General features: G+C 57.1%; 33 protein-coding genes and 1 pseudogene. 21 read left to right on the forward strand and 13 right to left on the reverse strand.

From position 1 onward, the window contains the following. The coding region (locus Q0M74_RS01705; protein ID WP_293951178.1) for an iron dependent repressor, metal binding and dimerization domain protein at nt 1–442 on the forward strand (442 nt) is incomplete at its 5' end. Then, a complete protein-coding gene (galE, locus tag Q0M74_RS01710; RefSeq protein WP_293951180.1) occupies nt 439–1422 on the forward strand; it encodes a UDP-glucose 4-epimerase GalE in 984 nt (327 codons plus the stop codon). The genes Q0M74_RS01705 and galE, both read left to right, overlap by 4 nt. Before the next feature lie 23 nt (nt 1423–1445). On the opposite strand, the gene Q0M74_RS01715 is transcribed toward galE, so the two are convergent. Beyond that, entirely contained in the window at nt 1446–2636 is a 1191-nt protein-coding gene (locus Q0M74_RS01715; RefSeq protein WP_293951182.1) for a DUF4192 domain-containing protein, read from the reverse strand. Nucleotides 2637–3027: 391 nt separating this feature from the next. Here Q0M74_RS01715 and Q0M74_RS01720 point away from each other — a divergent pair, with 391 nt between their 5' ends. The 3 genes from Q0M74_RS01720 to Q0M74_RS01730 all read left to right on the forward strand — a co-directional run bounded on the left by Q0M74_RS01720 (nt 3028) and on the right by Q0M74_RS01730 (nt 7868). Continuing rightward, on the forward strand, nt 3028–4008 hold the full coding sequence (locus tag Q0M74_RS01720) for a PAC2 family protein (RefSeq protein WP_293951185.1): 981 nt from the start codon (nt 3028–3030) through the stop codon (nt 4006–4008). A 141-nt stretch (nt 4009–4149) separates the two neighbouring features. Then, nucleotides 4150–6690, forward strand: a complete 2541-nt coding sequence (locus tag Q0M74_RS01725; protein ID WP_293951187.1) for an RNA helicase — start codon at nt 4150–4152, stop codon at nt 6688–6690. Nucleotides 6691–6875: 185 nt separating this feature from the next. Beyond that, nucleotides 6876–7868, forward strand: coding sequence for a hydrogen peroxide-inducible genes activator (locus tag Q0M74_RS01730; RefSeq protein ID WP_293951189.1), 993 nt, complete (start codon nt 6876–6878; stop codon nt 7866–7868). Between the two features lie 167 nt (nt 7869–8035). On the opposite strand, the gene Q0M74_RS01735 is transcribed toward Q0M74_RS01730, so the two are convergent. Beyond that, nucleotides 8036–9238, reverse strand: a complete 1203-nt coding sequence (locus Q0M74_RS01735) for a hypothetical protein (protein ID WP_293951191.1) — start codon at nt 9236–9238, stop codon at nt 8036–8038. A 163-nt stretch (nt 9239–9401) separates the two neighbouring features. Between Q0M74_RS01735 and hrpA the strand changes: the two genes are divergently transcribed. Next, nucleotides 9402–13310 (forward strand): ATP-dependent RNA helicase HrpA, encoded by a 3909-nt coding sequence (gene hrpA, locus Q0M74_RS01740; protein WP_293951193.1) that lies wholly within the window; start codon nt 9402–9404, stop codon nt 13308–13310. A gap of 101 nt (nt 13311–13411) precedes the next feature. Here hrpA and nrdR read toward each other — a convergent pair whose 3' ends face one another. Then, on the reverse strand, nt 13412–13867 hold the full coding sequence (gene nrdR, locus Q0M74_RS01745; RefSeq protein WP_293951195.1) for a transcriptional regulator NrdR: 456 nt from the start codon (nt 13865–13867) through the stop codon (nt 13412–13414). An 882-nt stretch (nt 13868–14749) separates the two neighbouring features. Here nrdR and lexA point away from each other — a divergent pair. The 3 genes from lexA (at nt 14750) to Q0M74_RS01760 (ending at nt 17553) form a co-directional block, all read left to right on the forward strand. Next, entirely contained in the window at nt 14750–15505 is a 756-nt protein-coding gene (lexA, locus tag Q0M74_RS01750; protein ID WP_293951197.1) for a transcriptional repressor LexA, read from the forward strand. 306 nt (nt 15506–15811) lie between these two features. Then, entirely contained in the window at nt 15812–16591 is a 780-nt protein-coding gene (locus Q0M74_RS01755; protein ID WP_293951199.1) for a DeoR/GlpR family DNA-binding transcription regulator, read from the forward strand. Continuing rightward, nucleotides 16588–17553: a 1-phosphofructokinase family hexose kinase gene (locus Q0M74_RS01760; protein WP_293951201.1), complete on the forward strand. Its 966-nt coding sequence runs from the start codon at nt 16588–16590 to the stop codon at nt 17551–17553. The genes Q0M74_RS01755 and Q0M74_RS01760 overlap by 4 nt, the downstream gene beginning before the upstream one ends. A 59-nt stretch (nt 17554–17612) precedes the next feature. Here the strand turns inward: Q0M74_RS01760 and ptsP are convergent, their stop codons facing one another. Next, nucleotides 17613–19310 (reverse strand): phosphoenolpyruvate--protein phosphotransferase, encoded by a 1698-nt coding sequence (gene ptsP / locus Q0M74_RS01765; protein WP_293951203.1) that lies wholly within the window; start codon nt 19308–19310, stop codon nt 17613–17615. Between the two features lie 333 nt (nt 19311–19643). Here ptsP and Q0M74_RS01770 point away from each other — a divergent pair, with 333 nt between their 5' ends. From Q0M74_RS01770 to Q0M74_RS01785, 4 genes are all read left to right on the forward strand, one after another. Further along, complete coding sequence (locus Q0M74_RS01770; RefSeq protein WP_293951205.1) at nt 19644–20465, forward strand: DeoR/GlpR family DNA-binding transcription regulator; 822 nt, start codon at nt 19644–19646, stop codon at nt 20463–20465. Further along, on the forward strand, nt 20462–21436 hold the full coding sequence (locus Q0M74_RS01775; protein ID WP_293951207.1) for a 1-phosphofructokinase family hexose kinase: 975 nt from the start codon (nt 20462–20464) through the stop codon (nt 21434–21436). The genes Q0M74_RS01770 and Q0M74_RS01775 overlap by 4 nt, the downstream gene beginning before the upstream one ends. Before the next feature lie 16 nt (nt 21437–21452). Next, nucleotides 21453–23513: a fructose-specific PTS transporter subunit EIIC gene (locus tag Q0M74_RS01780; RefSeq protein WP_293951209.1), complete on the forward strand. Its 2061-nt coding sequence runs from the start codon at nt 21453–21455 to the stop codon at nt 23511–23513. A 178-nt stretch (nt 23514–23691) separates the two neighbouring features. Next, the gene (locus tag Q0M74_RS01785) at nt 23692–23961 is read left to right on the forward strand and encodes an HPr family phosphocarrier protein (RefSeq protein ID WP_293951211.1); all 270 of its coding nucleotides are present in this window, start codon (nt 23692–23694) and stop codon (nt 23959–23961) included. Between the two features lie 86 nt (nt 23962–24047). Here the strand turns inward: Q0M74_RS01785 and Q0M74_RS01790 are convergent, their stop codons facing one another. The 3 genes from Q0M74_RS01790 to hflX form a co-directional block, all read right to left on the reverse strand. Continuing rightward, nucleotides 24048–24578 (reverse strand): GyrI-like domain-containing protein, encoded by a 531-nt coding sequence (locus Q0M74_RS01790; RefSeq protein WP_293951213.1) that lies wholly within the window; start codon nt 24576–24578, stop codon nt 24048–24050. A gap of 230 nt (nt 24579–24808) precedes the next feature. Continuing rightward, nucleotides 24809–26098: a uracil-xanthine permease family protein gene (locus Q0M74_RS01795; RefSeq protein WP_293951215.1), complete on the reverse strand. Its 1290-nt coding sequence runs from the start codon at nt 26096–26098 to the stop codon at nt 24809–24811. A 116-nt stretch (nt 26099–26214) separates the two neighbouring features. Next, nucleotides 26215–27777 (reverse strand): GTPase HflX, encoded by a 1563-nt coding sequence (gene hflX, locus Q0M74_RS01800; RefSeq protein ID WP_293951217.1) that lies wholly within the window; start codon nt 27775–27777, stop codon nt 26215–26217. Nucleotides 27778–27986: 209 nt separating this feature from the next. Between hflX and Q0M74_RS01805 the strand changes: the two genes are divergently transcribed. Both Q0M74_RS01805 and Q0M74_RS01810 read left to right on the forward strand, forming a co-directional pair. Then, the gene (locus Q0M74_RS01805; protein ID WP_293951219.1) at nt 27987–28745 is read left to right on the forward strand and encodes a hypothetical protein; all 759 of its coding nucleotides are present in this window, start codon (nt 27987–27989) and stop codon (nt 28743–28745) included. A 210-nt stretch (nt 28746–28955) separates the two neighbouring features. Continuing rightward, complete coding sequence (locus tag Q0M74_RS01810; RefSeq protein WP_293951221.1) at nt 28956–29495, forward strand: hypothetical protein; 540 nt, start codon at nt 28956–28958, stop codon at nt 29493–29495. A 30-nt stretch (nt 29496–29525) separates the two neighbouring features. Here Q0M74_RS01810 and miaA read toward each other — a convergent pair whose 3' ends face one another. After that, nucleotides 29526–30431 carry a tRNA (adenosine(37)-N6)-dimethylallyltransferase MiaA gene (gene miaA, locus Q0M74_RS01815; protein WP_293951223.1) on the reverse strand — a complete coding sequence of 302 codons (906 nt, stop codon included), beginning with the start codon at nt 30429–30431 and terminating at the stop codon, nt 29526–29528. Between the two features lies 1 nt (nt 30432). Next, the gene (locus tag Q0M74_RS01820) at nt 30433–31068 is read right to left on the reverse strand and encodes a hypothetical protein (RefSeq protein WP_293951225.1); all 636 of its coding nucleotides are present in this window, start codon (nt 31066–31068) and stop codon (nt 30433–30435) included. Nucleotides 31069–31268: 200 nt separating this feature from the next. Between Q0M74_RS01820 and Q0M74_RS01825 the strand changes: the two genes are divergently transcribed. Next, nucleotides 31269–32624: a DUF349 domain-containing protein gene (locus tag Q0M74_RS01825; RefSeq protein WP_293951227.1), complete on the forward strand. Its 1356-nt coding sequence runs from the start codon at nt 31269–31271 to the stop codon at nt 32622–32624. A gap of 27 nt (nt 32625–32651) precedes the next feature. After that, nucleotides 32652–33740, forward strand: coding sequence for a GNAT family N-acetyltransferase (locus Q0M74_RS01830; protein WP_293951229.1), 1089 nt, complete (start codon nt 32652–32654; stop codon nt 33738–33740). Here the strand turns inward: Q0M74_RS01830 and Q0M74_RS01835 are convergent. Then, nucleotides 33737–34420: an MFS transporter gene (locus Q0M74_RS01835; protein WP_293951230.1), complete on the reverse strand. Its 684-nt coding sequence runs from the start codon at nt 34418–34420 to the stop codon at nt 33737–33739. The genes Q0M74_RS01830 and Q0M74_RS01835 overlap by 4 nt on opposite strands. A 192-nt stretch (nt 34421–34612) precedes the next feature. Then, complete coding sequence (miaB, locus tag Q0M74_RS01840; protein WP_293951234.1) at nt 34613–36256, reverse strand: tRNA (N6-isopentenyl adenosine(37)-C2)-methylthiotransferase MiaB; 1644 nt, start codon at nt 36254–36256, stop codon at nt 34613–34615. 449 nt (nt 36257–36705) lie between these two features. Here miaB and gluA point away from each other — a divergent pair, with 449 nt between their 5' ends. The 4 genes from gluA (at nt 36706) to Q0M74_RS01860 (ending at nt 40142) form a co-directional block, all read left to right on the forward strand. Then, nucleotides 36706–37434, forward strand: a complete 729-nt coding sequence (gene gluA, locus Q0M74_RS01845) for a glutamate ABC transporter ATP-binding protein GluA (protein ID WP_293951240.1) — start codon at nt 36706–36708, stop codon at nt 37432–37434. Between the two features lie 76 nt (nt 37435–37510). Next, nucleotides 37511–38398 (forward strand): glutamate ABC transporter substrate-binding protein GluB, encoded by an 888-nt coding sequence (gluB, locus tag Q0M74_RS01850; RefSeq protein WP_293951235.1) that lies wholly within the window; start codon nt 37511–37513, stop codon nt 38396–38398. A 107-nt stretch (nt 38399–38505) separates the two neighbouring features. After that, nucleotides 38506–39192: a glutamate ABC transporter permease GluC gene (gluC, locus tag Q0M74_RS01855; protein ID WP_293951236.1), complete on the forward strand. Its 687-nt coding sequence runs from the start codon at nt 38506–38508 to the stop codon at nt 39190–39192. Nucleotides 39193–39317: 125 nt separating this feature from the next. Continuing rightward, entirely contained in the window at nt 39318–40142 is an 825-nt protein-coding gene (locus Q0M74_RS01860; RefSeq protein WP_293951242.1) for an amino acid ABC transporter permease, read from the forward strand. An 85-nt stretch (nt 40143–40227) separates the two neighbouring features. Here Q0M74_RS01860 and recX read toward each other — a convergent pair whose 3' ends face one another. Continuing rightward, a complete protein-coding gene (gene recX, locus Q0M74_RS01865) occupies nt 40228–40866 on the reverse strand; it encodes a recombination regulator RecX (protein WP_293951238.1) in 639 nt (212 codons plus the stop codon). 134 nt (nt 40867–41000) lie between these two features. Beyond that, nucleotides 41001–41354: pseudogene (locus tag Q0M74_RS01870) on the reverse strand (DNA recombination/repair protein RecA); the annotation flags it as partial.

A 41354-nucleotide genomic window follows, 5' to 3' on the forward strand; every position in this document is an offset into this window, starting at 1 on the left:
GCTCACCGATATCATCGGCCTGGATATCCACAAGGTTCACGATGAGGCATGCCGCTGGGAACACGTGATGAGCGATGAGGTGGAGCGACGTCTGGTCGAGGTTCTCGACGATGTCACTCGCTCCCCCTTCGGCAATCCAATCCCAGGACTCTCCGACATCGGTTTCCAGCAGGACAGCCAGCCGGATTCCGGCATCCGTGCCATCGATCTCCCCTACGGCGAGACCTTCACCGCGCGTATTGTTCAGTTGAATGAAATCCTCCAGGTTGATCAGGAGCAGTTCCAGATTCTCACTGCAGCTGGTGTTAAAACTGGGACCGTTGTAGATATCAGCAATGAGCAGGGCCGGGTGCTCATCACCCACGATGGCAAGGCCATTGAACTGATGGATGATCTCGCCCACGCTGTTCGTGTGGAAAAGGTCGGAGATTCCATCGCATGAAACTTCTCGTCACCGGCGGCGCAGGCTATGTAGGTAGTGTCTGCGCAGCAGTCCTTCTCGAGCGCGGACATGATGTCACCATCATTGATAACTTCACCACGGGCAACCGCGAAGCCGTGCCGGCTGGAGCTACCCTCATCGAGGGTGATGTGCGCGATGTTGCTGCTGAGGTGCTCTCAGGTGCGGATTTCGATGGCGTCATCCACTTCGCAGCCCGCTCACTGGTGGGTGAATCCGTTGCGCAGCCTGCGCAGTACTGGCAACACAACGTCATCACCACGCTGACCCTGCTGGAGGCGATGCGGGACAACGGGGTGAACAACCTGGTGTTCTCCTCCACTGCGGCAACCTATGGCGAACCTGAGCAGGTCCCCATCACCGAGGACATGGCCACGGTACCCACCAACCCCTATGGTGCGACGAAGCTGGCGATCGACTACGCGATCACCTCCTATGCCGATGCTTACGGACTTGGTGCCACCAGTCTCCGATACTTCAACGTTGCTGGCGCGTATGGCACCATCGGCGAAAACCGCGAAGTGGAAACCCATCTCATTCCCCTGGTCCTCCAGGTGGCACTGGGCCACCGCGAGAAGATCTCCATGTTTGGCGATGACTGGCCCACCCCGGATGGCACTGCTGTCCGTGACTACATCCACATCCTGGACCTTGCCGAAGCCCATGTCCTGGCACTTGAGTCCAACACCGGAGGAAACCACCGGATCTTCAACCTCGGCTCCGGTGATGGATATAGCGTCAAGCAGGTCGTGGAGATGTGCCGGGAAGTAACCGGCCACCCCATCCCTGCGGAAATTGCACCCCGGCGCGCTGGTGACCCCGCCACACTCATTGCCTCTTCTGAGAAAGCACAGCGGGAACTTGGGTGGGCACCTGCCCATACTGATCTGAAGACTATTGTCTCCGATGCATGGGCCTTCACCTCCCAGTTGGGCGATCGCGCCCACAGCGCACAGCGCTGATCAGGTTGCCTTCTGAGCAGAAATCATGCAGCTTGCACAGGCTCCGCCCCGCCCCCGTCTTCCTCGGGGTCGGGGCTTTCTACCTTTGCAGTGAGCTCTCCAGCCATGGATGCGGATGAATACTGATTCCGGACCATCTCATTGCCCCGGAGACAGGCGGTGATCATGGAGTCGAATTGTCCGTCGATAAGCCCATGCCGCAGCAGACCTGAAAAGCTGTGTTCCGGATGGGTGGCAAGGGAGGCATCCAGAGCAGGGATTGCTTTCATACCAAGGTTCAGTTTGATTGCGGCAAGTGAGTAGAGACAAAGCGCGTTGGAGCGGATGGTGTGGTCGAAGGTTTTTGCCACGGCCAGAAAAAGATCAGCAGCTGTCTCTGGATGCATGACGCAATAATGCAGGATGGCATCACGCAGGAGCACTGAGGTGAGGAAGGTAGCTGTATCCCGCAGAATATCCGGCCGCTCCTGGAGCGGGTTGATAGTGTTGTCGGCCCTCACCGCGGCTGCGCTGTGGATGATGCTGTCGAATTTTTCCAGTGCTGCATCAAAGGCAGTGCCGTGAGGATGATGCCTGATGGCGTGGAGAATCTCATCACCGCTTGTTTTCGCCTGCAGTGCCAACTCCCAGATGTCCTCCTCATTGAGGCTGTGGTTCCCCCGATCAAAAGCAGCATAGGCATCCCGGCGGTTGATTTCTGGAAGGTGTCCTTGTTCCAGGAGATTTTTTGTTGCCACCGCCTGGGTGACTGGTGCGATCCTGCCATGTTCCCAATCTGACATACCCGTGTAGGTGGTGTTGAGATCATCAGGCTGGGGGCCGAAAGCCAGCTGGTAGCTTTCACCACTGTAGATACCGGTTGTCAGCCAGCAGGCCGTGATATCAATGACCCCGCTTTCTGCAGTGGTGAAGAGTTTTTCCACCGTCTGCTCAATAGCCACACTGGTGACTTTTTCGGAGATGATGAAGGTGAAGATGAGGTCAGCTTCAACAGATTGGAGTGCTGTGCCGACATCATCGAGCAGCTCAAGTTCATTGATATCGATCCGGACGACCGGGCCCAGGGTGTAGCGCGTGCCTTGTCCCTCTTGGAACATGGCTGCGAAGATGATGGATTCAGCAGGAAAGAATCCGAGGATTCCAGGAATATTTGCGATGAGGTCGCCCGGTGTTTCCAGGTGCGACGTGGACTGTGACGTGTTGTTCTGTGGCATGGACACAGTATGAAACGACCAGGTTGGTTTCGTCATCACAGCTTCTCAAAAACAGTGAACAAACTGTGAACAATTTTTTCTATCCACAGGCTGGTCTCGAAAAACTGATAAACATGCTGGTCAGCGAGGTTCCCACCCATGCTGAAAAGATGGCCGCATCTTCTGGGAAGAGCTGTTCACCAATGCTTCAGGGACCATAGTCTCTAGGCTAGAATCAGACGATCGGCACAGATATACCACACGGTGTAGATCGAGGGATTAATTCCTGATGACTTAACGTTGAACGTATAAGAAGCCGCCGATAACAGGATATGGCTGATTATTTTTAGCTTGTCAGGCTTGTCAGGCTTGTCAAAGCTACCGATAAACCTAGATTGATTGAGGAGGAATAATGTCGGATAACAAGAAACCCATGTATGAACTTGAATACCCGTCACCTGAGGTGAGTGGAAGTGGCGCGGAAGGCCCTACCCTCATTGTTGCTCTTCAGGGTTATGCCGATGCAGGTCATGCCGTGGAAGCCAGTTCATCCCACCTCATGGCAGCCCTGGACAACCGGTTGATTGCCTCATTCAACAATGATGAACTGATCGATTACCGTTCGCGTCGCCCTGCTGTGGTCATCGAGAATAACGAAGTGTCCGAGATGGAGGAACTCCAGCTGGGGCTGCACGTCATCCGTGATTCTGATAATAAGCCATTTCTCGTACTTTCCGGCCCTGAACCAGATCTGCGTTGGGGGGCTTTCACCGAGGCGGTCTCAGACCTGGTGGATAAGTTCGGTGTGGATCAGACGATCTGTCTGTATGCAGCCCCCATGACTGTTCCTCACACCCGCCCGACGGTGGTGTCTGCCCACGGAAATTCAGCAGCCTTGTTGAAGTCCCAGTTCAGCATCGATGCCCGCATCTCTGTCCCCGGTTCTGCTTCTTTGAAACTGGAGAGGCTCCTACACACCCGGGGTAAAAATGTCGCTGGTTACACCGTGCATGTTCCACACTATGTCGCGGCCTCTCCCTACCCTGCTGCGACGTTGAAGCTGTTGGAATCAGTTGCTGAGACGGCCCAGCTCAATCTTCCCCTGCTCTCCATTGAACGCGATGCCGAGAAGGTCCAACGTCAGCTGAGTGAGCAGACTGAGAATTCCATGGAGATCCAGCATGTGGTGGGTGCCCTGGAGAAGCAGTATGACGATGAGATCGAGCGTTACCGCAAGAAGCACCCCCAGGGTGCTCTCCCCGGGGAACCTGTTGTTCCCTCAGGTGATGAGATCGGTGCAGAATTTGAAAAGTTCCTCGCCAGCCTCAGCGAGAATGATGAGGCTGATTCTTCCGATTCCGCAGAGGAATCTTCGCAGGATTCTGAGGACTAGTCAGTCAGTTTCCGCCTTGTAGCTACCGCATCCCCTACCGTGCACGTCAAGTGCACTGCATGAGGGGGTGCGGTAGCTCTTTTAGCGGTAGAGCACGCAGGTTGTCTCGCATGTCCGGTGTGTTGGCTACGCTTGATAGCTGTGAACCTTTCTCAGATGCTGCCCGACCTTTCCGATGTCCCTGCCTCACTGCTGGATGAATCCATCTTTGATTCCTTCCTGGCATGGACCACTGAGCGGGGGATCAGCCTGTACCCCGCTCAGGAAGAGGCATCACTGGCTGTTCTGACCGGTGACAATGTCATCCTTGCCACACCAACTGGTTCGGGTAAATCCATGGTGGCCATTGCTGCGCACTTCATCGCCATGGCCCGTGGCCAACGCAGTTTCTACACGGCTCCGATCAAAGCCCTGGTGAGTGAGAAGTTCTTCTCCCTGTGTGAGATTTTCGGGGCGGAGAATGTTGGCATGATGACCGGTGACGCCACAGTCAACGGCAGTGCCCCGATCATCTGCGCCACCGCGGAGATTGTGGCCAATATTGCACTGCGTGATGGTGCCTCAGCTGCCATTGATCAGGTGGTCATGGATGAGTTCCACTATTATTCTGAGCCTGATCGTGGTTGGGCCTGGCAGGTTCCACTGCTTGAGCTGCCCAAAGCCCAGTTCTTGTTAATGTCGGCCACACTCGGTGACACTGAATGGTTGGAGAAGGACCTCACGGCTCGCACAGCCCGAACCACGAGCTTTGTGGGCAACACTGAGCGCCCTGTCCCCCTAGAATTCTCCTATGTATACACACCTGTACACGAGACCATTGAAGGTCTGCTGAAGGATGCCAAGGCGCCGGTCTATGTTGTGCACTTCACCCAGCGTGATGCTATTGAGCGCGCCCAGGCCATGACCTCCATGACGGTGGTAACCAAGGAAGAAAAGGAAAAGATCGCTGCAGAGATCGGGGATTTCCGCTTCACCACCACCTTCGGCAAAACGCTGTCCAAACTGGTGCGCCGTGGCATTGGTGTGCACCATGCCGGCATGCTGCCAAAATACCGCCGGTTGGTGGAGAAACTCTCACAGACAGGTCTGCTCAAGGTCATCTGTGGCACCGATACCCTGGGCGTGGGCATCAACGTCCCTATCAGGACGGTTCTGATGACCGGCCTGGTGAAATTTGATGGCACCCGTGAGCGTGTCCTGAAGTCCCGTGAATTCCACCAGATCGCCGGACGCGCGGGACGTGCCGGTTATGACACTGTCGGCCACGTGGTGATCCAGGCACCCGAGCATGAGATTGAAAACTCCCGCCTGCGGGAAAAGGCTGGCTCTGATCCGAAGAAGCTGAAGAAACTACGTCTGAAGGCAACACGTCCAGGGGAGGTCACCTGGACCATGAAAACCTATGAGCGTCTGACCACTGCGGAGCCGGAGCAGCTGACCAGCCAGTTCAAGGTCACCAACTCCATGATCCTCAATGTGGTTGCCCGCCCAGGCGATGGCTATGACCACTTCAAGCACCTGTTGCGCACCAACCATGACACCCGGGCCAAGCAGAACAAGGATATCCTCACCACCTTGGAACTCTTCCGTGGTCTGGTTAATGCTCAGATCATTGACAAGGTTATTGATGGTCCTGATGAAACCGGCCGTGTCTATGCTCTGACTGCAGATCTGCAGCGAGACTTCGCTCTCAACCAACCTCTGGCACCATTTGCCCTGGCTGCACTGACGCTGCTGGATAAGGAATCTGACACCTACAACCTCGATGTGATCAGCATTTTTGAAGCCATCCTGGATGACCCCCGGCAGATCCTCATTGCACAGCAGAAGGCACGACGCGGTGAGGAGATCGCAGCACTGAAGGCTGAGGGGGTTGACTACAACGACCGCATGTCCATCATCGAAGATGTCACCTGGCCAAAACCACTGGAAGAGGAACTCGATCAGGCCTTTGAAACATTCCGTGAGGGACACCCCTGGGCAAAGGAGTTTGAGCTCAGCCCGAAGTCTGTTGTCCGTGACATGATCGAACACGGCATGACCTTCTCTGACCTGGTGGCTACCTATGGTGTTGCCCGATCAGAGGGTGTGGCACTGCGTTATCTCACCGATGCTTGGCGTACCCTGCGGCAGACACTGCCGAAGGAGAACTCCACGGAGGAACTGGAAGACATCGTGGAGTGGCTCGGTGAACTGATCCGTCAGGTGGATTCCTCCCTGGTGGACGAGTGGGCCCAGATGGCGGATCCGGATGCTCCGATCTCCAAGGAGACCCTGGAACGTGAGCTTGCCTTCGGCGTGGAGGACCCCACGGCACTCACTGCGAACCGCAGGGCATTTACCATCATGATCCGCAATGCGATGTTCAGATTGGTGGAACTCTTCGCCTACGAAAAGGAGGATCAGCTGGCCACCATGACGGACTACTTGGATGAGGTACCGGATTTCCCTGCTGCCATGGATGCCTACTTCGATGAATACGCTGATCTGGATACCGGCCAGGGTGCCCGTGGTCCTGAGTACTTTACCCTGGATGCCACTGGTCGTTCCTGGACAGTACGACAAACCGTCAAGGATCCTGAAGGAGACAACTCCTTTGCTTTTGTCGGTGTTGTTGATCTCGATGCCTCTGATGAAGCTGGAGAGGTTCGCTTCTCCTCCCTGGAGATCTCCCAGAGTTAGTTAAACGACCTGCCGGGGCACTCAGTAGGGGCTTTCTCAGCCGGTAGCCCCTTTGAATGCCTCGGATGAAGTTGTTGTCATAACCGCAGCACATTCAGCGGTTTTACCTATCTACCCTGCTTAATGGTGATGAAATACTGCACTTTCATTACCAGTTTAGGGAATTACCAGTTATGGTTATAGGTATGAGCAATAAGGAGTACCGGCCCACACTCGCACAGCTGCGTACGTTCGCCACGATCGCGGAGTGCAAACATTTTGGCACTGCCGCCACTAAACTATCCATTTCTCAGCCTTCGTTGTCCCAGGCTCTGGTAGCCTTGGAGACAGGTCTCGGGGTCCAGCTCATCGAGCGTTCCACCCGTAAGGTCATTGTCACCCCGGCAGGCGAAAAGCTCCTTCCCTATGCTAAATCCACCCTGGATGCGGCAGAGTCCTTCCTCGCCCATGCCCGCGGTGCAAATGGTTCCCTCACCGGTCCCCTGACGGTGGGAATCATCCCCACCATTGCCCCGTATATCCTGCCGTCGATGCTGTCCATCGTGGATAATGAGTACCCGGATCTGGAGCCTCACATCGTCGAGGATCAGACCAAGCACCTGTTGTCGCTCCTGCGCGACGGTGCGATCGACGTAGCCATGATGGCGCTGCCCTCTGAGTCTCCGGGGATGAAGGAAATCCCTTTGTATGATGAGGACTTCGTGGTGGTTGTTCCTGAGGGGCACACCCTTGATGGGCGTCAGGATCTGCAGTTGGCTGCTCTGGATGAGCTGGACCTGCTTCTTCTTGATGATGGCCACTGCCTCCACGATCAGATCGTGGATCTGTGCCGTCGGGCAGACATCAACCCAATCAGCTCCACCACTGCTATCACCAGGGCATCCAGCCTCACCACCGTCATGCAGCTGGTGGTTGCCGGCCTGGGTTCCACCCTGATACCGGTCAGCGCTGTGCCGTGGGAATGCACCCGTTCGGGCCTGTCCACGGCAAACTTCGGTCCTGATGTCACTGCAAACCGCCGTGTCGGCCTGGTCTATCGTTCCTCATCCTCACGGGCAGAGGAGTTCCAGCAGTTCGCCAAGATTTTACAGCGTGCGTTCATGGAAGCCCGGACCAAAGCACATGACACCGGTCTGCAGTTGAAGGCCGGCGATTCAATCATTCCGGTCGAGAGCTAGGTAACTGCCTGAGGGATTTATCCTCACCTGTAGGGAACGCAACAAAGCAGCAATAAGCCCTCCATCATGTCTTGATTATTTCTCATGGAAATAATCAAGACATGATGGAGGGCTTAATTATATTGAACGGCCCTTTCATCTGAAGGTCGCCACAATACCTGTTGAGATTAGTTGCGTACTTCTACAGGAACCTTGCCACCACTCATCTGTCGGTACAGGTGTGTGGAGATGAGGATACTTGCCGGAAGCAGCACCACAAGGCCAAGCGTCAGAGTAATGATGGTGCCAACAATCGCAACGATTCCAGCGAGGATGCTGTAGGCCAACAGCTTGAAATAGTTGCGGGCCGCATCAACAAAACCATGACGGATTGCGCCCATGGCATTTTCCCTGCCGTCAGCGGCGTAGTACACCCAGTAACTGTGCAGTGGGGCCACCAACATGCTGATCACCATGTAGAGCATCAACCGTCCCATGATTGCCTCATCAAGGGTCATCGCAGCGGTGGTTTCGTTCACCTGGATCAGGTCCGCGGTATCAGACTGGAGAAGCCCTGAGACCACCAATCCGACAACGCCGATGATGACCAGAAGGAGAAGTGTCTGTCCCACGTTGATGGGACGGAAGAAATCAGCAAGTCGTGCTCTACGACCATCGACTTCCAAGAGTGCGCCACGCATGACACAGATCATCACTGCCCAGCTGAAGATAGCAATCACGATGTTCATGATGAGGTTGGCCGGTGACAGTATGTCACCGCTCATCACTGCATCAGAGTCAAAAGCCACCATCATGAAGCTCAGAGTGATGGAGAGAAACATGAATGCCACGCCCAGCACGACGGTGCCCAGGATCCAGATGCCGGGGTTGGCAAAAATGGATTTGAAACCAAACCGTACGGCGCGCATGATGTTGATTTTTCCATCAGACTTTTCCAGCGCCTCCCCGCCCTGGCCTGATCCGCCACCATCGTAACCATTATTGCCCGGACCATAACCACTATAGGGCTGTCCATAAGACTGGTAGCTGGAATCACTGCCTGCACCGGTGCCCGGGTAGGGCTGGTATCCGGAATAGGAGGAGCCGGTTGAACCGGTTGAGCCATACCCGTAGTCCCCACCCGGCGCGCGGTAGTTCGGGTTGAATCCCCCGGGAGCATCTTCAGGGTGGTTGGTGGGCTGATAGCGCTTGGGGAAGCCTCCGCTCTCATCGCCACGGTCGTTGCCTACACCCCGCTCATCACCGTCATCGGAACCTGAGGATGATGCGGGTGGTTCTTCAGCAGGCTTTTCCGAATTGAAATCGGAAGGTCCCTCCTGATTGTCATCATCTCCGGGGTTCAGGTCTGGTCTCTCATCATCGCGACTCATCGTCTTTGGAACTCTCCTTAGATTCTTTTCCCAGTTTCACGCTCTCCGGGGGGAATCGACAACCAGACAGTTGCCCACCGGTGAAGCGCGACACATCCAGATACAGGGTACTCGCAACCGGAATCTGAGGAGCATCACGGAGCAAGTAGAATGATCCACTAGCATGATTACTTCTGAAAACACCCCTACGCGAGCCGAACTGTACGAACTCCTCAGCGGAGTTTCACTCACGGACGAACGCGTCTTCCGCCGACGCCTCCACAAGGCACGCTCCCCCAGGGCGTTGACTGCCATCAAGGCGGACATCGCCAAGGCTGCCACGCTTGTCGATGCCCGGGCTGACCGTATCCCGGCCATTACCTACCCGGCGACATTGCCGGTGAGCGCCCGTCGTGAGGACATCGCTGAGGCAATCCGTGACAACCAGGTGGTCATCATCGCCGGTGAGACCGGTTCGGGTAAGACCACCCAGATCCCGAAGATTTGTCTGCAACTGGGTCGGGGTCGCCGTGGGCTCATCGGGCATACCCAGCCACGTCGACTGGCGGCCCGTACTGTTGCCGAGCGCATTGCAGAGGAACTCGATCAAGAGATTGGTGAAACTGTTGGTTATGCCATCCGTTTCGATGACCGTGTCTCCTCCTCCACCTCAGTGAAGCTGATGACTGACGGCATCCTGCTGGCAGAGATGCAGCGTGATCGTTTTCTCAACGCCTATGACACGATCATCATCGATGAGGCCCATGAACGATCCCTCAACATCGACTTCCTCCTTGGTTACCTGCGCCAGCTGCTTCCCAGGCGCCCGGATCTCAAGGTCATTATCACTTCAGCCACGATTGATCCAGAACGTTTCGCGGAACACTTCTCTGGTCCATCTGGTAAGCCGGCTCCCATCATCGAGGTGTCTGGTCGGACCTTCCCCGTCGAGATCCGTTACCGCCCCCTCGAGGTGATTCAGGGTGACAAGATCATCGATATTGATCCACTCGATGGTCTCTGCAACGCCCTTGAGGAACTCATGGCTGAGGGCAGGGGCGATATTCTCTGTTTCTTCCCCGGCGAACGTGACATTCGTGACGCCATGGAAGCCATCGAGGGTCGTAAATGGAAGGGTGTGGAGGTCACTCCCCTGTTTGGTCGACTCTCCAACCAGGAGCAGCACCGGGTGTTCAGTCCGCATTCCGGGCGTCGCATCGTGTTGTCCACCAACATCGCGGAAACCTCCCTGACGGTGCCCGGTATCCACTACGTGGTGGATACCGGAACAGCACGTATCTCGCGGTATTCAGTGCGGACCAAGGTTCAGCGTCTGCCCATCGAGCCGATCTCCCAGGCCAGCGCCAATCAGCGTTCCGGCCGTTGTGGTCGTGTCGCCGATGGTATTGCCGTCCGTCTCTATTCCGAGGAGGATTTTGAGTCTCGTCCGGAGTTCACTGATCCAGAAATTGTGCGTACCAATCTGGCCAGCGTCATTTTGCGGATGGCATCCCTTCGACTGGGCGATATCAATGATTTTCCTTTCCTTCAGGTTCCGGAGCAGCGTTCCATCCGTGATGGACTACTCCTCCTACATGAGCTCGGTGCGCTGGCAGAAGAAGCCGCTGAGGATGGCTCCCCGAAGCTGACCCCCACCGGCCGGGATATTGCCAATATTCCTGTGGATCCACGCATGGCCCGCATGCTTGTGGAGGCACAGAAACTCGGAGCCTTGCACCCGGTGATGGTCATCGTGGCTGCCATGACCATCCAGGATGTTCGCGAACGTCCTCTGGAGTTCCAGGCGCAGGCAGACCAGGCCCATGCCCGCTTCAAGGATGTCACGAGTGACTTCCTCAGTTTCCTGAAACTGTGGGAATATATTAGTGATCAGCGTGACTTAAGCAGTGGTAACGCCTTCCGCAAACAGATGAAGAAAGAGTTCCTCCACTACATGCGTATCCGCGAGTGGTGGGATCTGGTACGCCAGCTGGAACAGGTAGGACAGCAATTAGGCTGGTCTGCAAAAGAGAACGTCGCAGGTACTGCAAGTCCTGACATCATCCACCAGTCGCTGCTGTCAGGTCTGCTCTCCCAGATCGGTTCCCGTGACGGGGAAAGCAGGGAATTCACCGGTTCTCGGGGCACTAAATTCATGGTGTTTCCCGGCTCCTCACTAGCCAAGAAACCACCACAGTTCGTCATGGCCGGTCAGCTTGTTGAAACCTCCCGTCTGTGGGCCCGTGATGTTGCCAAGATCGAACCGGAGTGGGTAGAAAAACTTGCCGGTCCCCTGCTTAAACATCAGTATTCTGAGCCGCATTGGTCAACAAAACGTGGTGCCGCGATGGTCCACCAGAAGTCCACGCTCTATGGCGTCACCATCATTGCCGACAGAGTTGTTCCCTATCACACGGTGGATCCGGTGGCTGCCCGTGATCTGTTCATCCGTCATGCACTCATTGAAGGTGAATGGACCACCCACCACCGTTTCTTCCACGATAATGCTGCCAAACTGGAAGATATTGCTGAACTTGAGGCGAAGGCACGCCGCCGCGACATCATCGTCGATGAGGAAACACTCTTTGATTTCTATGATGCGAAGCTTCCTGACACAGCAACCACGTCACGGAACTTTGATGCCTGGTGGAAGAAGACCTCCCGTAATCAACCCGACCTCCTTGATTTTGACCCAGAGGAACTCATCAATGCTGATACTGATGCCATCAGCGAGGAGGCTTTCCCCGATAAGTGGCAGAAAGGTGGTTTGATCTTCGACTTGAATTACCACTTCGAACCAGGGCACAAAGATGACGGTGTCACGGTTCTGGTTCCGGTTCCGGTACTCGGCGGCCTGGACACCGAAGGATTCGATTGGTTGGTGCCCGGTGTACGTCTTGATCTGGTCACCGAACTCATCAGAACACTACCGAAGGCTCTGAGGCGTTCAGTGGTTCCCGCCCCTGAGTTCGCCAAGCGTTCGATGCCGCTCCTGCGTCCCTACATGTCACCCCTGGCTACCCAGCTGGCAGAGGCACTGCATTCATTGGGTGGCGCAGGGATCAATGCCTCAGATTTTTCTCTCCAGAAGCTTCCTGATCATCTGCGCATCACTTACGCCGCCGTGGATAAGCGTGGTGAGATCATCGACCGGGACAAGAGCCTGGACAAGCTCAAGGAGCGTCGGGCCAATCAGATTAGGGCTTCAGTGTCACGGGTAGCACGAACCTCTGAGCAGGATGAAGCAACCTCATGGACCCCCGAGACTCTCGGTTCCATCAATGAGGAGGTTGACACCACGGTTGATGGTCAGAAGGTCACGGCCTTCCCTGCCCTGGTGGTCTCACCGACAGGGGTCTCAGTCAAGGTCTTTCCCACTCGTGCCGCCGCTGATGCGTCGATGATCACCTCGACACTGACCCTGTTGATGCGTGAAATCGAGGTTAATCCGAAGCAGATGGTCAAGGGTCTGCCCTTGCAGCAGCGTGTCGCCGTGGACAATTACCCTCACGGAGGTTCCGAGGGGTTGGTCTCTGATGCCCGCATCGCAGCGATCCGTGATCTCATGTTCGCCAATGGTGGCGCTGTCCGCACCCCAGAGGAGTTTGAAAAGCTCCTCGCTGTTGTGAAGCCAGCTGCTGCTGGTGAAGTCCGGCGCACCATTGTTGATCTCGCGCCAGCGTTGGTTCTTTATGCCAATGTCATGTCGGAGCTGGAAGGGTGGACCGGCCCGGCTATTGATGACATGATGTCCCAGCTGGAATTCCTCTTGCCGAAACAGGCAATCAGTATCCATGGGGCACAACGTCTGCGGCATCTCCCACGGTATCTCCATGCGATGACGATCAGGATGGAGGAGATGAATCGGGACCCCGATCGTGATGCGGACCGTCAGGATGAGATCAATGCGGTGAAGGACTACCTAGACACTCGACTGGCTAAGTTGCCGACCAATCGCCGTGCCACCCGGGAAGTGAAGGATATCCGCTGGCAGATCCAGGAACTCCGGGTCAGTTTATTTGCACAACGGCTCGGCACTCCCATGCCGGTATCGGTGCAGCGCATCAAGAAGATGGTGGATAAACTCCGGTAGCTGATAAGCAGAAAAAAAGGGGGGCTGACTTGAGATTAGCCCTCTTTTTCCTTTTGCACATTTTCCCGCTCGCCAACCCGACGGAGGTGTTGTCACAAGGCCTAGTCCTCATCTTTACGTCGGCGCATCAACCGGATTTCCTTTTCAAAATCATCAGCATCCTCAAATGACTTATAAACGGAGGCAAAACGCAGATACGCCACCTCGTCAAGTTCGCGGAGAGGGTCCAGGATGGCCAGACCGATGTCATTGGCACGGATCTGGGAACTGCCACTACTGCGGACAGTCTCCTCCACCTGCTGTGCCAGCCGCTTGAGTGAATCATCGGAGACATCGCGCCCCTGGCAGGCCCGTCGCACACCCGTGACCACCTTTTCCCTGCTGAAAGGTTCAGTAACACCATTTCTCTTGAGAACCAGTAGAATGGCTTTCTCAATGGTGGTGAATCTACCTTCGCATTCACTGCATTCCCGGCGACGTCGAATGGCACTACCTGCCTCGATGACCCGTGAATCTATAACTTTGGAATGTCCGTGCTGACAAAACGGGCAATACATGGACCCAGATCCTTCCCTGTAGGGGTGCCCGCCATCCTTGTGTGGATAGGGGAAGCTCTGTTCAGCTTAGGCCACACCTTCCATGAACCTCCATCACAGACAGGCCCTGAACCGATGTCCTCTAGTCCAGGCTGACACCCACCCGCTGGGATCCACCATAAGGCTCAATCGGTTCTTCCTGTGCCTCTTGTGAAAGGAGGATTCCGACAAAGATCGCCAGCCCAAAGATTGCCCCGCCAGCCCACTGTTTAACATTTTCCATAATCGAACGTGGAGACTCTCCAGAGTTTCCCTTTTCCCGCAGGAGGTCTGCAGCCTCTGGCACAGGGCGCGCAATCCCATAGCCGCTCCCATGGCGTTGAACATGCACGCCATAGGGAGGCGAAAAACGGGTGCGATTCGAACTGTCAAGCGTTCGAACACGTACGGGTCGGGAGGGAGCAACCCCTTCCCGCCCACCTGCCCAAACAGCGGCGGGGGGAACAGTCAGGTCAGGGACTGGCCGGTCATTACCTAGCCTGCCACCTGCATCAATCGACATCGCCATGGTTCTCTCCTGTTCGTCTGCCTGCATTCTAGGAACAGGCCTGGACACTATCGAACATCATTTTCGTTCAGGTGTTCGACTTTGGCTTCTTGTTCGATTTATATCACCTTGGGAAAAAGATGTCTAGAATATTCCCGGAAACATCGAACACTCGTACCATTTCCGCAGGCGGGCATGTATGGTTAAGACTTGAGAAAGAAAAAATGGTTCGAACAGTCCCGAGTGTTGAACCGCTTCTGGAACTACACCGCGCCGGACAGGGTGCAGAGAATGGTCAATATCCCCCTGACCATCGCCTCACACCATCAGCGCCCAAATGGAAGGACCCCTCCCCCATGTCCACCGAGAAGACCCCCAAGGCCCGCGGCAGTCGTGGCAGCCGCACGGTGAAGATGCTGCCTAATGGCAAGCCTGATCCCGCCAGCCTGTCTGACAGGCAGCGCAGGATCCTGGAGGTGATTCGAGATGCAGTGGTTCTGCGTGGTTACCCACCAAGCATTCGTGAAATCGGCGATGCCGCAGGACTCCAGTCAACGTCATCGGTCGCCTACCAGCTCAAGGAGCTGGAGAAGAAGGGCTTCCTACGCCGTGACCCCAACAAGCCACGCGCGGTGGATGTCCGACACCTTCCAGACACGGACACCCGCCCCAAGGTCGGACCGAAGTCCAAGTCCAAGAACGCCGCGCATTCCGCACCAAATGAGGACTTGGCGAGTGCAACCTCATTCATCCCCGTGGTGGGCAAGATTGCTGCAGGTAATCCCATCCTGGCGGAACAAAATATTGAAGAATACTATCCGCTCCCCGCAGAAATCGTCGGTGATGGTGAGCTGTACATGCTCGAGGTCATTGGTGAGTCCATGCGAGATGCTGGCATCCTCAGCGGCGATTGGGTGGTTGTCCGCTCACAGCCTGTCGCTGAACAGGGTGAGTTTGTGGCAGCGATGATTGATGGTGAAGCCACCGTCAAGGAGTTCCATAAGGACGCGTCCGGCGTCTGGCTCCTGCCGCACAATGATTCCTTCGCCCCCATCTCCGGAGAAAATGCTGAAATCATGGGCAAGGTAGTCTCCGTGATGCGAAAGCTCTGATCGCACCAGCATCCACTGCCCCGTTTGTGAGTTCGCCTTGAACATGCAAACGGGGTTCCTCTTTGGTGACCACGTTCGGGGGTGAACCCTTATCCGCATAAACAAGGTGTTTCAAAGTGGGTTTATTGTGGGTTTCGCAAGGTCTTGTAGCTTTTACAGCATTATCGCTGCCCGATTTATTGAGATTGCGCTGTTCCTACCCCTGCTACCCATAACTTTTTGTAGGAAACAGCTGTCCAATGGTGCGATAATGGAAACCAATATCGGGCATATATACGAAAATTTCTTTTTGTTTTAAGGAGTGGCATGTACGCAGAAGAACGACGCCGTCAGATCGCGTCATTGACAGCGGTTGAAGGACGGGTCAATGTCACTGAACTTGCCGGCCGTTTCGATGTTACTGCGGAGACCATCCGACGGGACCTGGCCGTGCTCGACCGCGAGGGGATTGTCCACCGCGTCCATGGCGGCGCTGTCGCCACCCAGTCTTTCCAAACCACTGAATTGAGCCTTGATACCCGGTTCCGCTCCGCGTCATCGGCCAAATATTCAATCGCCAAGGCTGCCATGCAGTTCCTCCCTCCGGTCAATGGGGGTATGTTCCTTGATGCCGGAACCACAGTTACTGCGTTGGCTGATCTCATTGCTGAGCACCCCCATGCTAAACAGTGGTCGATTGTCACCAACTGCCTGCCCATCGCCCTCAGCCTGGCCAACACCGGATTAGATGATGTCCAGCTTCTCGGTGGCAGTGTCCGAGCGATCACCCAGGCAGTCGTTGGGGATACAGCTCTTCGCACCCTTGCGCTGATGCGTGCGGATGTGGTGTTCATCGGTACGAATGCGCTCACCCTTGATCATGGTCTTTCAACTGCTGATTCCCAGGAAGCCGCCATGAAGTCAGCCATGATCACCAACGCCCACAAGGTAGTTGTCCTGTGCGACTCCACCAAGATGGGTACGGACTACCTGGTCAGCTTCGGTTCTATTGATGACATTGATGTCGTGGTGACTGATTCCGGTGCGCCTGAGTCCTTCATCCAGCAGCTGAAGGAACATGATGTCGAGGTCGTGATCGCAGAATGATTCTGACAGTTACCGCCAGCCCTTACCTGCTCATCACCAATGACCTGGGTGAAACGATCACCATTGACACCGTCAATACGATGCACGAGGCATCAACCGTTGCCGGCGGCTTTGGCACCGGTGTGGCCAACACCCTGTTCCTCGGCGGCATGGAGGCTCTGAGCATCTTCCCTGTTCCGGAGATCTCCCACTATCTACGCCGGGTGAAGGTGTCGGGCCTACCTCATGAGATCATTCCCGTGGCTGGCCCCATCCCGATGCACCTGACCATGCGCGATCCTGAGGGCAATGAAACGGAGTTCAAGGACTCCCCCATGCCTCTGGATGCATCCCAATTGGCTATGCTGCGTGATCTCGTTGTCCGCCAGGCTGAAAATGCCAGCTGGGTCCTGCTCGGTGGTGAGCTTCCCGCGATTGCCCCGGCAGCCTGGTACGTCGATGTTGTCCGTTCACTCAGCCTCTATCATCCTGAGGTCAAGATCGCGATTTCTGCCACTGGGGCTCCCTTGCGGGCAGTCGTCCGACAGCTTGCTGCATCCCAGCCTCATCTATTGGTGCTCACTGGTGCAGATCTTGAGGTCAGTTGCGATATTGAACCTGGGTCACTGAGGGAGGCCTGGCATTCCGGCGATAGCCAGAAACTGGTCAGTGCCGCCCGGACCCTGATCACCAAGGGTATTTCTGAGCTCCTGGTCACCATCACCCGCAGTGAAGCTCTGTTGGTCACCGGTGAGGATGCCTATATCTCCAGATTCACAGGCACCCCTGGTAAACAGGGCGTGACCTGGAGGGAATCCTTTGTGGCTGGTTTTCTCGCTGCTGCAGAACGCGGACGCACACCTGAGGAGCAGTTGACCTACGCCCTGGCATATGCCAATGCGGAAGGAAGTGAGTGGGATGATTTCATCCCTACACCGGATCTCGTGCTTACCGATCAGGTGAAGACAACTTTTTTCAACTAGTGATCAAAAACCGTCCAGTTCAGTGAGAGAAACTCCTGAATTGGACGGTTTTGTTGTTGCTAGTGGGCTGCTTCTACTAGCGCACGTACCGCGTCCCGGGCTTCAGTGGCACCCGGGGAGTCAAGGGCTGCGTCAGCTGCTTTCTTGCAGGTGTCAAGATCCACCTCGGCGAGTTGAGCGCCCACGGCTGCCAGGGCAGTTGAGGCCGCGGACAGGGAATCAACACCCAGTCCGGTGAGTACAACAGCCAGGAGTGGATCCGCGGCGGCCTCGCCACAGATTCCGACCGGTACATCCTGACGTTTTCCTTCATCACAGGTCATCTTGATCAGGCGCAGCACGGCGGGCTGCCATGGATCCGTGAGGTAGGCCAGCTCAGGGGACATGCGGTCCGCCGCCATGGCGTACTGGGTGAGGTCATTGGTCCCGATGGAGACAAAGTCCAGGTGCGGCATGATCTTGTCCGCCATCAGCGCTGCCGCCGGCACCTCGATCATGGCACCCGCTACCAGGCCCCGCTCACGGCACATGTCCGCAAACCACTGTGCCTCATCAGAGGTCGCGACCATGGGAGCCATCACCCAGGTGGGTGCGTTCTCGTCACGACCTAGGTCAGTGGCTGCCTGTGCCACGGCATCAAGCTGGCGTTCGAGAAGTTCGACATTGCCCCGTGCGATGCGCAGGCCACGCACTCCCAGGGCGGGGTTCATCTCATCGGGCATGGAGGTGAAGGGGACCGGCTTGTCAGAGCCGGCGTCCAGGGAGCGGACAACCACCTTTGATTCTGGGAAGGCTTCCAGCACCTGCGCGTAGATCGCTGCCTGCTCATCCACCGAGGGTTCTTCCGTGGCGGAGAGGAAGCACAGTTCCGTGCGGAAGAGGCCGATACCTTCTGCTTCGGTGGTGGCGGCCTTGCGTGAGGTCACACCATCCTGGACGTTGGCAAGCAGCTGCACCCGGTGGCCGTCACGGGTTTGTGCCGGGCCACGCCATTCGGCGATCTTGGCTGCGCGTGCTGCGGACTCCTCCACCAGGGCGGTGGCTTCCGCCTCCTCGGCGTTGAGGGTGATGGTTCCGAGGGAGCCGTCGATAAGCACCTTCGTTCCACTCGTGATGGTTTTGATGCCCGTACCGGTGGCTACGATGCAGGGCACGTTAAGCTGTCGGGCGATGATCGCTGTGTGACTGGTGGGCCCACCCAGTTCTGTCACCAGTCCGACGAAGAGGTCGGTATCCAGTGCAGCGGTATCAGCCGGTGAAAGGTCATCAGCAAACAGGATGACCTGACCATCAACTGCCGGCAGTCCCGGTTCGGCTTCACCACGGAGTTCCGCGATGACTCGATCACGGATGTCGCGAAGGTCAGTGGTGCGTTCTGCAATGATGCCACCGGCTTTTTCAAACATGTCGATGAATTTCGTGGTGGCTACCACCACGGAATATTCCGCCGGATGTCCCCCCTTCACCCCCTTGGCAACTGCCTTGCGCCAACCGCGGTCATTGACCATTCCGGCGGTGGCTTTCAGCACTTCGGCAGCGGGCCCGGTTGCAGCTTCAGAGCGACGCAACAGACGGCCGGACACGGTTTCCGCAGCCGTGTCAAAACGAGCCTGTTCCGCATTCCGACCTTCTTCCGGGATCACTTCCCCAGCCTGGGGCAGCTCCGGGCGTGGGCTGATCCATACGGCGTCAGCGTAGCGGATTCCCCCGACAACGCCCGTGCCTTTAAATTCAGTGTCATGACTCACATCGGCCATGGTAGCCACCTATCCTCACATCAGGGATTTTTTCTTCCTAAAGATCATCACAAAATCAACAGTTGTGCAACAAATCCAACATAAACCTATTGACAAGCAAACACATAACAACATAAATTGATGATGGAGGGTCACAGAAATCACATTCTGCGATCCACGCCACAAGATTGGACTTCACCTGTCACGCAGGCGATTTCCCAGTTTCCCAGGACACTTCCATCATAGTGATCCAGGATACATTTAGGGCTGGATAGTGCAGTTGTCCAGCGGAAACATCTGAACCACAGATTTTTCCACATAGAACTTCCGGTTGTTTCCCTTTCATCAAGCCACATGACCCCCGCGGAGGTGGACATGGTTTCTGCGCACCACCGTCATCAGGAGATCATTTCCCTCCTGTCCCCGACAGGACGGGTCGGCGTGGGGATGCTCGCCGAGCATTTCCATGTCACCTCAGAAACCATCCGCCGTGATCTCCGCAGTCTGGAAGACCGCGGCTTGGTGGAACGTGTCCATGGAGGTGCCATCCCCCCGCAGAACATCTCCACACGGACAGCGACCGGCCTATCCGGTGGGTCCATCGCGATCCCTGATCACCCTCCGACGCCGGCCCTGTTGGCACTGGCGCACGCCGCGGCCACCCTCATACAGCCTGGAACCCGGAGTATTTTTCTTGATTCCGGACCTGCCGCAATCTCCCTGGCGGGGATTCTGGCCTCGATGTATGAGGAGCACAACTGGACGGTGGTCACCACCTCTCCCGGTGCAGGCATCATCCTGGCCCGTGCGGGAATGCCCCGCATCGGGATGGTTGGTGGGCGTCTTTCCACGCAGAGCCAGTCTTTAACCGGCCCCCGGGCAGTTGCGATGATCACCGCTCTGCGTGCTGACATCGCTTTCCTCTGTCCCGACGGGATCATTGAATCTCAGAGTTTGACCAGCATTGATCCTCATGCCGGAGCAACCCGGCGCGCCATGCTCACTCATGCTGGCACCACCGTGTGTTTAACACCTGCTGCGGGTCTAGACCAGCACAGGGGCACGGTTTTCGGTGATATTGCGGAGGTTGATGTTGTGGTGACTGATTGTGCTGTCTCTGATCCTGCTTTTATTTTTCTGTCCGCTCACGATCATCTCCAGGTGGTAACCCCTTGATTGTCACATTAACCCCCAATCCCAGCATCGATTCGACCCTTGCGCTGGGTGATAAGTTGACCCGTGGTGCTGTGCAGCGTCTGGATACCGTCACGGCGGTCGCCGGTGGCAAAGGTATCAATGTCGCCCATGCGGTGTTTCTCGCCGGTGAGGAGACACAGGCTCTTTTTCCGGCTGGTCAGTTGGACCCGTTCGTGCCTTTGGTCAATGAGATCGGTTTCCCAATCACGACGGTTCGGATCCCGAATAATGTCCGTACCAACACCACTGTAACGGAACCTGATGGTACGACCACCAAGCTCAATGGTCCCGGCGCGCCGTTGAGTCCTGAGCACATTGAAGCCCTGGAAAAGATGCTTATCGACGCCGTGTCCCCCGAAGTCACCTGGGTGGTGCTGGCAGGGTCACTGCCTCCGGGAGTTCCGGTGGACTGGTACTCCCAGCTGACTGTGCTTATCCATGAAAAAAGTCCGACCACCCGGGTGGCGGTGGATACCTCCGATGCTCCGCTGCGTGAGGTGGGTCTCCACCTGGAGAAACCGGGTGCTGCGCCCAACCTGATCAAACCCAATAGTTTGGAGTTGGGGCAGTTGGTCGGTGTGGATGGTCAAGATCTGGAGGAGCGTGCCCGTGGCGGTGAGTTCGCACCCATCATCACATCAGCTTCCAGGCTGGTGGAACGTGGCATTGAGCAGGTTCTGGTGACTCTGGGTGATGTCGGGGCGGTGTTGGTTAACGCTGAGGGTGCCTGGGTGGCATCAACCCCTAAGATCTCAGCGGTGTCGACAGTGGGGGCGGGAGATTGTGCCCTTGCCGGTTTTATTCTTGCCTGCTCACGTGGTCTGTCCCCTGCAGATTCCGTGATCCAGGCTGTCTCCTATGGTTCGGCTGCCGCAGCGCTGCCGGGCACCACAATCCCACGTCCTGATCAGGTCACCAGTGTTGGTGCGAAGATCAGCAAAGTTGTTTAGGAAGAGATCCCCAATCATGAATAACGTCATCACTACCGATTTGGTGAGGTTGGATGTTGATTTCGGTAGCAGCACCACCGAGGTCATTAATAATCTTGCTGCTGTTGTCCATGCTGCCGGCCGTGCCAGTTCCGCAGAGGCCCTGGCGGCAGATGCCCTGGCACGTGAGGAGAAATCCGGTACCGGTGTTCCGGGTGGGGTGGCCATTCCCCACTGTCGTTCTGAATCCGTGGAGACAGCCACACTAGCCTTTGCCAGACTGGGCAATCCGGTTGATTTCAGTGGTCCGGACGGCGATGCCAGCATTGTCTTCCTCATCGCCGCTCCCGCAGGTGGTGGCAAGGAACACCTGAAGATCCTGTCCAAGCTGGCACGCAATCTGGTGAAGAAGGATTTCATCGAAGCGCTCAACACCGCCCAGACGGAAGAGGAGATCGTTGCACTGGTAGATGCTGTCCTCAATCCCCCACCCAAGCAGCCGGCACCCACCACTGTGGCTGAGGCTACAACTGGCAGCGAGGCAGCGTCGCAAAGCAGCAGCAACGGTGTCACCCGCATCATTGCCGTCACCGCCTGCCCCACCGGCATCGCACACACCTACATGGCCGCAGATTCCCTCAAACAGACTGCCGATACCCGCGATGATGTGGTCTTCCATGTGGAAACCCAAGGTTCCTCCGCGGTCACCCCCTTGGATCCTGCACTGATTGAGCAGGCTGATGCAGTGATATTCGCCACTGACGTGGGTGTGAAGGACCGTGAACGCTTCGCCGGGAAACCCGTGATTGAATCAGGCGTCAAACGAGCCATCAATGAGCCGAAAAAGATGCTCGATGAGGCTGTCGCAGCAGCTCGCAACCCGAATGCGCGACAGGTGTCAGGCACCCGAGCAGCAGGCACCACCGAGGATTCCGGCGCCTCCCTGGGCTGGGGCAAACGGATCCAGCAGGCAGTGATGACCGGTGTGTCCTATATGGTGCCTTTCGTGGCAGCCGGTGGACTCCTGCTGGCCCTGGGTTTCCTCTTCGGCGGCTATGACATGTCCAATGCGTGGTCCGCCATCGTTGCTGATCACTCACTGACCAACCTGCCGGGCAATTCCATTGAGGTTAATGGCGAAACCATGGAGTTCTCCCGCTCCGGTTTCCTGCTCTACCTCGGTGCTGTCCTCTTTGCCACCGGCCAGGGAGCCATGGGCTTCATCGTCTCGGCACTGTCTGGATACACGGCCTACGCACTGGCCGGACGTCCGGGCATCGCGCCGGGTTTTGTCGGCGGTGCCATCTCGGTCACCATCGGCGCAGGCTTCATCGGTGGTCTGGTCACAGGTATCCTGGCCGGCCTGGTGGCGATGTGGATCGGTTCCTGGAAGGTTCCCCGGGTCGTTCAATCGCTCATGCCCGTGGTCATCATTCCGCTGTTGACTTCCACTGTTGTCGGTCTGGTGATGTTCTTCCTGCTGGGCCGTCCACTGGCATGGATCATGATCACCCTTCAGGACTGGCTGAGCTCCATGTCTGGGTCCTCCGCGGTGCTGCTTGGTGTGATCCTGGGTCTGATGATGTGCTTCGACCTCGGCGGGCCTGTGAACAAGGCGGCCTATCTGTTTGGTACTGCAGGTCTATCCACCGGTGATCAGGCATCCATGGAGATCATGGCTGCCATCATGGCAGCCGGCATGGTTCCACCGATGGCGATGTCGATTGCCACTCTGCTGCGCAAAAAGCTGTTCACCCCGGCAGAACAGGAAAATGGAAAATCTTCCTGGCTTCTGGGACTTGCCTTCGTCTCTGAAGGTGCCATCCCCTTCGCCGCCGCTGATCCGCTGCGTGTGATCCCGTCGATGATGCTCGGTGGTGCCACCACCGGTGCTATCTCCATGGCATTCGGTGTCGGCTCCCGTGCTCCCCACGGCGGCATCTTCGTGGTCTGGGCAATCGAACCCTGGTGGGGTTGGTTGCTCGCTCTGATCGCCGGCACGATTGTCTCCACCATCGCGGTGATTGCGCTCAAGCAGTTCTGGCCGAACAAGGCGGTTGAAGCAGCCTCCAAGCAGGAGGTTCCAGTCACCGTGTAAACCAGTTGTCACTGTTTCTGCTTTAAACACCACCTGCCGTGGCAGCGCAACCCCGACGTCACTAGACTGAAAGACACCAACTCCGAGGTCCCACCATCCCACAGAATGAGTGCGTGGCCCGACGATAGAATGCCAGAAGATCAATACTGAGATTCTGGCACTGCGAAAGGACATTTTCATGGCATCAAAGACCGTTACCGTCGGTTCCTCCGTAGGCCTGCACGCCCGCCCGGCGTCCCTCATCGCCGAGGCCGCAGCAGAGTTCGATGATGAGATCCTGCTGACCCTTGTCGGCTCCGATGATGATGAGGAAACCGACGCCTCCTCATCCCTGATGATCATGGCCCTGGGCGCAGAGCACGGTGACCAGGTCACCGTAACCTCTGACAATGCCGAAGCAGTGGAGAAGATCGCTTCCATGATCGAGCAGGATCTCGACGCGGAGTAGTTTCTTCCCCTCTCAACAACATATCCCCCGCTCTCCTTCAAACAAGGAAACCGGGGGATATTTTCATGCTCTTAACGCGGCGGGCATCACTGCATGGAGTGTTCAGGTGCATGACAGACCTGAACATAGACATCTGTGATCAACTCATCCACCGGGGTGGGTAGGGCCGGATCACTCATGAACTCCTCCCAACCGACAGTGTTGGTGGGCAGCTTGCAACCCATGGATTCAATGTCATGGAAGGCCTTGGTCCAGGTCTGCTCAAGACCTTCATAGGCGCCGGTATGACGGCTGTGGAAGACCTTCATGCCACGGAAGTGGTGAAGCGCGACATCGTCGATATCACCGCCGGATTGACTGAGCGCTCCCCGCCTCAGGGTCTCAGCCTGCTCTGGGCCCACAGGAAAGCCAACGAGAATATCCACAGTGTCTGAGATCTCCCCGAAGTAATAGGCCCGGGCAGTGCCCACCGGCTCAATTCCTTCGACCTTCAACATCTTGAGGATCTCATCACAGCCGCGGTCGTAGAGTTCGGTGAGTTCCTCCGGATGAAGGATGACCCGGATGCCGACAATGTCATGGGCAGGGATCTTTTCAAACTGGGTATCAGTCAACAATGGTGAAATTCCTCAGGTAGATGGTGCGTCTGGGGTCTTCTGAACTCTCAATGTGGATTCTATCTATGTACAGACCTCCCCCGCTGTCAGCCGTGTACGGATGAGGGGGTCGGGAAAGCTGTTGAAAAAGCAGAGTACACCCCTTGGTGCTTCGAATGGAACTGAAATACCACTGAATTTTCACCACAGGAACACCCAAACCCCACCCAAGTACCACTGACCAGCAGGATCTAATTATAGAATTTTGCGCCCTTGCCCTCACCCATGGTGACATACAGCCACTTCATAACCGGGTAGAGCACCATGATGCCCACTGAGCCCCAGGCGATACCCTCCAGGGTGACACCGAATACTGACAGGGTCAGGTTCCCGATACCGGCCACCAGTGCAACGGCAGCCATGGTCAGGTTGACCGGGTTGTTGAAATTGACCTTGTTGTCCTGCCAGATGCGGATACCCAGCATGCCGATGAGGCCGTAGAGAACCAGGGTTGCACCACCCAGCACACCTGCAGGGATGGTGAAGATCAGAGCACCGAACTTAGGGATGAAGGCCAGTGCGATGGCGGTGAAGGCCGCCACCCAGTAGGCGGCGGTGGAATAGACACGGGTAGCCGCCATGACGCCAATATTTTCTGCATAGGTGGTGGTGCCTGAACCACCCAGGCCACCGGCAACAGAGGTTGCCAGACCATCAGCGATCAAGGCATCTCCGGCAAGGTCATCAAGATTCTCCCCGGTCATTTCTGACACAGCCTTGACGTGTCCGACGTTTTCCGCGATGAGGACGATGATCACAGGTAGTGTCACCAAGATGGCGGATAGTTGGAACTCAGGGGAATGGAACTGTGGCAGTCCAATCCAGGCGGATTCCCGGATGGTGCCCACAGAGCCCTCTGCCAGGTTTCCGGTCACAGCAGCAAAGACCCAGCCGACAACCACACCGATGAGGATACCCAGGCGGGCGACCATTCCACGGCCGGCGACGGTGGCGATCAGGGTCACCATGAGGGTCACCGTGGCCACCAGTGGCTGAACCTGGAAGTTGCTGGCAGCGGTGGGTGCCAGGTTCAGGCCGATCAGTGCGACGATGGCACCGGTGACCGTGGGTGGCATGACAGCGTCAATGACGCGTCGACCGGCTGCCTTCACCAGGAAGCCCACAGCGATGAGCACCAGGCCGGCGACGAGGACACCACCCATCTGCACGCCGATGCCTTGTGCCTGTGTGGCGGTCAGCGGTGCGATGAAGGCAAAGGAGCTGCCGAGGTAGGAAGGAAGGCGGTTCCTGGTGATGAGCAGGAACATGATTGTTCCCAGGCCAGAGAACAGCAAGGTGGTGTTGACCGGAAATCCGGTGAGTGTGGGAACCAGCAGCGTTGCGCCGAACATGGCGATAACGTGCTGCATTCCAATGCCGATTGTACGACCCCAGCTCAGGCGCTCACGTGGAGCAACTACTGCGCCGGGTTCGATCTTTTTACCGTCTCCGTGGACGGTCCATCCCCAAGTTGAAGTCACGAACGTTCATTATCTTTGACTAAGGCCCCTCTTGGGAAATCGAGGGGCTTTTTGTACGCAGATCGTTATAACCCGATCAGGTCAGTTCGCCCCCGTTGATCCCAGGAGTTTCGGTGTTAACCGGCTGGTTTTTCCTCACCGGTTGACTCTTGGGAAACCTCGTCACGGTCAACTATGAACTGTTTCAGCTCACTGGCCAGCTGCGCGGGGATGCGCACATCGATGAGGGTTCCATCCTCGGCGTACTCCTCTGACAACACGGTGCCGTGCTCGTGCAGGCGGGAGATGATGTCACCACGGGTGAAGGGGATCCGCAGCAGCAGGTGGGTGTCCCTGGAGTTGAGGAACAGCTCAATGCGGGCTTCCAGCTCCTTGATCCCCTCCCCTGTCAACGCGGAGACGAACACCACATCATCAATGGCGTGGCGTAGTTCGGCCAGGGTCAGTGGATCAGCCTGGTCGATCTTGTTCACCACGATGATCTCCGGCGGTGGGGTTTCCCCGGTGGTGCGAACAATGTCACTGATCACTGTATTCACCGCTTCAATCTGCTTCAGCGGAAAGGGGTCAGACCCATCAACCACATGCAGCATGAGATCAGACTCCACCACTTCTTCAAGGGTGGATTTGAAGGCCTCGACCAGTGATGTCGGCAAGTGTCGGATGAAACCGACGGTGTCGGTGAACACCACGTGGCGTCCATCGGCAAGTTCTGCCTTACGTGTAGTCGGGTCCAGGGTGGCAAAGAGCGCGTCCTCCACCAGCACACCTGCACCTGTCATGGCATTGATCAGGGAGGATTTTCCAGCGTTGGTATAACCGGCGATGGAGATCTGCGGAACCAGTGATGCTGAACGCTGTGAGCGTTTGACGCTGCGCGCGGTATCCATGCCGGAGAGTTCGCGGCGCAGGCGTGCCATGTCGGAGCGCAGACGACGACGGTCCGCCTCGATCTTGGTCTCACCCGGTCCACGAAGACCCACGCCACCATTGGAACCTGCACGGCCACCTGCCTGACGCGACAGGCTGCCGCCCCAACCACGCACACGGCTGATCAGATATTCCATCTGTGCCAGCGCCACCTGTGCCTTACCCTCCCGGGACTTAGCGTGTTGGGCAAAGATATCCAGAACCAGCATGGTGCGGTCAATGACCTTGATGTTGAGTTCACGTTCCAGTGCCACCAGCTGGGAGGGGCTGAGTTCACCATCACAGACAACCGTGTCGGCACCGGTGGCTTCCAGGATCTCCTTGAGCTCACGGACCTTGCCGGAACCGATATAGGTGCCTGGATCCGGCTTGTCACGTTTCTGATAGAGCGAATCAATGACTTCTGCTCCAGCAGTATCGGCAAGGGCAGCCAGTTCCGCCAGGCTCGCATCAATTTCAGCGGTGGTGCCTTCAGTCCACACACCGACGAGGATGACCCGCTCCAGACGGAGTTTTCGGTATTCAACCTCATAGATATCGGCTGCGTCATCAGAGTGAATGGTGGTTTCACGGCGCCTGCTGGCATCGCGGTCTTCAAGGTCGAGTTCGCCCACAGAAGGGGCTTCGTCGCTGCGGATCAGTCCGGTGAGGTCAAAACCGGTGGTTTCCGTCACTGCCGGCTGCTTCACATGGTCGTGGAAAGCTTCGGCGAGGAGGTCCTCATGATTATTCTTCTTCTTTTCATCCATTGTCAACCATTGTTCCACGTTCCTGACCTGGGAAGCCAGAGGTTGAGCAACGCTGCTAGCGATCAAACCTGTCTTCGATCAGCATTCCCATCACAACACTCCCCCTGATTCTGTCTTGAATATGCTCTAGAACACTGTCTGGGCACGGTTCCTGTGGATGGGGAAAGTCAACGTGACTCCGGGTTGGCCCTCGGGATAGACTATTGCGCATGACTAATGACCTGAAGAGTATCGGAATGGACTTCGTCCGCTGGCAGGATGCAGTGGAGGCGGCCATCGCCTCGGAGCGTCTTGAGGTAACGGGCGAGGTCCGTGGTGGCCAGCTCATCCAGTTCTCTGATGATTCCGGCGCCCAGATCAACATCCTGGCTGTTGAGCCTTTTGCCACCTATGCGGGTTTCACCTCCAGCACGGTGGCCTATGGCCACGTCAGCATGATCAATGATGTCCTGGCGCTGATCGACATCATCGATCCCTTTGGCAACAATGTCACCACCGTCACCGCCAACCTGGCGCAGGGCCCTCTCCTGGTTGATGAACCTCTTCAGCGCTGGCAGATGCTGGCTGTCACAGCGCTGGGCATGGACGTGGATATCCACGCCAATGCGGATGAGTACCTCCTCAATGGTGGTGAGGTTGTCGGCATGCTGGTGTCTGAGGGTGCGCTTCAGGTGTCCAGTGGTAGCGGCGCCAGCATCCCGGATGCCTCCGCAGAGTTCTCCGCCCGCGTGCTCTCCTCTGAATACCGCATCAATGCATTGACCGGCCAGCGGTTCATCCACGCCACCGTTGACGGCTTCTTCGCCTTCGATCTCTGCCTCCCGGACGCAGAGGAACTCCCGGCGCGGGATTCCATCATCTCCGGCAAGATCATGCTCACCGCATCGGTGATTCCTCAGGCCGGTGGCGGTGGCTGCGGTGGCGGTGGTGGTTGCGGCTCCGGTTCCTGTGGCTGCGGTGGACACTAGTCCCACCAGCTATGTTTAAGCTTCTCTTTTAGACAGCACCACCCCACAGCATCAGAATTAATCTGATGTTGTGGGGTGGTTTGTTATTCATCACGGATTTCTCATGCAAATCTTGCACAACAAGTGCAAAGTTCTTGTGCATCGTTGAAATATCACGGTTACTCTGAAGATGACCCCCACATTTTTCCCATTGAAGATCAGGACCAGCCGATGTCAGACCTGACGCCTTTTGAGAATGGTGGCCCACCTGCTTCCCGGTGGCCACTCGCACTCATCGGATTCTGCTGTCTGATTTTGGTTTTGTGGCTAAAGGTTCCCGGCGTGATCCTGGCGGGCCTGATTGTTGCTACCGTGTTCTCCTTCACCCGACTTCGCCCCATCTCCCCCGAGGTGTCCTCCCTGATGACCTCGATCCGATTATCCGCTGATGAGATCGCCGAGGTGCAGGAGGAGTGGGACAACTACATCAATAGCACTGATGCTGATGCCCTGGCGGACCGTACTCTCCACCGCCCGGCACTGGCTGATCCGGACTGTAATGATCCCGCCATTGAAAAATTCCACTTTGAGCTGTCGAATGCCCATCGCTTTCTCGGACGTCTCAATGTCCGTCTGAATTCCAGTCCCACGGTGCCCCAGTTGGAAGGTCTGTTGCGGGTTACCGATGAGCGCGCTCTGGAGCTGCGGGAGTCCTGGTTGTCTGCCCGCAAGGCGGCCCACCGCTTGGGCCGTGACTACGGGCTGAACTGATACCAGCACCGTGGCCCCTGCGGGGATCTGTCAGAGGTCCAGGGTTTCGAGCGCCTGTGTGGTGACGTCCCCGGCGGCATCCAGCCAGGAGATGCGGTGGTCGCGGTTGAACCAGGCTCGTTGGCGGCGGACATAACGGCGTGTGCCGGTGACGGTGCGTTCTACAGCCTCATCCCATGTGAGGGTTCCGGCCAGCGCGTCAAGTACCTGGGCATAGCCAATGGCACGACCTGCCGTTGAATCTGATATCAACCCCTGGTTCTTGACCAGGCCCTTGACTTCATCAACAAAACCCTGATCAAACATCAAGGATGTACGCAGTTCAATGCGGGGGTTCAACCATTCCGAGGTGGTGCGCAGACCCAGGATCTGAGTCCCCCAGCGGGGAGCGGCATTCTTGGGCGGCTGGCTTGCTTGGAAGGGCTGTCCGGTCAATTCAATGACTTCCAGGGCACGCACGGTGCGTCGGGGGTCGTTGTTTTCAATGATTGCTGCAGCCTGTGGATCCTGTGCCTGCAGTTCAGCATGAAGTGCCGTCACACCGATCTGAGCAAGACGGTTTTCCCACCTCGTCCGGACCTCCGGATCTGTGGGTGGGAACTGCCAGTCATCGACCAGGGACTGCACGTACAGCATGGAGCCACCCACCAGGATCGGCGTTTTGCCGCGTGCCATGATCCCTTCCACATCAGCAACCGCCTCCTGTTGATAACGGGCCACCGATGCGGTTTCTGTGACCTCGAGGACATCAAGCTGGTGGTGTGGGACACCCTCACGTTCCTCCGGCGTCAGTTTCGCGGTGCCGATATTCATACCACGGTAGAGCTGCATGGAATCCACGTTGACCACTTCACCGTCAAGTTTTTTCGCCAGCGCGATGCCCAGGGCTGATTTTCCTGATGCCGTGGGGCCGACAACGGCAATGGGTGTCACCATCTTATGATTCCTCTTTTTCTTCCACGTCAATAGTCCATACCGCCACATATCGGCCCACACCGTGCGAGGTGTCCGCAGCAATCAACTCCGCTGACTCCACCTTTCTCACAAGCTGGGCTAATTCAAGCCACAACCCAGGTTCGCGTACGGCACCGGCAGCCAATTCCTCTTCACTCATGGAATCCGGCTCTCCCGCCAGCAGGTTGCGGCACCACTGATCAACGTCAGCAGCGCCGGCGACAAGCGATGACGGTGCGCGCGGGGTCAGCCCGGTAGATCCGTCCAACGCGACCACGGTGAGCGCTCCAGCGCTTATCAACGCCAGATTCTCACCCACCGCACGTACCCGTGGCTCAAGCTCATCGCCCAGCGCATAACGCTGGATCAGTTCCGGCAGGTGCGAGCCCCCACTTAGTTGGATCTGGGGTGCGCCCCAAGCCCGGAAACTACCTGGATGAGCTGTATGCCAGGCATCAGCACGTGATCCCACAAGATCAACAGGCAGGTTGTTTCCTGCCAGGTACTGGCCGAAAAGTGATCTGATCTGCTGGAGCAGAGTTGCTCCGACGGCATCTGCAGGTGCCAACTCACCGACGAGCGCGGGGCTTCCAGGCATGATGATGAGCGTTGTTTTCACAGCTCCCACCCTAGCGCGACCTGAGTGTGCAACCTGCCCCAGGGCACATCGGAGGTAGCAATGAGGTGGGACTATGCGGGATAGTGCACCCTATACGCCTGACACCCCTGGGTACACACGGTATGTTTGTATAACGTAATTCGACTTTCGGCAGCCGTGGCGCGCGGCTACGACAATGCAAGTGATGAGGACCGACGCACATGACTGAGAACCAGACTTCCAGCTCCACCTCCGCCCCAAAGCCAGGCCCAAGGCCCGGGCCTCGCCCTGGTGCTCAATCAGCAGTCAAGGGCGCACAGCCCGCTGCGATTGTGACACCGGTACCTGTGTCCAGGACCAATGACCCTTCCAAGTTTGGTCGTGTGGAAGCAGACGGCTCCGCCTATGTCACCACCTCTGCCGGCGAACGTCTCATCGGTTCCTGGCAGGCCGGCACTCCGGAGGAGGGCCTGGCCCACTACGGAATCCGTTTTGAGGATCTGGCCACCGAGGTGGAGCTTCTCGAGCAGCGCCTGAGCTCCCACCCGGAGGATGCTAACTCCATCCGTGCCAAAGCCGAGGAGATCAAGAACTCCCTGCCCACTGTCGCCGCCATCGGTGACCTGGATGCACTGGATGCCCGCCTGTCCAAGATTGTGGACTCCTCAGCGGTAGCCAATGAGCGTGCCAAGGAAGAGAAGGCCAAGCGCCGCGAAGAAGCCGTCGCACGCAAGGAAGCACTGGCCACCGAAGCCGAGGAGATCGCTGAGAACTCCACCGACTGGAAGGGTGCCGGTGACCGTATCCGCACCATCCTGGATGAATGGAAGTCCATCCATGGCATCGAGCGCAAGACCGATGACGAGCTGTGGAAGCGTTACTCCCGTGCCCGTGACTCCTTCAACCGTCGCCGTGGAGCCCACTTCGCGGAATTGGACCGTGGCCGTGTCACTGCCCGCAACCTGAAGGAAAAGCTTGTCGAGCGTGCCGAGGCGCTGAAGGAATCCACTGAGTGGAATGACACCGCCCGCGCATTCCGTGATCTCATGCAGGAGTGGAAGGCCGCCGGCCGTGCACCACGTGAGATCGATGACAAGCTGTGGGCCGCCTTCAAGGGTGCCCAGGACTTCTTCTTTGACAAGCGCAACGCGGTGGCCAAGGAACGCGACCAGGAATTTGAAGACAACGCCGCAGCCAAGAACGCCCTGCTGGTCGAGTACGACTCCCAGATTGATCCTTCCAAGAACCTCGCCGGTGCCCGCTCCAAGCTCCGCGAACTGCAGGAGAAGTGGGAGGAGATCGGCTACGTCCCACGTGGACAGGTCCGCGACTTCGAGGATAAGATCGGCGCCCTGGAAAAGCGTGTCGCTGAAGCTGAGGAGAGCCAGTGGCGTCGCACCGACCCAGAAGCACAGGCACGTGCTGACCAGTTCACCGCCAAGGCTGATGACTTCAACGCTCAGGCAGATGTGGCAGAAGCCAAGGGCAACTCCAAGAAGGCTGAGAAGCTGCGTGCCCAGGCGGCACAGTGGTCTGAGTGGGCCAAGACCGCCCATGAAGCCGTAGATCAGCTCTAAGAACCCCTGAGAATCCAGGTTTCACACTTGAAGATCTTAAAAATTGCGGACCCGGTCGCTGGCGAGGAGCCAGCCGATCAGGTCCGCGCTTTTGTGTTCATGTCCAATCTCGCCGCTCAGGAAACCTCAGGCAACCGGGATGTGTCCGTTTCTGTGGAACGCATCATCACAGACCTGGCGGGCTCCACCGAACTTGTCTCACAGCTTCATGTGGCCACCCTTGATGATGAGGTGCCACTCAGAGCCACGCTGCCCCCTGATGTGGATGAGCCCTATATCGAGGCTGAAGGCTGGGTGAAAATCAACCTCCCGCTCATTGATGATCAGCACTCCGCAAGCCTGGAGATCGTCCTGGACGCAGGCCACCAACCCCTCCCCGGACAGGAGCTCTCTCCGGAGGCTACCGAAGTCATCCAGACCCTCCTCACCCACGGTGAACACACGGCAGCCGACCACCCCTGGCAGCGTCGTATCTTCCACACCGCCCACATGCACCCGTCAGGTGAAGTGACAGACTGTGACTATTGTGCCCTGCTGGCACATGCCAGGTATATCAAGGCGCATGAAGAGATCCAACAGGTTCTGGAGCTAGCTGAGTGCCCACAGGAAAGACAATCAGTGGAAGTCCTGGGACTGAGGGAGCATCAGATCCTCGGTACAGACTTCCCGGATTCCCTCATCGGAGGAATTGTCGAACTTCAGGATATCGCCGCCACCGACGTCCCCCACGGTGCTCTGACCACCAATCCCACGCAGTGGTCACCGCGCAGGTTGGCACAACAGTCTGAGAGGATCAGGAAAACCGGTGCCCAGCTGGTGACCGCGGTCTTCAGCGATGACGAGGGGGTGGTGGCCTTTTCCACCGCATCCCTACCGCCCGGTTCCAATCCAGATGCTGCGGAACAGGGATTGACCATCGTGCATCCCCGGGCACGGGGCCGCAATCTGGGACGGTCCGTGAAACTTGCCTGCCTGGATTTATTGCAGGCTCAGCACCCACAGGTGCTACGTGTGGCAACGTCAAACGCGGTTGACAACCAGGCAATGCTGGCGATCAACCGCGCTCTCGGCGCCCGGGAGATGTCCCGGACAACCCTGTGGGAGAAGAAGCTCTAGGAGCTCTCCTCCCCTGAGGTCTTTTCCGGTGTGTCCTGCTCACCGCGAGTTGCTTCACGACGGCGGGTCACGCGGGCACGGCGGTCGTCGATAAGCAGCGGGTTGTTCTCCGGATCGTTCTGCTGCTGGCGCAGCAGGTCACGCTGTGTCGCAGCGACACTGTCAACATCTTCGTGTGCAGCGCGCATTTCCACCAGCTCCCACTGTCGCTCACTGCGTGCGAGGATGGTGTTGGACAGGCCCCACACAGCAGCGATCGCAGCGACCGTGGCCACCATCATTCCGACGTTGACGAAAGTATTGTCGGTGTTGGTGGTTGTCTGACGCATCCAAATCGCAAGCACGGCATACACCAAGGTGACACATGAGAAGAACCAGGCAACCCACGCCATCCAGGTACGTTTCAGGGTGACGGTGCCCAGGCTGAAGAGGAAGACACCGATCGCGCCCAGGATGTAGAACACATACTCAGCAAGTCGGATGCCGGCATCAGAGGCGGTGTCGGTGAGGAAGAGCACCTGCCAGCCCGCAACACCACGGACATGTGGCAGTGCCAGCGACACCACATACAAGGCGACCGCCGCAATCAGGTACCATTTTTTGCTGCCCAGCTCCAGAGTCTTGGCAGCGTCCTTCTCCATGGCGGCCAGCTCTTTAGCACTCAGCTTCTGTTCACTCACTTGACTGTTCATCTCCTCGTTGGCTTCGGTAATTCATCGTAGTCCGTTTAATCTGACCTGCTCCACTTGGTGGCACTGCCCACATGCTCCCGCCACACAACTATCCCCGCGCTCCCCTGCACTCATCCCTGCCTTCAAGGATCAGAGAAGTAAGTGGGGGAGACACGGGGATATCACAGCAGCCGGTTGCTATCAGATGCCGCAGGCATTTTCCGGGGCCGAGGTCATAGCCGGCGCACCGATCTGCGGCAGACCCAAACCGACACCGATCGGTGCGGTCGTGGGCACCTGACCAACAGCGGAATTATCCCCGGCCCGGGTGCGTCGGTGGGTGAGCACACCGGAATCAGCGATCAGGAAGAATGGCTTAGCTTCAGTGACATCAACGGTGATGACATCGCCTGGACGGACCTCGCCATCGATATTGCCCTCTGGGGCGAAGTGGACAAGGCGACCATCGCGAGCGCGGCCACTCATGCGCTTGGTGGCATCATTCTTACGTCCACCACCTGCCTGAACGAGCAGTTCCACAGTCTGACCGAGGAAGGCTTGATTCTCCTCTTCGCAGATGCGCTCCTGGAGTACCATCAGTCGCTCATAGCGTTCCTGAACCACTTCTTTGGGGACCTGATCCTCATATTCCGCAGCAGGAGTACCTGGCCGTGGGCTGTACTGGAAGGTGTAGGCAGAGGTGAAACGCGCCTTCTCCACCACATCCAGGGTCGCCTGGAAATCCTCCTCAGTCTCACCCGGGAAACCGACAATGATGTCAGTGGTGATGGAGGCATGCGGAATCTTGTCGCGGACCTCATCAAGAATGGCGAGGAACTTGGTGGAACGGTAAGAGCGACGCATCTCCTTGAGCACCTTGTCCGAACCTGACTGCAGCGGCATGTGCAGCTGCGGGCAGATATTCGGGGTCTCTGCCATCGCGTCGATGACATCGGAGGTGAACTCAGCCGGGTGAGGGCTGGTGAAACGAACACGCTCCAGCCCCTCGATATCACCACAGGCACGCAACAACTTGGAGAAGGCCGAGCGGTCCCGCTCCAATTCCGGATCCACGAAGTTCACGCCATAGGCGTTGACGTTCTGGCCCAGCAGAGTCACCTCGGAGACACCCTGGTCAACCAGGGCCTGCACCTCCGCAAGGATGTCACCTGGACGACGGTCCTGTTCCTTACCGCGCAGCGCCGGGACGATGCAGAAGGTACAGGTGTTGTTGCAGCCGACAGAGACAGAGACCCAACCGGCATAGGCGGATTCGCGTTTGGCGGGAAGAACTGAGGGGAACTGCTCGAGAGAATCGACAATTTCCACCTCTGCCCTGCTGTTGTGGGCGGCACGGTTGAGCAGCGTTGGCAGGGACCCGATGTTGTGGGTGCCGAAAACAACATCCACCCAGGGAGCCTTCTTGACTACGGTGTCCTTATCCTTCTGCGCTAGGCAGCCACCCACTGCAATCTGCATGCCCGGATTCTCATCCTTGACCGCACGCAGATTGCCCAGGGTTCCATAGAGACGCTTATCCGCGTTCTCACGGACCGCGCAGGTGTTGAAGACGATGAGATCCGGGGTCTTCTCCACGTCGACTGAAACATAGCCGGCCTCTTCCAAAAGGCCGGAGAGACGTTCAGAGTCATGCACATTCATCTGGCATCCGAAGGTTCGGACCTCATAGGTACGCGCAGCAGTGCTGCCCGCCCCGCCTGCACCATCAGCCGTGAGGGTCAGTGCTCCGGAGTCTGTTGTGGAGCCCGTTTCAACATTTCCTGGCTGGATGGTGTTCTGGCTGGGATTGGTGTTTGTCTGCTGGGTATTCATCTGCTGCGTCACGGGTGCATATTGTATCGGGCAGGCGTCAACTGACATAAACGGCTGTTCGAAGAGTGTTGGATTTGGGACAGCGGTGGCTCATCATCTCGAAAATGCCCATGTTCCATATGATCAACCGGTAGTTTCTCCCCATACTAAATATTGACCATCCCCACAGTCATCCCTCCCCCTGATGAGATATCGATTGCGCCGACCACACTCTCACACCACCCCGAAATCAGGCATGGCACACATAACATGCACCCTTAGCAGACATTTACCTATTGAGCGATAGATAATTATATCGGACAGAAACGGGGAAAGTCCCCCCATTTACCCCCTGAATGAGCTGGGAAAACCCACATATCATCACAAAACAGATTTCAAAATGGACTCATTCACAGAATACGCACCCACATGAGCCAACACTGCCCTATGCTATTGCTATGACGCAGACCACAAACCATCAGATGATCAAGATGACGGGAGTGCAGAAGTTCTTTGATGACTTCCAAGCACTCACGGACATCAATCTTGAGGTTCCTGCAGGGCAGGTTGTTGTCGTACTAGGCCCATCCGGTTCAGGAAAATCCACCTTGTGCCGCACAATCAACCGCCTCGAAACCATCGAGGAGGGCACCATCGAAATCGATGGTGAGATTGTTCCAGAGGAAGGCAAGGGGCTGGCCAAGCTCCGGGCTGACGTGGGGATGGTTTTCCAGTCCTTCAACCTGTTTCCGCACCTGACCATCAAAGACAATGTCACCCTGGGCCCCATCAAGGTGCGCAAGATGAAGAAGTCCGAGGCCTCCGACCTCGCGATGAAGTTGTTGGAACGCGTCGGCATCGCCAACCAGGCGGAAAAATACCCGGCACAGCTGTCCGGTGGACAGCAACAGCGCGTGGCGATCGCCCGCGCACTGGCGATGAACCCGAAGATCATGCTTTTTGACGAACCAACCTCCGCCCTCGACCCTGAGATGGTCAATGAGGTCCTGGACGTCATGGCCAGCCTGGCCAAGGAAGGCATGACCATGGTGTGCGTCACCCACGAGATGGGATTCGCACGTAAAGCCGCTGACCGTGTGCTTTTCATGTCCGACGGCGCCATCGTGGAGGACTCCAACCCGGAATCCTTCTTCACCAACCCCCAGACCGATCGAGCCAAGGACTTCCTGGGCAAGATCCTCGCCCACTAATTCCCTTTTCCTTCCTTGAACGTCATCCTCACCACCGCTGGCCTTAAATCAGCGATCACACACATCAGGAGCAACCATGTCGAATAAGCGCATGATCACTCGAATCGCCGCTATTGCCAGCGCAGCTGCACTCACCGGCGTCACCCTCACCGCCTGTGGTGATTCCAGCGACGGTGGCGAAGGCCTGCTTTCAGCCATTGAAAACGGAAATGTCACGCTCGGCACCAAGTATGACCAGCCGGGCCTCGGCCTCCGCAACCCGGACAACTCCATGAGCGGCCTGGATGTTGATGTCGCCCAGTACGTGGTTAACTCCATCGCTGATGAAAACGGCTGGGACCACCCATCCGTTGAGTGGCGTGAAACCCCATCCGCCCAGCGTGAAACCCTCATTCAGAATGGCGAGGTGGACCTGATCTCCGCGACCTACTCCATCAACCCGGGCCGTTCCGAGTCCGTGAACTTCGGTGGACCCTACCTGCTCACCCACCAGGCACTGCTGGTCCGCGAAGACGATGACCGCATCGAGACCCTCGAAGACCTCGAAGATGGCCTCATCCTCTGCTCCGTCACCGGCTCCACCCCTGCGCAGAAGGTCAAGGACGTCCTTCCCGGAGTCCAGCTCCAGGAATATGACACCTATTCCTCCTGTGTGGAGGCACTGAACCAGGGCAACGTCGATGCCATGACCACCGACGCCACCATCCTCTTCGGCTACTCCCAGCAGTATGAAGGCGAGTTCCGCGTGGTGGAGATGGAGCAGGATGGCGAGCCATTCACCAACGAGTACTACGGCATCGGCCTGACCAAGGACGACACCGAGGCAACCGATGCTGTCAACGCAGCACTCGAGCGCATGTACGCCGACGGCTCCTTCCAGCGCTTCCTCACCGAGAACCTCGGCCAGGATTCCGTGGTGGTTGAAGAGGGCACCCCTGGTGACCTCTCCTTCCTCGATGACTGACCCGCAGGGGCTAGACGCCTGATACCAATGCGTGGCGCTCCTGAAACCCCCAGGGGCGCCACGCTATTTCTTTCTAGACCTCATTCCTTAGCGAGGAGAACTTTCCCATGAGTACATTGTGGGCGGATCTGGGTCCGTCGCTTCTTCCAGCATTCTGGGTGACCATCAAACTCACCTTCTACTCCGCCATCGGAGCAGTGATTCTTGGCACCATCCTCACCGCGATGAGAGTGTCACCGGTGAAGATTCTGCGCACCCTGTCCACGGCATATATCAATACCGTTCGAAACACCCCTCTGACTCTGGTAATCCTGTTCTGTTCCTTCGGTCTGTATCAGAACCTGGGTATGTCGCTTGCCTCACGCGACAGCTCAACCTTCCTGACGGACAATAATTTCAGGCTGGCAGTACTGGGTTTCATCCTCTACACCTCATCCTTTGTTGCTGAATCACTGCGTTCAGGCATCAACACGGTGCACTTTGGTCAGGCAGAAGCCGCCCGCTCCCTCGGACTGGGTTTCACCGACATCTTCCGCCAGATCATCTTCCCGCAAGCTGTTCGTGCGGCAATTGTCCCGCTCGGCAACACCCTGATCGCCTTGACCAAGAACACCACCATCGCCTCGGTGATTGGTGTGGGTGAGGCCTCCCTGCTGATGAAATCCACCATTGAGAACCACGCCAACATGCTCTTCGTGGTGTTCGCGATCTTCGCGCTCGGATTCATGGTCCTCACCCTGCCCATGGGTCTGGGGCTTGGCAAACTCGCAGAGAAGATGGCGGTACAGAAATAATGTCTAGTTCCGCACGCGCAACAGTTCTCTATGACGCCCCCGGCCCCAAGGGACGCCGACTCAACCTCATCATCACCGCCACCACCATCATCCTGGCGTTTCTCATCCTGTTTTGGGCAGGCAGCATCCTGCTGGAAAATGGCCAGCTTGATGCAGCCAAGTGGAGTCCATTCACCAACTCCCAGACATGGACCACCTACATCCTCCCCGGCCTCTGGGGCACCTTAAAGTCTGCAGTCTTCTCCGTGATCCTGGCACTTGTCATGGGTACACTCCTGGGACTGGGCAGAATCTCCGAGCTGCGGGTGTTGCGCTGGTTCTGCGCCATCATTGTGGAAACCTTCCGCGCGATCCCCGTGCTGATCCTCATGATTTTCGCTTACCAGATGTTTGCCCGCTACAACATGGTGCCCTCAAGCCAGTTGGCTTTCGCGGCTGTGGTCTTCGGCCTGACCATGTACAACGGCTCCGTCATCGCTGAAATCCTCCGCTCGGGAATCGCATCACTGCCCAGGGGACAGCGGGAAGCATCAATCGCACTGGGCCTGTCTGCCCGTCAGACCACCTGGTCAATCCTTCTCCCCCAGGCTGTAGCCGCGATGCTCCCGGCACTGATCGCGCAGATGGTCATTGCCCTGAAGGACTCCGCACTGGGCTACCAGATCGGCTACATCGAAGTTGTCCGCTCCGGTATCCAGTCCGCTTCTGTCAACCGCAACTATCTCGCGGCCTTGGCCGTGGTTGCCGTCATCATGATCCTCATCAACTTCGGTCTGACTGCACTGGCTCAGCGCATCGAGCGCCAGCTACGTGCAGGTCGTGCCCGTAAGAACATCATCGCGAAGGTTCCAGAACAGCCCGACCAAGGCTTGGACACCAAGGACAATGTCAATGTTGATTGGCGCGACCCTGATTACAAGGAAGTCAAGTACCCTGGCCCACCGATGTAGACAACGGTGATGAATCAGGGCTTCCCGGCCACTGCCCCTTCATGGTGGGCAGTGGCCGGATTTTTCTTCTGACCAGAACTTCTGGCTAGTTGCTTTCCAGGTCTGCAATACGGTTGTCCAGAGCCTGGCGTGAAAGCTCCATCGACAGTCCTGCAGGAAAACCTCGACGAGCAAGGGCACCGATGATTCTCCTGAGTGCCTTGTCATAATCCGCACGGTCCTCTGGGATCCGTGATTCACTGCGGGCTTTCTTCTCCGCCACGGCACGAGCGGTTTCCTGCTCATCATCAGAATCAATCTGTTCCAATGCCAGCGCACGTGTCTGGGAATCCACCCCTTTATCACGGAGCTCCATGTCTAGAGCCCGGACAGATTTCCCCCGACGCTGTGCCCGCTGGCGGACCCACTCCCGGGCAAAAGCTTCATCATCAATAAGTTTTGCCCGGGTGAGATCTCCCAGGACCTCATTGATGATTTCCTCTTCGAAGTCCAGCGCAAGCAGACGTTTATGTAGCTCACTGCGGGAGCGGGCTCGTTGATCAAGAAGCAAGAGGGCACGACGTCTGACTGTCGCCTTCTTTTCCTCTGCCTCATGGTCAAAGAATCCACTGGTTTCCCCTGCATTCTGACGCTCGGTGAATTCTTCCAGGGCAATACGTAACTTCTCTAACTTCTGTGCCTGTAGTTCTTCTCTGTGCACGGTGCGATCATGATCCCTGGTCATGGGAAGTGGGGCCCTCCTGTGGTGGCAGAAATTCCACTGCAGGCGGTGTGCCAGGGAGGATTGTCCTCGGCACACCGCCTGCAGATGGTAGGTTCTTACAGTGTTATCGTCTGTGACATACGCCCTGCTGTTTCTTAGTTTGCAGGGGACCCGCCATCATCATCGTCTTCATCATCGAAATCAACATTCGGAATGAGTTCCACTGGATCATCGCTCAGGTCGTCAGTAGCGTTTGCATACTTTCCAACACCGAGCTTCTTGAAGATTTTCTCTTCGATCTCGTCTGTGAGTTCTTGGTTTTCCTTGAGAAACAGGCGTGCCTTTTCCTTACCCTGTCCCAGCTGCTCACCTTCATAGGTGAACCAGGAACCGGACTTCTTGGCAATGCCATTGTCCACTGCAAGGTCAATAACGGAGGACTCACGGGAGATGCCCTCGCCATAGATGATGTCGAACTCCGCAATCTTGAATGGTGGGGAGACCTTGTT

The sequence above is a fragment of the uncultured Corynebacterium sp. genome (assembly GCF_945649885.1).
Classification (GTDB): domain Bacteria; phylum Actinomycetota; class Actinomycetes; order Mycobacteriales; family Mycobacteriaceae; genus Corynebacterium.

What these genes read in the sequence shown, in the direction of transcription:
- hrpA (WP_293951193.1), top strand. Translation starts at nt 9,402, where the DNA reads ATGATTACTTCTGAAAACACCCCTACGCGAGCCGAACTGTACGAACTC.
- gluB (WP_293951235.1), top strand. Translation starts at nt 37,511, where the DNA reads ATGTCGAATAAGCGCATGATCACTCGAATCGCCGCTATTGCCAGCGCA.
- miaA (WP_293951223.1), bottom strand. Translation starts at nt 30,431, where the DNA reads ATGGTGACACCCATTGCCGTTGTCGGCCCCACGGCATCAGGAAAATCA.
- gluA (WP_293951240.1), top strand. Translation starts at nt 36,706, where the DNA reads ATGATCAAGATGACGGGAGTGCAGAAGTTCTTTGATGACTTCCAAGCA.
- recX (WP_293951238.1), bottom strand. Translation starts at nt 40,866, where the DNA reads ATGACCAGGGATCATGATCGCACCGTGCACAGAGAAGAACTACAGGCA.
- nrdR (WP_293951195.1), bottom strand. Translation starts at nt 13,867, where the DNA reads ATGTATTGCCCGTTTTGTCAGCACGGACATTCCAAAGTTATAGATTCA.
- Q0M74_RS01730 (WP_293951189.1), top strand. Translation starts at nt 6,876, where the DNA reads ATGAGCAATAAGGAGTACCGGCCCACACTCGCACAGCTGCGTACGTTC.
- Q0M74_RS01770 (WP_293951205.1), top strand. Translation starts at nt 19,644, where the DNA reads ATGACCCCCGCGGAGGTGGACATGGTTTCTGCGCACCACCGTCATCAG.
- Q0M74_RS01735 (WP_293951191.1), bottom strand. Translation starts at nt 9,238, where the DNA reads ATGAGTCGCGATGATGAGAGACCAGACCTGAACCCCGGAGATGATGAC.
- ptsP (WP_293951203.1), bottom strand. Translation starts at nt 19,310, where the DNA reads ATGGCCGATGTGAGTCATGACACTGAATTTAAAGGCACGGGCGTTGTC.
- galE (WP_293951180.1), top strand. Translation starts at nt 439, where the DNA reads ATGAAACTTCTCGTCACCGGCGGCGCAGGCTATGTAGGTAGTGTCTGC.
- Q0M74_RS01810 (WP_293951221.1), top strand. Translation starts at nt 28,956, where the DNA reads ATGTCAGACCTGACGCCTTTTGAGAATGGTGGCCCACCTGCTTCCCGG.
- Q0M74_RS01755 (WP_293951199.1), top strand. Translation starts at nt 15,812, where the DNA reads ATGTACGCAGAAGAACGACGCCGTCAGATCGCGTCATTGACAGCGGTT.
- hflX (WP_293951217.1), bottom strand. Translation starts at nt 27,777, where the DNA reads ATGGATGAAAAGAAGAAGAATAATCATGAGGACCTCCTCGCCGAAGCT.
- Q0M74_RS01715 (WP_293951182.1), bottom strand. Translation starts at nt 2,636, where the DNA reads ATGCCACAGAACAACACGTCACAGTCCACGTCGCACCTGGAAACACCG.
- lexA (WP_293951197.1), top strand. Translation starts at nt 14,750, where the DNA reads ATGTCCACCGAGAAGACCCCCAAGGCCCGCGGCAGTCGTGGCAGCCGC.
- Q0M74_RS01720 (WP_293951185.1), top strand. Translation starts at nt 3,028, where the DNA reads ATGTCGGATAACAAGAAACCCATGTATGAACTTGAATACCCGTCACCT.
- Q0M74_RS01785 (WP_293951211.1), top strand. Translation starts at nt 23,692, where the DNA reads ATGGCATCAAAGACCGTTACCGTCGGTTCCTCCGTAGGCCTGCACGCC.
- gluC (WP_293951236.1), top strand. Translation starts at nt 38,506, where the DNA reads ATGAGTACATTGTGGGCGGATCTGGGTCCGTCGCTTCTTCCAGCATTC.
- Q0M74_RS01825 (WP_293951227.1), top strand. Translation starts at nt 31,269, where the DNA reads ATGACTGAGAACCAGACTTCCAGCTCCACCTCCGCCCCAAAGCCAGGC.
- Q0M74_RS01760 (WP_293951201.1), top strand. Translation starts at nt 16,588, where the DNA reads ATGATTCTGACAGTTACCGCCAGCCCTTACCTGCTCATCACCAATGAC.
- Q0M74_RS01780 (WP_293951209.1), top strand. Translation starts at nt 21,453, where the DNA reads ATGAATAACGTCATCACTACCGATTTGGTGAGGTTGGATGTTGATTTC.
- Q0M74_RS01805 (WP_293951219.1), top strand. Translation starts at nt 27,987, where the DNA reads ATGACTAATGACCTGAAGAGTATCGGAATGGACTTCGTCCGCTGGCAG.